We start from the raw sequence: 57173 nt of genomic DNA, 5'->3' as shown, positions 1-57173 counted from the left end.
AAGTAAATCAAGGGGCCCTGTGTCAGTGGGCAGCGGTGAGTCAGCTTTCGAGGATCTTCCGCTGCGGAACGGCTGAAAGCGGGCTCGACGGAGGAGGCGAGTGCATTGCGGACGAAGGCGTTCGCGGTGCCTCTGCCGCCGAAGACCGGGGTCGCTGGAACAGTGGCGCGGATTTCGCCCTCAGCCAAACGCTTTCGGCTCATGGCGAAACGTGCAATAGAACCGCGCTCATGGTCGTTAGGCTCAGAAGAATAAGAAACCGAGGAGGATGAATATGTTCGAGCGGTTCACCGACCGAGCACGACGCGTTGTGGTGCTCGCACAGGAAGAAGCAAAACTTCTCAAACACAACTACATCGGCACCGAGCACATTCTGCTCGGCCTCATCCACGAGGGTGAAGGCCTGGCAGCGAAGGCTCTCGAGGGCATGGACATCTCCCTCGAGCAGGTGCGCGACCAGGTCCAGGAGATCATCGGACAGGGACAGCAGGCGCCGAGCGGACACATTCCCTTCACACCGCGTGCGAAGAAGGTTCTTGAGCTCAGCCTCCGCGAGGCTCTCCAGCTCGGCCACAGCTACATCGGCACCGAGCACATTCTGCTCGGCCTCATCCGTGAGGGCGAGGGCGTCGCCGCGCAGGTGCTCGTCAAACTCGGAGCCGATCTCGGTCGGGTCCGTCAGGAAGTCATCAAGCTGCTCTCGGGCTACCAGGGCAAGGAGCCCGTGTCCGCCGGCGGCCGCGAAGAGGGAACCCCCTCGGGATCGCTCGTGCTCGACCAGTTCGGCACGAACCTCACCGCTGCGGCTCGGGAGGCCAAGCTCGACCCGGTCATCGGCCGCCACGAGCAGATGCAGCGCGTGATGCAGATCCTCTCTCGCCGGACCAAGAACAACCCGGTCCTCATCGGCGAACCCGGCGTCGGCAAGACCGCCGTCGTCGAAGGACTCGCACAGGCCATCGTCAACGGCGATGTCCCCGAGATCCTCACCGACAAGCAGCTCTACACGCTGGACCTCGGCTCACTGGTCGCTGGTTCCCGTTACCGCGGTGACTTCGAAGAGCGCCTGAAGAAGGTGCTCAAGGAGATCCGGACTCGCGGCGACATCATCCTCTTCATCGACGAGATCCACACCCTCGTGGGTGCCGGTGCCGCCGAAGGCGCAATCGATGCCGCTTCGATCCTCAAGCCCATGCTGGCGCGCGGAGAGCTGCAGACCATCGGTGCGACCACTCTGGACGAGTACCGCAAGCACATCGAGAAGGATGCCGCGCTCGAACGTCGGTTCCAGCCGATCCAGGTTCCCGAACCCTCGCTGGCCCATTCGATCGAGATCCTCAAGGGACTGCGCGACAAGTACGAGGCACACCACAAGGTCACCGTCACGGATGGTGCCTTGGCCGCGGCCGTGAACATGTCCGATCGCTACGTCAACGACCGGTACCTGCCGGACAAGGCGATCGATCTCATCGACGAAGCCGGTGCGAAGCTGCGCATCTCGCGGCTGTCGGTTCCGCAGGAGGTCCGTGACCTGGAGGAGAAGATCCTCGAGGCCCGCCACCGCAAGGAAGCTGCGATCGACGCTCAGGACTTCGAACTGGCGGCCTCGGAGCGCGACTCCGAGATGAAGCTGGTCAAGGAGAAGGAAGAGCAGACCGAGGCGTGGCGCAAATCCGGTGCCGACACCTCGAAGGTCGTCGACGCCGATCTCATCGCCGAAGTCCTGGCCTCTGCCACGGGCATTCCGATCTTCAAGCTCACCGAGGAGGAGTCCTCGCGTCTGCTGCGGATGGAAGACGAGCTGCACAAGCGCGTCATCGGTCAGAACGATGCGGTCAAGTCGATCTCGCGAGCGATTCGCCGCACCCGTGCCGGTCTCAAGGATCCGAAGCGTCCGTCCGGTTCGTTCATCTTCGCCGGTCCCACCGGCGTCGGTAAGACGGAGCTGGCCAAGGCGCTGTCGGAGTTCCTCTTCGGCGACGAGGATTCGCTCATCAGCCTCGACATGTCGGAGTACTCGGAGAAGCACACCGTTTCGCGTCTGTTCGGTTCGCCTCCGGGATACGTCGGCTACGAAGAGGGCGGTCAGCTCACTGAGAAGGTCCGTCGGAAGCCGTTCTCCGTCGTCCTCTTCGACGAGGTGGAGAAGGCCCACTCGGACATCTTCAACTCGCTGCTGCAGATCCTCGAGGACGGTCGACTCACCGACTCGCAGGGTCGTGAGGTCGACTTCAAGAACACCATCATCATCATGACGACCAACCTCGGTACGCGTGATATCTCGAGCGGACTCCAGCTTGGATTCCAGGTCGAGGGTGACACGAAGACGAACTACGACCGGATGAAGCAGCGGGTCAACGAAGAGCTCAAGCAGCACTTCCGTCCCGAGTTCCTCAACCGTGTCGACGACACGATCGTGTTCCCGCAGCTGAGCAAGGAAGAGATCATCAAGATCGTCGACCTCTTCCTCGAGCGCCTCGATACCCGTCTTGCCGATCAGGGCATGAAGGTTGAGGTCACGGATGCGGCGAAGAACCTGCTCGCCGACCGCGGCTACGATCCGGTCCTGGGAGCCCGACCCCTGCGTCGGACCATCCAGCTCGAGATCGAGGACACTCTGTCGGAGAAGATCCTGTTCAAGGAGATCGGACGGGGCCAGACCATCAAGGTCGATGTCGAAGGGGAAGGAAAGGACGCCGAATTCACCTTCGACGGTGTCGAGACCGAGGGTGCCGTTGCGGGTGAGTCCGATGATTCTGACCCCGAGAACGAGCTTGCCGGCGCCGGATCATCCGGTTCCAACGGTTCGGGAGGATCCAACTCCTGACCGGCGACGGAGCCCCGCTCACCGAGGTGACTGACCATGGTCGCCGTCCTACGGTGAGTCCCGGGCCGAGAAGCTGAAGAGACACAGAGAAGTCCGAAGGGGCGGTTGCAGACCGCTTTCTTCGGACTTCTCTGTGTCTCCGGTGCCGTTCAGCCTCAGGTGAGTCTGTAGGCCGTGTATCTGACTCGAGAACTCTCTCGGATGTAGGACGCCACGAACACCGAATTCTCGAATTCCGAGTGTTGCGCCGACTCGATGGTCAGCGCCGCACGGAAATAGTAGTCGTCGGGGGCAATGTCCTCGCCGTCGAGAAGAGCAGCCAGAACGGCGGGCTCACCGCTGCGGACTCCGCGGGCATGGATGTCGAGCAGGTTCCCGTCATCGAGGCGTGCACTGTAGCGACCGTCGATCTCGATCGATCCGTCCGAGCGCACGACCTGCCAGTCGGCACCGCCGGGAATGATCTCACCCGCGACCGCTCCGCTGATGCTTCCTCCGATCACTGGGATGACCCGGCGATGCCCCGAGCGGGTCATCCCGTGGTCTTCGAGGGGGCCGAGCTCTGCGACCACGTCGAAGGACCTCTCCAATGTGGGAACTGGGGGTCGGAGAATCATCCGATCCGCTCTTCCTGTGGCGCGGCGGTCTTGAGCACCTCACTGAGGAAGGCGGCCCCGCGCCTGATCTGCGGCATCGGATCCGCCCCGAGGAAGACATGATCCGCTCCGGGAACCGTCACGAGTTCGACCTGCGCACCGACGGCCCGCAACGCATCACGAAGCTGTTCGCTCTGTGAAAAGGGGACCAGTGCGTCAGAGTCCCCGTGGACGAGGAGACAGGGCGGAGCGTCCGCACGCACATGGTGAACGGGTGAGACGAGGCGTCGAGCCTCTTGGCGGGGGAAGGGGCTGCCCGCGAGGAGGACATCGATCGGCTCGGCCGCCTCGGCATCACCCTTCTCCCGCAGATCGTCGGCCCATTCAGGCGGCATGGACTCGAGGAACGAGGACATCGGCGACCCCATAGAACACGACCGCGGCGTCGACCGCAGAACTGTGGTCAGTGATGCCCTCACTGCCTTCGAGTTCAGGAGCGTTGGCGAGCGCGAGAAATGCGGCGAGATGACCGCCCGCGGATTCTCCCCACACGCCGAAGGAATTCGCATCGATGCCCAATTCCTCGGCGTAGGCCCGCAGATAGCGCACCGCAGACTTGGCATCGTGGAGTTGCGCGGGGAACGGAGCCTCCCGAGAGTGGCGGTAGTCGATGGTCGCGACGGCGATCCCCGAATCGATGAGGGATTGGAACAGGCTTCCCGCCGGCCAGTACTCCGGGGGAGTGAGACGAGTGCCCAGCAGCCAGGCTCCGCCGTGGATCCAGATGACGCAGGGCACCGGACCGCTGCGCTCGGTCGGTACGAACAGGTCCAGCTGCAGCGGTCGATATCCGTCGGGCATGGAATAGGTGAGTCCCGGCCAGGCGGTCGCTCCGCTCGGATGCTGCGCCTCCGCGGTGCCCGGTGCCAGATAGGTCGGGGGCTGGAACACCTCCGGGTCGAACCCGTGGATGTCGGGCTCGTCGGCGGGGTGTGCTGAAGTCTGTGACAAAGTGTCCTCCTGGTGTGTCTGAGTTCGTGCCTGTTCGACGATACGCGCGTACACCTCAGCGCTCGGTCGGGGGATTCGTTCGAACGTCTCCCGGTCGACGGCGTGAAGGCCGAGGTGCCGCGAATAGCCGAAGATCCATTCGAAGTTGTCCATCAGCGTCCAGTGGCAGTATCCGATGAGCGGAACTCCGGATTCGGCGGCGGCCGAGAGTCCCGCGATCGCCCGGGTGAGGAAGTCACTGCGAAGCTCATCATCGTCGGTGCTGATTCCGTGTTCGGTGACCAATACGGGAACCCCGCTGGCCTCATGGGCGTAGACGACCGCTCCGGCCAGAGAATCCGGTTCCACCGCGCTGCCCATCTCATTGACTCTGCCTTCCGAAGCAGGCGGTTGGAGTCCTTCGGGGCCATAGGTCAGCCGCTCATAGTTCTGGACTCCGATGAAGTCATCGTCGGCCGCCAGTCGCAGCCAATAGTCATAGACCTCGGTGCGTTTGCGGTCGCGGATCTCTTCTCCTCCGGCCAGGGCGACGTCATCGACCACGGCGATCGACAGTCCGACAGGAAGCCCGGGTCGTGCTGCCGCGATGATCTCTTTGGCCACGAGATGCGCCTCGGTCATGCCCTGACGCATCCGAGAGAAGTCTTCGGGGAGCATGACGTTTCCTGTCCGGTAGCGTTCGACCCCGGCCGCTCGGGCGGCTGCTTCGAGCGTGGCTCTTTCGAGTTCGGCGACAACAGGCGGCAGGCTGCTCCAGGTGAGCATCTCGGGCAGATTGGGTTCGTTGAAGGTCACGACCGCCCTCACCCGGTCACCGAGCCGGCCGATGACCGCACGGACGAATCGCGAGAAGAGGGCCGGTGCCTCCGGATCGAGCCACGCCCCGCGCATTGCGAACCAATGCGGGGTGGTGAAGTGGCTGAGAGTGATCAGCGGTGAGAGCCCCCGCGCGAGGCATCCGCTGACGATCGCATCGTAGTGGTCAAGCGCCTCCTCGTCGATCTCGCCCGGGTTCGGTTCGATCCGCGCCCATTCGACGGAGAACCGGAAGGCGTTGAGCCCGAGCCCCTGTGCGAGGTCGAGGTCTGACTCCCACCTGTTCCATGAGTCGCATGCGGGGCCGGAACGCTCCTGGAACACAGTGGGGGTGACCTGCTCGAGGAACGAGGTGTCACTCGTCTCGTCGTGACCTTCGGTCTGGTGGCCGGCGGTGGAGACTCCCCAGAGGAAGTCGGGGGGAAAGGGACTGTTCATGGGCGGATCCTTCTGTGAGGTGGTGTCATCTGTCGGCGGAGGGCGAACGGCAGCCGGAGACGAGCATCCTGGAAGTCGTGCATCGGCCTATCGCACCTGTTTGATGGGAATAATGAACGCGGCTCCGAGCAGACCGGCGATGGCTCCGGTGAGGAAGAGGGCTGAGAAGTTCTGCTCTCCGTCGGCCGCGCCGATGGCCAACAGCAGCGGTGCGATGGCCGGGACGACTGAGGAGGGAAGGGTGCTGGCCAGCCCCATGATGCCCATATCCTTGGCGATGTTCGACTTGTCGGGCAGAATCTCGCTGATGAGGGCGAGATCGACGGCGAAGTAGACGCCCTGCCCGAGGCCGACGACGGCCATGGCGACGAGAAACATCGAATAGTCGGTCGCAATGGTGACGATCGTGAGACCGACGGCGAAGATCAGTGCCGCAGCGATCACGAAGGGTTTGCGTCGTCCGACCCGGTCAGAGATCTTGCCGGCGATCGGCGCGAAGATCAGTGCTGTTCCTGTGAGCATGAGAGTCGAGAGGAAGACCGCTCCTGACACCTCTGCCGGCGAGTATCCGAGTCGAATGATGAGGTAGAACGCCTGGTAGGCCTGCACAGCCGCGACTCCGAAGAAGATCAGCAGGCGGCTCCACCAGGCCCAACCGAACGACGGGTGGGCGAGGGGGTTGACCCAGAAGGTGCCGAGGAGGTCCCGGACCTTCATCGACGGCACTTCGGCCCGGGTGATCGCGCGGTCGGGCAGACGCGCTGCGAGCAGCAGCGCACTGAGCGAACCGATTCCCGCCGGAAGGAGGAACTGAGCGAGCAGCGATCCGGACACCAGCTGGGCGATGAACAGGCCCACCACGGCACCGACGGGCATGGCGAGACCGATGACCGCCGATGCGGGGCCGCGGCGATCGGGCGAATACTGGTCGGCGAGGATCGCTGTGCAGGCGACCGTCACGGCAGTGAATCCGAGCGTGGTGAAAATTCCTGCCAGTGTGAGCGTGACTGTGTTCGCCGCTGCGTAGCTGAGTGGAGCGCCGATGAGGAACAGGATCGCTCCGAGCAGCAGCAGGGGTCGACGACGACCGCCGCGCCAGGTGATCCGGTCGCTCACCCGGCCGAATGCCGGTGCGGCCACGAGTCCGAAGGCGGCGCTGATGGCGACGACCGTCGACAGAATCGTGGTCGCGTTCTCCGGGTCGAGTGCATTGGCCTTGAGCGAGAGGGTGAGGACTGCGGGCACGAGCTGGGCCATGCCTCCCGCAATGGCAGCCATGCCGAGGAAGAAGAGGAACCCGCGTCGTGGATTCTGCCATTCGCCGTCGATCGTGGAGGCGGGCGGCCCCTGAAGGGCGGTCTCGTCGGCTGTTCCGGTTGCTCCGTGCGTTCCGGGTGTCTCGTCGGAGGTGGGTGGTTCAGATGAACTGGATGAATCGATCGTTGTCATTTCCGCTTCCTTGCGTTGTCCCGACCGCTGTGGTCGGTGAGTGTGGATGATTCTGAGCCTGCTGTGGTGCAGATCGTGTGACACGGGGATGCGAGGTTCGGTCGAGTAGTGAATAGCTTACATGTAAGGTTTTCAGATTCAAGAGGGAAATCCTCCATGGCGGCGGGGGTCTATGGTGCGGTCGCTGTGTTTGCAATAGCCTGGGGGCTTCAGTAGCCTCACATTCGTGGAGCTGAGCGCGCGGGGATCATATGCAGTCGGGCGCAGACGGCGTGATCGAATCGTCGACGTCGCCACGGCCAAGTTCACCGAGGGCGGCTATTCGCGCACATCCTTGGCCGAGATCGCCCGAGAAGTGGGACTGACGACGCCGGGACTGACTCATCATTTCCCGACCAAGCAGCACCTGCTGCTGGCGGTCGCTGATCGACGACTCAACATCGCGACAGCGCTCGTCGAGTCCTCTCCGCCGGATGTCGACGGCCTGGGCCCGCTGCGGCTGATGCTGCGCATCTCGAAGCGCCTCGCCGAGGAGCCGGCCTTGGCTGAACTCTTCGTCCTCGTATCCGCTGAGGCCGCCGATCCGAACGGTCCCGCACATCCGCTGTTCGTCGAGCACTACACCAAGGTGGTCGAGGAGCTTGCAGGACTGCTGCGCGCCGGGGCCGACAACGGTTTCCTCCGCACCGACATCGACTATGTCGACGTCGCCAGAGAGTGCATCGCGGTCGCCGACGGGGTCCAACTCCAGTGGGTCATCACCCGCGGCGAAGTCGACCTCGTCGGCATCATCCGCAGGCATCTGGAGCGCGTCGGTGAGAGCATTACGGTCTCCGCCGAACCCGTCTGTCTGGAAGAGCAGTGATCGGCCACCGCCTCTCATGGTGTTGAATGGGCCTATGAGCTCAGCCGCAGAGGATTTCGACCACCGCCAGGTCTCTCGGAACCATCATCACACACACGAACTGCCCGGTGGTCTCTTCCTGCGCAGGGCCAGGACGAGCGACGTCAAGGGCATCGAAGCTCTGGTGGCGCCCCTGGCCGGCGAACGGATCCTGCTCGGCAAGGACACGGTGACCTATTTCGAGTCGCTGCAGGAGTTCTGGCTCGTCGTCGACCCGCAGCCCGACGGCTCGGAAGTGCTCGCCGGGTGCGGTGCGCTGCACATCATCTGGTCCGACCTCGCCGAAGCGCGCACCGTCGCGACCTCACCGGACTACCGGGGCAGGGGAGTGGGCAAGGCGATCATCCGTCAGCTGCTCGCCGACGCCCGTGAGATCGGTGTCGACCGCGTGTTCTGCCTGACCTTCGAAACCGGATTCTTCGGTTCTCTCGGCTTCGAACCGATCAAGGGCATCCCGGTCTCTCCCGAGGTCTACATCGAACTTCTGCACTCCACCGACGAAGGTGTGGCGGAGTTCCTCGACCTGGCCCGAGTCAAACCCAACACCTTGGGCAATTCGCGTATGATCAAATACCTCTGACGATCTCTCGGCTCAGCCCCGCTCCGGGTTCTTCAGCCCATTCGCACTGAGCGACGCCCGTTGAACGTCGTCAGTGTCCCGGCAGGGCCAGCCTGCCCTCGTCCTCCTGCGCCAGACCATCGGAGACGAGGTCGCAGACGAGACGGGTGATCCTCTGCGCATCGGTGCTGAGCTCGCGGACCCGGGCCACTGCCGCCGCGGTCGGCTCGTCAAGCGAGGAGACGAGATCGGGGTCGAGCACCGCCACTGAGGTGGTGAGGAGGTCGAGGCTGACACCGGCGGGTTCGCCTCCCGCGGAGTGCGCGGTCTTGAGCACATCCATGATCGCCCCGCGCAGCTGTCGATCCGTGCCCGCCCACTTCTGGACCTTCGGCTTCGTCGCCGAGGCGGGTCTGCCGAGTCGGTACCACGTGCACACGTCCTGCAGCGGGCAGGTGGGGCATCCGGGGCTGCGGGCCGTGCAGACAAGGGCACCGAATTCCATCACTCCGGCGTTCCATGCCACGTGGTCTCTCTCGGGTACGAAACCGGCGGCCCATTCGGTTTCGCGGCGGCCCGGTGACGTCGTGGGGCGCTCCCGTCCGGCGAAGACGCGGATGAGGACCCGGCGCACATTCGTGTCCAGCACCGTCGTCCGCTGGCCGTGGGCGAACGAGGCGACGGCGGCGGCGGTATAGGAGCCGATGCCGGGCAGGCTCAGCAGCTCTTCGGCGGTTCCTGGCACCTCGTTGTCCAACTCTTCGGCGATGACGCGGGCCGCCTCCTGCAGGCGCAGGGCACGGCGCGGGTAGCCGAGACGATCCCAGCGGTGGAGCACTTCGGCGGTGGGTGCGACTGCGAGGTCAGCCGGAGTCGGCCAGGTCTCCATCCATGCCTGCCACCGCGGTTCGACTCGGGACACCGGAGTCTGCTGAGACATGATCTCGCTGACGAGGACGGCCCAGGCGCTGGTGTTCGGGTCTCGCCACGGCAGCTGGCGCGCCTCTGCGGCGAACCAGGAGATGATCGTGTCCTGCACACGGGAGACCAGCGGCTCGGCGACCTCGGGGAAGGCTGTTGCCGACCCGGAGGGATTCGTTTCGGGGCTGACTCGGTGTGTCATTTGGATGCTCATTCGCTTCGGCCTAGGCTCAAAGCGATGACTCCTTCCAATCGTGGTTCGCAGCCGAACAGAGCTGCCGGACAGCCCCGCCAGTCTAGCGGGAAGCTGCCTGCTCACGTGTACCGCAGACGCCGTATCACCTTGAGCGTCCTGACCATCATCGTCCTCGTGCTGCTGGTGGTGGGCATCGTCGGCATCGTCAAAGCCCTCGGCAGCGGCAGCTCGGACGAAGACGAGACCACGGCCGAACCGGAGCAGACGAGCGAGCAGAGCACCGCAGCACCCGTGCCGGATGAGAAGGCCGCGAGCGGCAAATGCCCCGACGACAAAGTCTCGCTGACAGCGAAGGTCGACCCGAAGTCGGTCAAAGACGGTCAGGAACCCGAGTTCGGCATGGTCATCGGCAACAGCCACACCGCGACCTGCCTCATCGAGGTCGGCACCAAGCAGCAGGAGTTCGTCGTCGAGAAGGACGGCGATGTGGTCTGGTCATCGAAGTACTGCGCGGCATCGAAGGATGAGAATGCCGAGGTTTCGACCGAGTTCGCTCCGCAGTCGGAGAAGACGGCGAAGCTGAAGTGGAATCGGGTCAAGGTCGATAAGAACTGCAACCGGGCGAAAGATGACTTCGCATCCGGCGAGTACGACCTCATCGTCAAACTCGACGACAAAGAGAGCAAGCCGACGAGCTTCGAGCTCGAGAAGAGCGACGCGGAGAAGGCCGAAGAGAAGAAGGCTGAGGACGAGAAGAAGAAATCCGAGGAAGAGAAGTCCGAGGAACCGCAGGACTGAACCACGCGGCGCAGGATTGAGCCCGCCCGACCGAGCCCACTCGGCAGAGCGTCAGGGGTGACTCCTCGGGGTGTGTCGCTCAGGCTCCGCGGTAGGAGCCCACACCCCAGGAATTGCCGTCATGGTCGCGGAAGTCGAATTCCCGCCCGCCGTAGGACTGTGTCGCCACCGGTCTGACGATCGCATGCCCCATATCGACGATCTCCTGGTAGAGACGATCGACTTCGCGTTCCGTGTCGACGACGACGTAGATCGAGCTGCCGCCGACGGCGTCGAGTGCCGAACCGTCATTGCGGACGGAGCCGATCATGATCCCGCCGGTCTCGCCGAGTGCGTATTCGGCGTGGTCGACGAGTTCGGGGTCCTGCTCATTGCGGACCATCAGACGCTCAGTGAACCCGAGCGTGACCAGCAGTGCGATCGTGGCCGCCGCATCCGTGGTTCTCAGTGCCGGAAAAACTGTAGTGGTCATGACTCAAGGATGCTCTAAAACCGTCCGAAAGTCCCGAACTTTCTCTTCCCCGGGTTCTCATCCGCCGTTGAGCAGCAGGACCTGTACCGCCTCGGCGATGTGTTCGCATTCCCTGACTGTCATAGTGTCCGGTGTCGACACATTGCGCATGGCCTCCTTGGCCACGATGGCATGAGTGATGCCCAGACGTCGGGCCTCGTTGAGCCGCTGTCCGAGGTTGGGGACATTGCGGATCTCCCCGGACAGACTGATTTCGCCGATGCCGACGAACTTCTTCGCCAGCGGTCTGCCCGTGACCGCCGATGCCAGGGACAGGCAGATGGCCAAGTCGCTGGCCGGTTCGGACAGCTTCGCCCCGCCGACCGTGGCGGCGAAGACATCGTTCTTGGCCAATTGGACGCCGGGGATGTTCTGGCTGAGCACGGCCAGCATCATCGCCACTCGGGAGGAGTCGACTCCCGAGACCGACCGGCGTGACTGGCCGCCGGCGGATTCGGTGATCAGCGACTGCACTTCGACGAGCAGGGGGCGCTTGCCCTCCTGGGTCACCGTCAGGCAGGTGCCCGGCGGGTTGTTTCCGCTGCGGGAGAGGAAGAGTCCCGAGGGGTCTTCGAGGCTGTGGATGCCGTTCTCAGCCATATCGAAGCAGCCCACGTCGTCGGTGGGTCCGAAACGGTTCTTCACCGCCCGCAGCATACGCAGGCGAGAGTGCTTCTCTCCCTCGAAGGTGCATACGACATCGACGAGGTGTTCGAGGAGCCGGGGTCCGGCGATTGTGCCGTCCTTCGTGATGTGGCCGACGAGGACCGTGGGCAGGGACCGGGCCTTCGCTTCCCGGATGAGTGCGGCCGCGACCTCCCGGACCTGGGTGACACCACCGGGGACGCCTTCGACCTCGGAGGAGGCCAGAGTCTGGATGGAATCGACGATGAGCAGTTCGGGTTCCTCGGCCTCGATCATGCCCAGCACCGACCCGAGGTCGGTCTCCGCGGCAAGCAGGAGCGAGTCTGCCAGGGCGTTGATCCTCTCGGCCCGGAGCCGAACCTGGCCGGCCGATTCCTCACCCGTGACGTAGAGGACTTTGGCACCGAACATCGCGGCTTTCGCCGCGACATCGAGCAGCAGCGTCGATTTGCCGACGCCCGGCTCGCCGGAGAGCAGGACGACGGCACCGGGGACGATTCCGCCGCCGAGCACTCGGTCGAGCTCGGAGACATACGTCTCCTTCGCCTGCGCCAGCGTCGAGTCGACCTGATTGATCGGTTTCGCCCCACTGGACTTCTTGACCTTGGTCTTCACCTTCGAAGTCTTCGCGCCCCTCTCCTCGAGGGTGCCCCAGGCCTGGCACTCGGGGCAGCGTCCGAGCCATTTGACCGTCGAATAGCCGCATTCGGCACACGTGAAAGACATACCGCAATTCTGGCACGAGACCATGACACGAGAATCTGCGGACGATGAAGGAGCGCCCGACGATCTCATCGTCGGACGCCCCGTTGACAGAAGTGCGGCGGCCGGGTCAGTCGAGCGCGGTGAGGACCCGTGGACCATCCTCGGTGATGGCGATCGTGTTCTCCGAATGCGCGCCGTGGGAACCGTCGGCAAGGCGCAGGGTCCAGCCGTCCTTGTCCACGGTGAGCTTCTTCGAAGTGAAGGACCACCACGGTTCGATCGCCAGCGTCAGTCCGGGTTTGAGGACGAGACCGCGACCGCCTTTGCCGCGATTGGGCACGTGCGGATCCTCGTGCATCGTGCGGCCGAGTCCGTGGCCGCCGAAGTCGAGGTTGACGGGGATGCGCTGGGCATCGGCGACATCGCCGATCGCCTTCGAGATGTCACCGAGGCGGTTGCCGGCCTGGGCGGCACCGATGCCGGCTTCGAGGCCGGCCCACGTCGAATCGATGAGCTTCTGGTCTTCTTCGCTGCCGTTTCCGACGACGACGGACCGGGCGGCATCGGCGACCCAGCCGTCGATGGACACCGCGAAGTCGAGGGTGAGGAGATCGCCGTCCTTCATCACATAATCGTGGGGCTTGCCGTGGAGGACGCCGTCGTTGACCGACAGGCAGATGACGTTCCTGAAGGGGCCCTCACCGAATGAGGGTGCGTAGTCCCAGTAGCAGGAGACCGCCCCGGCGTCCTCGATGAGCTTCCGCGCGCGCTTCTCCAAGTGCATGATGTTCATGCCGGGCTCCGCGGTCGAAGACAATTCGGCCAATGTCTGCGCGACGAATCGGCCGGTGACCGCCATTTTGTCGATCTCGGCGGGTGTCTTCAGCTCAATCACGGGTGTTCTCCTTCAACGATGCGCAGGGGGTTCGTGTCGATTTTAGTCCTCGGCGGTCCCGAAGTCGCGGCCGCACGCGCATCTGTGGGCAAGGAGACAGCCGCAGGAAGAGAACCCGGCCCGCCGTGGGCGTGCTGGCGCTGCGGACTCTTCACCCCGCCGCGACCGGCGTCAGGTAACGCGAATCTCGAAAGAGTCGTCGCCGGCGACGCGTTTTTCGAGATTCGCGTTACCTGAGAGAAGTGACGCGCTAACTCTTCGGCTCGTGCGGCTGATCGCGATGCGCACTCACGGCCCTTCAGCTGAGGCCGCCGTTCTCCTTCTGCGGTCGCGCGACGAACCAGCAGATCGGCCCGACGACGGGCAGCAGCAGGACGATGATCGCCCAGACGAGTCTCACTCGGGCGTCGAGCCCCGATCGGGCGATGCTCACCATTGCCCAGATGAGCAGAACGACGAGCAGCAGGACGACGCCGGACCAGATCACATCATAGGCAGCTGGTAGCAGCGGATTCTCACTCACGTCATCAGGAAACCTTGTCCTGTTGTGGGCGTCCGGTTCGCTCAGTCAATGCGAAGCTCGAAAAGGTCATCACTGGCGACGACTTTTTCGAGTTTCGCGTGACCTGAAGGCGATTGCGCGTCACAGGGCCGCTGCCCGTTCGAGGTCAGCCGGACCGAGTGCCCGCTCGTCAGAGGAACTCCACTCCTTGGGCCAGGGGCAGCTCGCCCGAGTAGTTGATCGTATTCGTCGCCTGTCGCATATAGGCCTTCCATGAATCGCTGCCGGATTCGCGGCCGCCGCCGGTCTCCTTCTCTCCGCCGAAGGCTCCGCCGATCTCCGCACCCGAAGTGCCGATATTGACATTGGCGATGCCGCAGTCCGACCGAGAGAAGAATCTCTCCGATTCGGCCAGTTCGGAGGTGAAGATCGCCGAGGACAGGCCCTGCGGGACCCCGTTGTGGATCTCGATCGCCTCGTCGAGATCCGAATAGGTCACGACATAGAGGATCGGTGCGAAGGTCTCTGACTCCATCACCGCTGTCTGTGCGGGCATCCGCACCACCGCCGGTTCGACATAGTGGGCATCGGGCCGTTCCTCGGCGAGCACCCGTGCTCCGCCGCAGAGCACCTCGCCGCCTTCGGCCGTGGCCTGTTCGAGGGCGGCCTGCATGGCATCGAAGGAGCCTGCGTTGATGAGGGGGCCGACGAGCACACCGTCATCGGTCGGTGAGCCGATGCTCAGCGTCCGATACGCCGAGACGATCTTGTCGACGAACTCATCGGCGATGGATTCGTGGACGATGAGCCGGCGCAGGGTCGTGCAGCGCTGCCCGGCGGTTCCGGCGGCGGCGAAGACGACACCGCGCAGAGCCAGTTCGATATCGGCGCTCGGCGCGACGATGGCGGCATTGTTGCCGCCGAGTTCGAGCAGGATCCGCCCGAAGCGCTCGGCCACGACGGGCCCGACCTCACGACCCATGCGCACCGATCCCGTGGCCGAGACCAGAGCCACCCGTTCGTCGCGCACCATCGCATCACCGATGTCCCTGCCTCCGACGAGGACCGGGACGAGCCCTTCTGGTGCTCCCACCTCGGCGGCGGCCCGCGCCAGCAGAGACTGTGCGCCCAAGGCCGCGAGCACGGCATTCTCCGAGGGCTTCCACACCACGGAGTCCCCGGCCACCAGGGCCAGGGCAGTGTTCCAGGAGTACACGGCCACAGGGAAGTTGAACGCGGAGATGACGCCGACGACGCCGAGCGGGTGCCAGGTCTCCATGAGCCGGTGTCCGGGTCGTTCGCTGGGCATGGTCTTGCCCCACAGCTGTCGGGACTGGCCGAGCGCGAACTCGCAGATGTCGATCATCTCCTGCACCTCGCCGGCTGCCTCCGAGGGGGTTTTTCCGGCCTCGACGGTGATGATCTTCGCGAGATCCTCCTTGTGCTGACTCAGCAGCTGGCCCCACCTCTGGACGAGCTGTCCGCGCACGGGCCCTGGCACGTCACGCCAGGAGGCGAAGGCCTCGGCGGCTGCACCGATCTTCCCTGCAGCCGTCTCCGGGGTGTCGGCGGCGAGGGTGCCGAGCCTCTGGCCGGTGATGGGGGAGCGGGCGGGCAGATGCGCCGAGGCGACCGACCCTTCGAGTACGGATCGGTCGACGCCGCAGGCGCTGAGTCCGGCAGTGAGAAGGTCGGAGATGGTCTGGTCGGTGGGCAGTGCAGTCATTGCTGTCCTTTCGGTGACGGTGGTGCAGGAAGGTATGTGGGGTGGGGCGTTCAGACCACGTTGAGCTCCTTGCGCAGTCCGGTGGTGATGAAACGGCGTTTGTCCATCGGGGTCACGTCGACGAAGGGGGTGCGGCCGGTCATGAGGTCGGCGACGACCTCCCCGACGGCCGGCCCCATGAGGAAACCGTGGCCGGAGAACCCGCAGGCGTAGAAGAATCCCGTCAGCTCTTCGGCCTCACCGATGAGCGCATTGTGGTCCGGAGTCATCTCGTACAGTCCCGCCCATCCGCGTTTGGCCTCCACATCGATGAGCGCGGGCGTGCGGGCTTCGATGCGTTCGGCCAGGGTGGTCAGCCAATTCGGGTCCCGTTTGTCATTGAACGACCAGTCATCGACCTCATCGGGGCAGCCGAAGAGCAGACCGGGACCTTCCGGGTGGACGTAGTAGCTGGTCGTGAAGTCGATGGTGAAGGGCATCCCGGTCGTGTCGAAGTCGACCGGTTCCGAGACCATGATCTCCCGTCGCAGCGGCTTCACCGGAAGATCGACCCCGGCCAGGTCTCCGATGAGTCCGGACCAGGCACCGGCCGCGCACACGGCCTGGGTGCAGGCGATGGTGCCGTGGTCCGTCACCACCGCGGTGACCTCACGGTCGGGTCCGGCTGAGGTCTCGAATCCGGTCACCTCGCAGTCCTTGAGCACCTGCACGCCGCGTTCGCGAGCGGCCGTGATGTACCCGGACACGACCGCCTCGGGGGTGCAATGGCCATCACCGGGGTTGAACGCCCCGGCCACGAGCCCTTCGGTGTTCACGTACGGGGCGAGTTCGGCCACCTCAGCGACGGTGAGCATGCGCGAGTCGAGTCCCATCCGCTGCTGCAGGTCCACATTCTCGGAGAAGGCCTGCGCGGACTCCTCGGAGTCGAGGAGGAACAGATAGCCATTGCTCACGAGGTCGATGTCGACTCCGAAATCGGTTTCGAAGTTCCGCAGCACCTCGAGGCCGTGCGCGGCCAAGGCGATGTTCACTTCGTCGGAGAACTGGCAGCGCACACCTCCTGCCGCTTTCGACGTCGAACCGGAGCCGGGAGTGTCGCGTTCGACGATGACGACGTCTTCGACGCCTCGTTCGGCCAGGTGGAAGGCGATGGCCGCGCCCATCACTCCCGCGCCGATGATGACCACCGATGCGCTCGCCGGTACCCCTTCGGGCGTGGTCGGATCCGTGTTCGGTGCGGTCGGGATCTCCACTGTGACCTCCCTGTCTGCCCCCGCGGCGACCGCCTTTGGCCGCCGCAGAGGCGAAAGACGCCGACGTCGATGTCGGCGGACTGCGACTTTCCCCCATTGTGCTCGCCCTCACAGTTAAGGACAAGAGAGAGTTTGTGAACACTCTGTTGAGGAAACCTAAAGACAGCTAGGATGCCTCCATGACGTGGACACTCGGGCAGCTGCGCACCTTCGTCGCGGTGGCCGAACTGGGATCGATGACGCGCGCAGCCGACCACCTCGGCTACAGCGTGGGCGCGGTGTCCCAGCACATCGCCGCACTGCGCAAGGTCGTCGACTCCGAACTGTTCGTCCGCCGCGGCCGCGGGCTCATCCTCGCCGAGGCCGGGCGCACCCTGCTGCCGCGTGCACGGAACATCCTCGCCGCCCAGAAGCAGGCCGAGATGGCGATGCTCGGCCGCGACTTCCGCAGCGAAGCGATCGTCACCCTCGGCGTGTTCGGATCCGCATCGATGACAGCGCTGCCGCAAGTCGTGCACCGGTTGGCGCAGCGCCACCCGCACATCGAGGTCCGGGCACGGGAGATCAATGTGGAGTCGATGTCAGCGGCCGTCATCGACGGAGTCATCGATCTGGGGATCGGGATCAACTATCCGGCGGTGCCGCTGCCGCCGATGCGCGGGCTGAGCTGGGAGGCGGTGGCGAAGGAGGACTTCGGCATCGTCGTGCCCACCGGCCGGCCTCGACCGGGGGAGACGGAACTGGCCGAGGCGGATTGGATCCTCCCACCGGCCGAGGAGCTCTTCGGCCGAGCGATGCGTCTGGCCACCTCGGCGCTGGGAATCAATGCGAAGGAGACGCACATCGTCACCGACACCGCGGTCGCCCTTGCACTCGCCGGGACCGGGCTGGGCCTGACCCTGGCGACGCCGATCATGATGTCCCTGAGCGGGCCCGATGTCGATCTGCATCCCGTCGCCGAGGCGGGAGGGCGTGAGATCATCGTGCTCACCTCCCCGGACCCGAGCGATCCGGTCAGTGCCGTGGCCGCGGTCATCGCCGAAGTGTTCGTGTGAGCACCGACCTCGACGTCGGGAGCTGTGAAATCGTCCTAGGATGAGGCCATGAGCTTCGATCACAAGTGGAACCAGGTCCGCAGGGTCAACCCTGAGCATTCGGCGAACTATGCCGAGATGTGGCGCAAACACGTCGCCGCCGGGCACGACATCGGGGGAGAGGCCCGACTCGTCAACGCGATGGCTCCGCGCGAAGCTCGGATCCTCGACGCCGGCTGCGGCACGGGGCGGGCCGGCGGTCTGCTCATCGAAGAAGGGCACACTGTATACGGCGTCGATCTCGACGAATTCCTCATCTCCGTCGCCGAGGAGGACTACCCAAGCGGGGAATGGCACACCGGCGATCTCGCCGACTTCGATTTCGCAGGGACCGGGATCGATGAGATCGACGTGGCCTTCTGCGCCGGCAATGTGCTCGCCTTCCTCGACCCGGCCTCCCGCCGGCAGACCCTGAGCAACATCAAGTCCACGCTCAAGCACGGCGGCCGCTTCGTGTCCGGGTTCGGCGCCGGACGCGGCTACGATTTCGATGATTTCGCCGACGATCTCAGGGCCACCGGGATGTTCGTCGATCAGAGGTTCTCCACCTGGGAACTGCACCCCTTCGACGCCGGCAGCGACTTCCTCGTCCTCATCGCCACACGACTGTGAGGCGTTCTCGCTGCGTCCAGTCGATTCGTGCGGTCGACCGAACTAGGCTGAAGACGAACCATCCACCAAAGAGCTGAAGGAGAATCCCATGATCTTCATCGTTGTGAAGTACGACGTGAAACCCGAAAGCGTCGAGAAGTTCCCCGAGGCAGTGCGCACCTTCACCGAGGCGACCCGGGCCGAACCGGGCAATCTCTTCTTCGAATGGTCGAAGAGCCTGGAGAACCCGAACGAGTTCGTCCTCGTCGAAGCATTCACCGACGAGGGTGCCGAACCGCATGTCACGAGCGATCACTTCGCTGCCGGGCTCGAAGCGATGCGCCCGCACCTGGCCTCGACCCCGAAGATCATCTCCCGCAAGATCGACGGCGAAGGCTGGGACGAGATGGGCGAACTCAAGATCGACTGATCGCCGGACCGGCCTGAACCGTCGCTATTGGGCGCCGCAGAGATTAGACTTCTGCCATGGCGACCAGAGGGATGAACATTCCGGCGATCGAGACCGCCCTCGGCGAGAAGTGGGAGGACACCCGCGCTCGCCTCGAGGCGGCCGGGGGAGCGTCGGCGAGTCACAGAGAACTTGCCGACGCTCTCTATCCGCAGTTCGAAGGCCAAGTCGACAACCACGGCTGGTGGGTCCAAGGTGCAGTCGTCGCCTACGAGCAGGAGATCGGTCGGCGGGTGCCGGGGCAGCGTGCCGACGGCACCTTCGACGTGGCTGTCTCCCGCACGATTTCCGGTCAGCGCAGCGACCTCATCGCGAAGTTCGCCTCCTTCGTCGACGGCACTCTCAACGGAGCGGCCCTCGAGGGAGAACCCCGCACCTCCGAGACCGCGAAGCGCTCCTTCTGGCGAGCGGACCTCGACGGCGGGATCAAGGTCGAAGTCGCCGCCGAGGCGAAGAGCGACGACAAGACTCTCGTCGTCCTCACCACCTCGAAGCTGCCGAGCCCGGACGCTCTCGAAGAATGGCGGGCCTTCGGCAAGGACTTTCTCAGCCGGCTCGCAGGCCCGTCGGCCCGGGACTGAAGCGCTTCGGCTCAGCTTCAGCCGATGATCGGATTCCAGGTCCCCAGCAGGTGCGCGGCGACGATCGCCAGTGCACAGACGGCCAGGCTGATGAGCACGACCACGAGATCCCGGATCCCGAAGTGTGAGCGCCTGCGCCATGTCCGGCCGGGACGACCGAACGCACGGCCCTCCATCGCCATCGCCAGTGTGGTGGCGCGACGAATCGAGACTACGAGCAGGACGAACACCCCGCTGAAGAGGCTGTGAGTCCTCCGCAGCAGCGAACCTCCGGCCACACCCCTGGCTCGCCGCGCCATCGACAGCACCTGCCATTCGCTGACCAGGAGTCCGAGGAGCCGCGAGGCGGCAAGTACAGAGACCACGACCACCTCGGGCAGGCGCAGATGTTGGATGAGCGCATCGGACAGGTCGCGCGGATCGATCGTCGAGGCGAGCACGATGAGCGGAATCGCCAGGGCCAGAGCCCGGAGGAAGATCGCGGCGGCCGCGGACAGCGATCCGGTGGTGAATAGGATCGGTCCGAAGTCGACGACGACGGGTCCGGTCTTCTCCGCCAGCAAGGCGGTACCCCAGGCCGCGAGCAGGGCGCCGGCAGGCAGGAACCACAGTCTCTTCGCCGCGGCCGACAGGTCGAGACCCGTGGCCGGAAGGGCAAGAAGGCAGAAGACGAAGACGACTCCGGCCGAGACCAGATCGATGCTCAGCAGAGCCCCGACCATGAGGATGAGCGCCACCCCGATCTTCGTCAGCGGGTTGCACCGAACCACGAGGGTGCTGCGCATGACGGGAATGAGCTGGCCCGGATCCGGAACGGCCGCCTCGGTGGGGGAGGAGCGCACCCGCGCGAGTCGTTCACTCACCGCGATCACCGGCCCTGACCTGGACGTCGGCGGACACTGTCGCGGCCCCACCACCGTGGTCGCCGAGATCGAGGAGATCGGCCCCGATCGCCTCGAGGAACGCCTGATCGTGACTGACCGCCACGACCGCAGATCCGTGCGCGAGAGCATCGAGGAACATCTCGACAAGTCCCGCCCACGTCAGCGCATCCTGACCGAAGGTCGGCTCGTCGACGATGAGGACTCGCGGTCGCGGTGCCATCATGGCCGCCACCGACAGGCGCCGTTTCTCTCCTCCGGACAGGCTCTGCGGGTGCGCCTGCGAGAGTTCGGCCAGACCGAGTGACACGAGCAGGTCATCCACTCGTGACGTGATCTCGGCACTCGACCAGCCGGCCAGTCGCGGACCGAGTTCGAGTTCGCCGGCGACGCTGGAGGCGAGGAACTGATGCGCGGGTTCCTGGAAGACCATCCCGATGCGCGGGGCCAACTGAGCAGAAGGCCAGGCGAAGGGGCGGGTGCGTCTGAGCCCGTCACGCAGCTCTGCCTCGGCGTGGACCGCACCGGCGAATTCGGGAATGAGCCCGGCCATGGTCAGTGCTGTCGTCGACTTCCCGGCCCCGTTCGGGCCGACGAGGCCGAGCGCCTGCCCGGCGCGCAGACTCAGATCGAGGCCGGCGACTGCGGGCGCGCGCATCCGCGGTCGCGCAACGCTGAGTTCCTCCGTGCGCAGCAGCACCTCGCCGAGGCGGTCGTCCGCCCGGTCGGACAGAACCCGTGACCGTTCGGGCTCACCACCGGTCCGGACGGATCCGCTCAGCGACCGGGTACGGTCATCGCGGGATAGTGAGGGGGCCTCGGGCACCCAGATGCCGCACTCGATGAGAACGCTTGAGAGATTCGGATGACCGAAGACCCGACTCGGAGCGCCCTGGGCGAGGATTCCCTGCCGGCCGAGCACGATCACCCGATCGACGTGATCGAGCCACAGCCCCACGCGGTGTTCGACGACGAGCATGGTCGCCTGAGTCTCGGCCTGCACGGCAAGGACGGCATCACGGACGCCGGGCGCGGAAGACGGATCGATATTGGCCGTCGGCTCGTCGAGGACGATGATCTCCGGCGACATCGCATGGATGCCGGCCAGAGCCAGACGCTGCTTCTGCCCGCCGGACAGCGCCGCACTCGGATGCTCGGCGGGCAGGTCGAGTCCCATGGCACGCAGAGACGAGGGAATCCGAGCCTCGATGGTCTCGGCGGGCAGACCGAGGTTCTCCATCCCGAAGGCGACATCGTCGCCGATGCGGGAGAAGATCACCTGCGAATCGGGATCCTGCAGGACCAGTCCGGTGCCGCCTCGGCGAGGATTCGGAGCCTCGCCGCCGACGAGGAGCTCACCGCTGGACTCGCCGGACTCCTCGGGCAGGACGCCGGCGATGGCATGGAGCAGAGTCGACTTGCCGGCCCCCGAGGGGCCGAGGAGGAGGACCTTCTCACCCGCGGCGATGTCGATGTCGAGGGGCCCGACAGCCGGTGTATCGCGATCGGCATGCGTCCACGAGTATCCGCGTGCCGTGATCGGCAGTGCCATCAGCGCAGGCGACCGGAGGCGAACGAGCTCAGCGCCCCGGTGGCTGCGATCGCCCGATACGCGTACCAGGCGCCGATGCCGGAGAGGACGAGGCCGGAGACGATGGCGCACACCGCGTAGATCGCCTGATAGCCGAACTGCCATTCGGCGTTGTACATGATGTTCTCGCTCACAGCCATGAACGCCGCGGCCACGACCCCTGACAGCGCGGTGATCCAGAGCGTGAACCGCCTGTAGCCGAAGGCGGCGAAGACGAGTTCGGCACCGAGGCCCTGAATGAACCCGGACAGCAGCACGGTGGTTCCGAAGTGTGAGCCGAGGACCGCCTCGACGATGGCGGCGATGAGTTCGCACAGGAGCGCGGCTCCGGGCTTGCGGATGATCGCAGCGGCCAAGGGGCCGGCGAGGACCCACAGGCCGGCGATGAGCCCGATAGAGGGCGGGAAGGCCTGGAAGGCGAGTTCGAGGACCTTCCAGCTCAGCGCCAACACCCAGAACACGAGCCCGACGGCGATGCCGAGCACGGCGGTGGTGACATAGTCCACGACCCGCCACTGCTTCGATTTCGGAGCCCTGGTGTGTGCGGTCGCCGCGGCGGAGGTGGTTTTCGGTGTGGTGGTTTTCGGCATTGTGCCTCCTCATACAAGGAGGGGTGAAGAGTCTCGACTTCCTTCGGCGGTCCTAGCCGCATCAGGTTCGAGGGTTTGCAGCTTCTTCTGCACTCTCAGCGCCCCTGACGGCGCTCCCCTGTCGTAGCCACCACTGTACAACAGGGGAGAGCGGGCCCCGGCACGGAGCTGTCCGGTCCGCGGACCCTCAGGTGCCGCCGCGCTGTCAGGTGCCGTTGCTGTCAGCTCGGGACGACCATCACCGTGCCCTCGGCATGATTGAGGACTCCGCGTGAGACGGAGCCGAGCAGGACGCTGCGGAACCGTCCTCGTCCGCGCGTGCCCATCACCGTCAGCTGCGCCCTGGCGCTGATCTCGACGAGCGTCTGCGTGGGGTCACCGACCGGCACCGAGGAGGACACCTCGAGATCCGGGAACTGCTCGGACAGCTGCGCGATCTCTTCCTCCAGTCCGGCAGCGATCTGCTTCTGCCGCCGTCCCGTGACTTCGGAGCTGAGCTCGAGCTCGGGGTACCAGTAGAGCCATTCCTCTCCCGCCGGAAGCACCGCGACGACTTCGAGTGCTGTTCGGCGCAGGGCGGCTTCGGCGGCCGCGGTGACCATGGCGACCCGGCCGGTGTCCGAACCGTCGACGGCCACGACCACCGGTCCGTCCGCCTCGGCGTTCGCGGCATGGTGGGGGACGACGATCGTCGGACAGTGAGCGTGAGCCGGCACGGCGGTGGACACCGAGCCGAGGACGCGGCCCATGAAGCCGCCTCGGCCCCGCGCGCCGAGGATGATGACCTCGGCATCGGTGCTCAGCGCGATGAGCGAGCCGGCCGCATCGCCGGGCACGGTGCGGAAGCTCTTCTCTCCGGGATGATCGCGGAGGAGTTCGACCGCCTCGGCGAGGATCTTCTCCGCTTCCTGCTTCGCTATCGCGTCCTCGGGCTCGCTGGGAATCGACGCCATGTTCGGGTAGATCATCGTCGGCAGCGGATATGCGGTCACGACGGTCAACGTGGTCTTGCGTCGTTCGGCTTCCAGCGCGCCGCAGCGGACCGCGAGACCGGCGAGTTCGGAGCCGTCGAAGCCGACGAGGACGCCGAACTCCCGGTTGAGACCGGACTCGGACGGCCGGGCATCAGCCGGACGTGTTTCGGGGGTGTGGGACTCGGGCATTGGGGACTGGGCAGACATCTCGAACCTCTCCCTCGGGGCCTGGCCAACCCAGACGCCGACGACGGCCCCGACCAGCGGTATCGTCTGCGTCGCCACCAGTCTACCAAGGTTATTCTACGGAATGTAGAAAATGGTGTCTGTGAGAACCGCAGTCTCAGACCGGGAAGCCCAGATGGGTGAGCGCGGCCTTGAGGATGAAATCCTGACCGTGGCAGAGCTCGCTGGTGATGTCGGGGCGCAGGGTCTCCTCGGGGGTCAGCCAGTCGAGACTGAGGGCATCGGCTCGTGGAGTGCACTCGCCGCGGACCTCGAGGACGAAGCACATCGAGATCGCGTGCTGCCGGGGGTCGTGGAGGAGGCCGGAGCCTTCGGTCGGGAAGTATTCGGCGATGTGGAACGGGGAGATCGACGGCGGGATGACCGGCAGCGCCATCGGGCCGAGGTCGTTCTCGGCGTGCCGCATGAGCGCGGAGCGGATCGATTCGTGGAAGCGGATGCGCCCGCCCACGACCTCGCGGCCCAGGGTTCCGTCCTCGAGGCTGCGCAGCAGCAGTCCGATGCGTTCGACGTTGCCGGCCTCGCCGACTCGCACGGGGATCGCGTTGACGTAGGGGATGGGGATCCGTCTGCGCAGGCGGGCGAACTCCGCATCGTCGAACCAGTTCTCATCGAAGTCCAATGCAGTGCGGGTCATGAGGCAATCGTCCCATATCGGGGGTCGGTGCAGAAGAGGCATCGGACCCTGTTGGTGAACCAGCGCACACATCGGGTAAAATATCTTGATGTCGAGATAAATCTCCGACCGGCAGAGATCTGCCGAGTGCCGTGACCTACAGTGGGGTCAGCACCTGACGACCAGTTCCGGTCAAGGACTATGAAGGGGTATCCATGATCAATCATGAAGTCCGCACTCATAAGAGCTCAGAGAACCTGGCTCGCGAAGATCAGCTCGCTTGGAAGATCGCCGAAGTCGCATCCGACTCGACGCCGGTCGACGCAGACGTCACCGAGATGGTCATCAACCGCATCATCGACAACGCCGCCGTGGCAGCCGCCTCGGTGCGCCGCTCCGCTCCGACGCACGCTCGTGAGCAGGCGCAGGCTCATCCGTTCAACCCGGGTGCCAACATCTTCGGTCTGCCCGTGACCGATCGCTTCTCTCCGGAATGGGCCGCTTGGGCCAATGGTGTGGCCGTGCGTGAACTCGACTTCCACGACACGTTCCTCGCTGCCGAATACTCGCACCCCGGCGACAACATCCCGGCCGTCCTCGCGGTCGCCCAGCACAAGGGCATCGGCGGCAAGGACCTCATCAACGGCATCGCCACCGGCTACGAGATCCAGGTCGACCTGGTCAAGGGCATGTGCCTGCACGAGCACAAGATCGACCACGTCGCCCACCTCGGTCCCTCCGCGGCGGCCGGCATCGGCGCGCTGCTCGGCCTGCCCACCGAGGTCACCTTCCAGGCCGTCCAGCAGGCGCTGCACGTGACCACCGCGACCCGTCAGTCGCGCAAGGGCGAGATCTCGTCCTGGAAGGCTCATGCTCCCGCCTTCGCCGGGAAGATGGCCGTCGAGGCCGTCGACCGTGCGATGCGCGGTGAAGGGGCACCGAACCCGATCTACGAAGGCGAAGACGGCTTCATCGCCTGGATCCTCTCCGGCCCCGAGGCCCGCTACACCGTCCCGCTGCCGGGCCAGGGCGAAGCGAAGCGTGCGATCCTCGACACCTACACCAAGGAGCACTCGGCCGAGTACCAGGCGCAGGCGCTCATCGACCTTGCGCGCAAGCTCGGCGGACAGATCGAGGATCTGACGAAGATCAAGCGCGTCGTCATCCACACCTCGCACCACACCCATTACGTCATCGGCACCGGCGCGAACGATCCGCAGAAGATGGATCCCAAGGCCAGCCGCGAGACCCTCGACCACTCGATCATGTACATCTTCGCCGTGGCCATGCAGGACCAGGGCTGGCACCACGAGCACTCCTACGCTCCCGAGCGCGCCGGTCGTCCCGACACCGTCGAGCTGTGGCACAAGATCGAAACCACCGAGGACCCGGAGTGGACCCGTCGCTACCACTCGACCGACCCGAACGAGAAGGCCTTCGGCGGCCGCGTGGAGATCGAGTTCGACGACGGATCGACACTGACCGACGAGATCGCCGTGGCCGATGCCCACCCATTCGGTGCGCGTCCCTTCGCCCGGGCGAACTACATCGAGAAGTTCAAGACCCTCGCCGAGGGCGTCATCTCCGATGCGGAGCAGGCCCGGTTCCTCGACCTCGCTGAGAACCTCGAGAACCTCGATGCCTCGGGTGTGGGCGAACTCAGCTTCGTCGTCGACGGACTCGAGCACAGCGGATCGAAGGGCATCTTCTGATGCTCGGCGCACAGGCAACCCCGGCCGAGCGTCGCGCTGAGTTCCGCGAACTCCTCGCCGGCGACAAGATCGTCCAGTTCCCCGGCGCCATCAACCCGATCAACGCTCAGATCATCGAGCAGACCGGTTTCGAAGGCGTCTACATCTCCGGCGGTGCATTCTCCGCGGCCATGGGTCTGCCCGATATCGGGCTGACCACGCTCACCGAGGTGGCCGACCACGGACGCAACATCGCGCGAGTGACGAACCTGCCGACGTTCATCGATGCCGACACCGGATGGGGCGAAGCCATGAACGTGGCCCGCACCGTCCAGGAGTTCGAGGACGCAGGGATCTCGGGCATGCACCTCGAAGACCAGGTCAATCCGAAACGCTGCGGCCACCTCGACGGCAAGGAGGTCGTGACCGCGGCCGAGATGTCCAAGCGGATCAAAGCGGCGGTCAAGGGCCGTCGCGATGAGAACTTCGTCATCTGCGCCCGCACGGACTCTCGCGCCGGAGAAGGTCTCGACGCCGCCATCGACCGGGCCAAGGCCTACGTCGATGCGGGAGCGGACATGATCTTCCCCGAAGCGATGCGCGACCTCGGCGAGTTCGAGACCTTCGCGTCGGCCGTCGATGTGCCGATCCTGGCGAACATGACGGAATTCGGAAAGAGCGAACTGTTCACAACAGAGCAGCTGGCGAATGCGGGAGTCAAGCTCGTGATCTACCCGGTCACGACTCTGCGCATCGCCATGGGTGCGATCAAGACGGGCCTGGAGACCATTCGGGACAAGGGCACTCAGGTGGACCTGCTCGAGGGCATGCAGACCCGTGCGGACCTGTACGACACGATCGACTACGCTGCGTACAACGATTTTGACGCCGCAGTATTCAACTTCTCACAGGAGGGTCACCAGTGACCGAAGAAATCAAGAAGGGCCTTGCCGGCGTCGTCGTCGACACCACGGCCGTTTCGAAAGTAGTCCAGGAAACGAACTCGCTGACCTACCGCGGCTACCCCGTCCAGGAGCTCGCCGCCAAGCGCAGCTTCGAGGACGTCGCCTACCTCATCTGGAACGGCGAACTGCCCACCGAGGCTCAGCTGGAGGAATTCCAAGAGCGTGAGCGCGCCCAGCGTGCCATCGACGACAAGCTCATCCAGCTCATTCTCGACCTGCCGAAGGACTGCCACCCGATGCACGTCGTGCAGACGGCCGTGGCCTACCTCGGCGCCGTCGACCCCGAAGCCGATGTCGAGGGCGAAGAGGCGAACCTGGCCAAGGCCGAGCGCCTCTACGCGCAGCTGCCGACGATCGTGGCCATCGACCACCGTCGCCGTCACGGCCTCGATCCCGTCGCTCCGAGCAGGGATCTCGGCTATGCCGCGAACTTCTTCAAGATGGTCTTCGACGAGGTTCCCACCGAAGAGGTCGTGCGCTGCTTCGACGTGTCGATGATCCTCTACGCCGAGCACTCGTTCAACGCTTCGACGTTCACCAGCCGCGTGATCACCTCGACGACGTCCGACCTGTATTCGGCCGTCGCTGGTGCCGTCGGTGCGCTCAAGGGCCCCCTGCACGGCGGCGCGAACGAAGCGGTCATGGCGATGCTCGAAGAGGTCGGCACCGCCGACAGGGCTTCGGCCTGGATCGACGAGGCGCTGGCCAAGAAGGCGAAGATCATGGGCTTCGGCCACCGCGTGTACAAGAACGGCGATTCGCGCGTTCCCACCATGCGCAAGGCCTTCGAGGACATGGTCGAGGCCAAGGGCGCCAAGGATCTGCTCGATCTGTACAACGCCTTCGAAGAGGACTTCGTCGAGCGCAAGGGAATCTACCCCAACCTCGACTACCCTTCGGGCCCGGCCTACCACCTGATGGGCTTCGACACCGAGCAGTTCACTCCGATCTTCGTGATGGCCCGCATCACCGGATGGACCGCTCACATCTTCGAGCAGCAGGCGAACAACGCCCTCATCCGTCCCCTGAGTGCTTACGACGGTGAGGACCAGCGTGAGGTCCCGGACAACCGGGGCTGAGAGGTCCGAAAGGCAGAACAGCATTATGGGACCTGACGGTCTGTACCGTCCGGTCGATCTCGAGGGTTTCGACTTCACCGTCACCGGTGGGGTCGGAACCCTCGTCATCGATCGGAGGAAGAAACGCAACGCGATCTCGCGTGCGATGTGGCGGGCGCTGCCGGAGATCATCGCCTCCGTCGACGCCGATGACTCGATCGGTGCGCTGATCATCACCGGTGCCGGCGGGCATTTCTCCGCCGGTTCGGACATCGCCGACCTCGATGTTCCGCTGGCCGACTTCTGGGAGCTCAACTCCTCCGCAGAGGTGGCCGTAGCGAATTCGCGGACTCCGACGATCGCGGCAATCGAAGGAAACTGCGTGGGCGGAGGCACCGAGATCGCTGCCGCCTGCGACATCCGCATCGCCGCCCCCGGGTCGATCTTCGGTGTGACCGCCGCGAAGCTCGGCCTTGTCTACCCGGCCGGGCCCACCCAGCGTCTGGCGCAGATCCTCGGAGACTCCTGGGCCAGGTACCTCTTGATCACAGCGTCGATCGTGAAGTTCGAGAAGATGGCCGAACTCGGCTTCTTCCATGACACGACGCCGACTCCCCTGGCTGCGGCGCAGGCACTGGGGGAGCGGATCGTCGGCCTGTCCCGGCTCAGCCAGGTCGGGGCCAAAGCGATCCTCGACGGGAATCTGCTTGCAGGTGAGGAGCCGCCTCGGTGGTTGGATTCGGCGTACCGGGAGGAGATCACGCGCGGGCAGGAGGCCTTCTTCGCCAAACGACCGCCGGATTTCGCGTTCGCGAAGTCCGCGTGGGCAACAGACGGCGAAGCCTGAAGACGGGATAAACTGAGCGAATGCGTCTTGCAGTCCTCGATATCGGCTCCAACAGCGTCCACCTCCTCGTCGTCGACGCTCACGTCGGAGCACCGCCCCTGCCTGCCACCTCGCACAAGGAGGTGCTGCGTCTCGCGGAGTACCTCAGCGACGACGGAACGATCGATGCGGAGGGCCAGGAACGTCTGCACTCGTTCATCGCCGAAGCCGTCGAGATCGCGGAGGACCAGGGGGCGGAGCAGATACTCGCCTTCGCCACCTCGGCGGTCCGCGATGCCCCGAACGGGGTGGCGCTCATCGAAACGATCAACGCTCAGCTCGGGGTCACCCTCAATGTGATGTCGGGCCGGGACGAAGCCCGCGTGACCTTCCTCGCCACTCGCCGCTGGTTCGGTTGGTCGGCCGGAAAGATCCTGCTGCTCGACATCGGCGGCGGCTCTCTGGAGATCGCGGTCGGTCAGGACGAATACCCGCAAGCGGCCGTGTCGGTTCCGCTCGGCGCCGGACGCACCTATTCGGATTTCCTGCCGGACCCCATCCCTTCGGCCGAGGACATCCACAAACTGCGCAAACACGCACGGGCGCAGATCGGACGCATCGCCGGTGACATCAACAGGGTCGGCGTGCCCGACCAGGTCGTCGGCTCTTCGAAGACGTTCCGCTCCCTGGCCCGCATCGCCGGTGCCGCCCCGAGCGGGGACGGCATCTACGCCCCGAGGAAACTCTTCCGTCGCGATCTCGAAGGCATCATCGATACCCTGGCCACACGCACCCCGGCGGCGCGGGCGACGCTGCCCGGCGTCTCCGAAGCCCGTGCCGGTCAGGTGCTCGCCGGTGCGATCGTCGCCGAAGCGGCATTCACGATCTTCGACATCGGCGTCATGAACATCTCGCCGTGGGCACTGCGCGAAGGCATCATCATGCGCAAACTCGACCTGCTGGATTCGGCCGAGCAGTCCTCGACGATGCGCGTCGAAGCGGTCGCCGCACTCGACTGATTCGGCCGCCTCGTCGTCGCTTGTTGTCTACCGGTCAGTATCGCACCTCAGAATTGCCTGCTAGTTTTTGACTATCCGCTTCCGGCTCGACTCATCGTCCCGAACCGGGATGACAATGGTGGATGTCCGAACGTCTGATAGAAAGCACGCTTCTGCCGATGCGAAATGGTGAGCTGTCCCCGCACTACCGCGAACAGGCCCTCGAGACCCTCAAGAACACAACGGCGGCCGATCCACTCGACGTCTTCGTCGTCGGCGGTGGTGTGACCGGCGCAGGCTCTGCCTTCGACGCGGCCACACGCGGTCTCAAGGTCGGAGTCGTCGATTCGAAGGACTGGGCCTCCGGCACCTCATCTCGGTCCTCGAAGCTCATGCACGGTGGTCTGCGCTATCTCGAGATGCTCGACTTCAAACTCGTCGCCGAGGCGCTGAGGGAACGTGACCTGCTGCTGCAGCACACCGCTCCTCACCTCGTCGAGCCCGTCGCCTTCGTCTTCCCCTTCGAGCACCGTCTCATCGACCGTGCCTTCATCGGCTCCGGCGTCCTCCTCTACGACACGATGGCCACCCGACCGGGCCGCAAACGAGCCGTGCCGATGCATCGGCATCTGTCCAAGAAGGCGCTGAGCGCACACTTCCCGGGGCTGGCCGACGATGCCGCCGTCGGTGCGCTCGAATACTACGATGCGAAGGTCGACGATGCGCGGTTCGTGATGACGCTCGTGCGTTCGGCTGTCGGCTACGGTGCGGCCGCTGCCAACCACGTCTCGGTCATCGGCTACCTCCATGACGGCGACCAAGTCACTGGTGTGCATGCCAGGGATGAGGTCACCGGAGAGGAATTCGATATCCACGCCCGTCGCACTATCCTCGCCGGGGGCGTATGGACCGAGGAGCAGCAGGACCTGGCGAAGGCCGATGCCGGACTCAAGGTGCTCGCCTCCAAGGGTGTGCACATCACCGTGGCCCAGGACAAGATCAAAGCCGACCCGGGAACGGGGATCATCTCGAAGACGGAGAAATCCGTCCTCTTCGTCATCCCCTGGGAAGGCTATTGGGTCATCGGCACCACCGACACTCCGTGGACCGAAGACGTCGACAGTCCCGTGGCGACCTCGAAGGACATCGAGTACCTGCTCGAGCATGCGAATGCGATCCTCGCCGACAAACTCACCCGGGAGGACGTCATCGGAGTGTACTCGGGTCTGCGTCCGCTGCTGCAGCCCGTGGTCAAGGAAGGGCAGGCCTCGACGAAGGTCTCCCGGGAACACACTGTGATGGAAGTCGAACCCGGACTTGCCGCGATCGCCGGCGGCAAATTCACCACCTACCGGGTGATGGCCGAAGACGCCGTCGACTTCGTCCTCGGCGACGATGCGAAGGACCGCAGGTCACTGACCGAATCCGTGCCGCTGCTCGGTGCCCAGGGCGTGGGCGCGCTGCGTCGCGGTCAGACCGGGATCGCTGAGAAGTACGGCTGGGACGAAGACCGGGTCAGTCGGCTCATCCGTCGCTACGGCACCCTCATTGAGAATCTGCTCGACCTCGTCGACGAGGACCCCGAACTCGGTCGGCCTCTGGACGGTGCCGACCGCTATCTGCGCGTCGAGGCCTACTATGCGGCCGCCGCAGAGGGGGCCGTCCACCTCGGCGATATCATCGAACGCCGCATGCGGCTGAACTACGAAACCCGCGATCGGGGCAAGAGCGCCGCCGAGGCGGTCGCCGCCATCGTCGGCGCGGTGCTCGGCTGGGACGACAACCGGGTGTCGGCCGAGGTCGAGAAATTCAACGCCCACGTCGACGCCCAGGTCGCGGCCGAGTCCACCGATGACGACGCCTCGGCGGCGGCTCTGGTCGGTGAAACCCTCCACTGAGTCGTTCACAACGACGTGCGGGACGACAACCGACTATCGACCGCCCCCGGAGCATCGCCCGGGTCGACCATCGACCGGAACACCCACCGGAAAGACAAACAATAGGAGTTTGTGAGATATGGGCACTATCTTCCTTCACGAGATCGCTGGCACGGCGATGCTCATGCTGCTCGGCGTCGGCGTCGTCGCCAACGTCGTCCTCGGCAAGACCAAGGGCAACGGGGGCGGCTGGCTGCTGATCTCCTTCGGTTGGGGACTTGCCGTCTTCGCCGGCGTCTATGTCGCCTACAAGACCGGAGCGCACCTCAACCCGGCCGTGACATTCGGCATCCTGTTCAGCGGGGCCGCAGAGTACGCGGACGGGATCCCCGTCACCGTGAGCAACACCATCGCCTACCTCGCCGCCGAGCTGATCGGAGCGATGATCGGTGCGTTCCTCGCCTGGGCGGTGTACAAGAAGCACTACGACGAGGAGAAGGACCCCGGCAACATCCTCGGCACCTTCTCGACCGGCCCGGAGATCCGCTCCTACGCCTGGAACTTCGTCACCGAGGTCATCGCGACCTTCGTGCTCGTCATCGTCGTCCTCCTCTTCGGCGGCACCCCGGACAGGCTCGGTCCTCTGGCCGTGGCGCTCATCGTCGTCGCGATCGGCGCGTCGCTGGGCGGACCCACCGGCTACGCGATCAACCCTGCTCGCGACCTCGGGCCCCGCATCGTCCACGCTCTCCTGCCGATCCCGAACAAGGGCGGCTCGGACTGGGCATACTCGTGGGTGCCGGTCTTCGGCCCACTGGTCGGCGCCGTCCTTGCAGGTGTGGTCTCCCGAGCCCTCATCTGAGTACGATCACAGACAACCACCTCGACACAGGAGTCAGAATGAGTCAGGAAAAGTTCATCCTCGCCATCGATCAGGGCACCACCTCGTCACGGGCGATCGTCTTCGACCACGACGGCCAGATCGTCTCGTCCGGTCAGCTCGAACACGAGCAGATCTTCCCTCGCGCGGGATGGGTCGAACACGACCCGGTCGAGATCATCAAGAACACGAACGAAGCCATCGGCCAGGCGCTGACCCGGGCGAACATCAACCGCCATCAGCTCGAGGGCGTCGGCATCACAAACCAGCGTGAGACCACCGTGATCTGGAACAAGCACACCGGTGAGCCCGTCTACAACGCGATCGTGTGGCAGGACACCCGGACGCAGAAGATCTGCGATGAGCTCGCCGGCGATGACGGGGCCGATAAGTACAAGGACCGTGTCGGTCTGCCGCTGGCCACGTACTTCGCCGGGCCGAAGGCGAAATGGATCTTCGACAACGTCGACGGGGTCAAGGAATCCGCCGAGGCCGGTGATCTCCTCTTCGGCACGATGGACACGTGGGTGATCTGGAATCTCACCGGCGGGGTCAACGGCGGCCTCCACGTCACCGACGTCACGAACGCTTCGCGGACGATGCTGATGAACATCGACACCCTCGACTGGAACGCCGAGATCGCTGGGGAGATGGGCATCCCCGTCGAGATGCTGCCGGAGATCAAGTCGTGCTCGGAGATCTACGGCTACGGGGCGAAGAACGGACTGATCATCGACACCCCGATCTGCGGCATCCTCGGCGATCAGCAGGCGGCGACCTTCGGTCAGGCCTGCTTCGAGAAGGGGCAGGCGAAGAACACCTACGGCACCGGCAACTTCATGCTCATCAACACCGGCAACGAGCCGGTGGCGAGCAAGAACGGTCTGCTCACGACCGTGGCCTACAAGATCGGTGACGCCGATGCCGTCTACGCCCTCGAAGGGTCGGTGGCGGTGACCGGTTCGCTGGTGCAGTGGATCCGCGACAACCTCGGTCTGATCAAGGACGCTCCGGAGGTCGAGACCCTGGCCAAGAAGGTCGAGGACAACGGCGGCTGCTATATCGTGCCGGCGTTCTCGGGTCTCTTCGCGCCGCATTGGGAGTCCGATGCCCGCGGCACCATCGTGGGTCTGACCCGGTATGTGAACAAGAACCACATTGCGCGTGCCTCGCTCGAGTCCGTGGCGTTCCAGTCCCGCGAGGTCCTCGACGCGATGAACCTCGATTCCGGCGTCGAGCTCACCGAGCTCAAGGTCGACGGCGGCATGGTCGCCAACGAGACGCTCATGCAGTTCCAGGCCGACCTCCTCGGCGTGCCCGTCATCCGTCCCGAGGTCGTCGAGACCACGGCCCTGGGGGCGGCCTATGCGGCCGGAATCGCGGTGAAGTTCTGGAACGGCGAGGAGGATGTCAAGGCCAACTGGCGTGAGGACGAACGCTGGGACCCGTCGATGGACGAGGAGAAGGTCGATCGCGTCTACCGCCTGTGGAACAAGGCCGTGGAACGGTCGAAGGGCTGGGTCGACGAGGACACCGACGCCCTCTCCTCCTAATTGCTACCCGACGGCGGCCCAGCAACCTCGCGCGAGGTTGCTGGGCCGCCGTCACGTAGCAATGGGGGAGGGCGAGGGAGAAAAGTCCGCGCTAAACTGTTGGCGATGAGCAAAATGTCGAAGTCCAAACGGAAGGTGCTGACCACCAAGAACTCTGCGCGCTCGAATTCGCGGCGCCACAGAGAGTACTTCGACAGCCATGCGGTCTACGAACACGACGCTCATCACGTCTCCGAACATCCCATCCGGCTCGGCCTGTCGAGTTCCTCCGTGTCCCCGATGACCGTCGAGGAGACTTTCACACAAGCGGCGAAGCACGGCTACGACGGTGTCGAGATCATGGTCACCCACAATGCCGAGACACGAGATGTCGACCTCATCAACGGACTTTCCGCCGAGACGGGACTCGAGGTCATGTCCCTGCACGCACCGACGCTGCTCTTCCTGCCGCGCGTGCTTCACAAAGACCATTGGGAGAAGCTGCGGATCACCGCGAACCTTGCCAAGGCAGTCAACGCCGAGACCGTCGTCCTCCACCCGCCGTTCAGGTGGCAGGGGGACTACGCGCTGGGATTCGTCGACGGCGTTCGGGAGGTCTCCCGCGAGACCGGTGTGAGCTTGGCTGTGGAGAACATGTATCCCTGGCGGGCGGGCCTGCGCGAAGTCCAGGTCTACTATCCCGACTGGAACCCGCTGGACGAAGACTATGACGACCTCACCTTCGACTTCTCCCACGCTTCGACGGCCGGTGTGAATGCGCTGGAGACCGTGGCCGAGATCTTCGACCGACTCCGCCACGTCCACCTCACCGACGGGTCCGGATCCCTCAAAGACGAGCACCTCGTCCCCGGCGCCGGCAATATGCCCGTGGCCGAGACTCTGCAGTACCTGGCCAAACACAACTGGGCCGGTGACGTCGTGGTCGAGGTCAACACTCGTTTCGTGCGCAAGCAGTCGACCCGTGAGAAGATGCTCGCCGAGTCCATCGCCTTTGCCCGCCAACACCTCGGACTCAACGAGGATGCCCCGCGGCGAAACGGACACAGCCACAGCCGCACCTCGGAACGCCCTCGCTCCTCCGGGAACTGACCCGCATCATCACCGACGGCGCCTGCCGTGACCGCGCACCCGCCCCACCGACGCATGACAATCACTACGAAAGGTTGGTTCGCTTTGACCACTCTCGCCTCCATCGGAACCGGCAACATGGGCACGGCGCTGATCCAGGGAATCCTCAGCGCCGACGCGACCATCGCTGTTCGCGCGACGACTCACTCGGCCGCCTCAGCACAGCGTCTGAGCCGCGACCTGCCGTCGGCGACGGTGACTTCGGTCGAAGACGATGCGGAGGCGAACCGGAAGGCCGCGGCCGAAGCTGATTTCGTCCTCCTCGGCGTCAAACCCTGGATGATGGCCGAGACCCTGGCCGCTCTGGCCCCCGCGCTGGAGTCGAACACGGTGCTCGTGTCCATGGCCGCCGGAGTCTCGTCCGCCGACCTCGCGAAGCTCGCCCCGAAGAATCCCATCGTGCGGATCATGCCGAACACGCCGAGTTCGATCGGCCACGGCGTCATCGCGTTCGCCCCCGACGCCGAGGTGCCCGCCGACAGCGTCGATACACTCAAGACTCTGCTGTCCGGGGCCGGGCTCGTCGTCGACCTCGACGAATCCCAGATCCCGGCCATGACCGGCATCTCCGGGTCCGGAGTCGCTTACTTCTTCCTCCTCGCCGAGGCGATGATCGCCGCCGGAGTCAAGCAGGGGCTGAGCGAGGACACCGCCCGCCAGATGGTCGTCGCCACCGCCGACGGCGCCGGGCGGCTGCTGAGCGCGAAGCCCGACCCGGCCGCTCAGCGGCAAGCCGTGAGCAGCAAGGGCGGTACGACCTTGGCGGGCCTCCAGCAGTTCATCGACGCGGGGATCTTCGATATCGCCGAGGCGGCCGCGCAGGCGGCAGCGAATCGTTCCCTGGAGATGGAACGGGAGAATTCCGAGACCATCAACGGCTGAACGGAACCGTCCCCCTGAGACGGAATCCGACCCCGGCAGGTACCGTGTGAGCGGCGTCGGCCGGGGTCGACTCGTTCGCGCTCAGGGCAGGACGTTCGACGACCGAGCGATCGACACCGCTTCATGCCGGGTGCGGGCCGAGAGCTTGACCATGGCGGTGTTGAGGTAGGACTTCACCGTGGACTCGCGCAGGCTCAGTGTTTCGGCGATGCGCGCATTCGACCAGCCCAGAGCCACATGGGAGAGGATGTCCGTCTCCCTGGGGGACAGGCGAACCGCCGGGACCGGTGTCTGGAAGTCATCCGGGTTGTGCCCGGAGAGGATATCGGCCAGCCGGGTCTCGACGACGGTGAGCTTCTCCCGCGTCTCCTCATCGAGGATGCCCGACCGGATGGCGCGCAGCTCGGCATAGGTATGGCGCAGCGCCTCCCGTCCCGAGGAATCCAAGTCGGGGTAGAGCCGCTCGGCGACGGGGACCGGCTGCGGTTCCCGTCGATAGCCGAGCCGAGCGAGATCGACCGAGAGCTGTCGGACTCGTCGGACGAGGTCTCCCGTCTGCGGGGCAGCGGCGTCGTAGTCCGTGCGGTGGCCGCAGTAGACCATGCCCGTGACCTCACCGCCGTGCAGGGTGGGGACGGCGACGAGGACCCGGATGCCTTCGCCGAGGACCTCCTCGTCGTAGTGGTGGGTGATGAGCGGGTCGACCTCATAGTCCCGGGTCAGCTGCGGAGTGCCTTCGGTCAGGGCTCGACCGCCGAGGCCCCGTCCGGTGCTGACGATGAGGGAGGAGAGCAGACCCTTGCCGGCACCGGCGACGGCTTCGACGTCGACCGCACCCCCGTCGACCATGCCGCCGAAGACGACATCGCCCGTACCGGCCTGATGCAGAGAATCGACGGCTTCGACGAATAGGCGGCGGGTCTCGGCCTTGAGAGCCCGCGTGTGCTTCGCATGCGCGTTCATGTGAACAAGCTACCAACTTTCGGTGGTATTCCCTAGTGCATGCTGAACGTTACCTTTGGACATGTGATTCAGGACACTGAAGTTCTGTCCATTCAAAGGAGAAAGAATGACTGACAATGTCAGCCTCGGGGTTGATTTCCTTGAGGAAGAGGAAAATCCCCAATTCAAAGCGCTCAAGCGCAAGAGGTTCTCGGTGGTGATCCCGCTGTCGATCGCGTTCCTCGTCTGGTACTTCCTCTACGTCATCCTCAGCACCTACGCCCACGATTTCATGTCCACCAAGGTGGTCGGTGAGATCAATGTGGGACTGGTGTTCGGACTGCTGCAGTTCGTGACGACGTTCGCGATCACGATGTTCTATGTCTCATTCGCCAACAAGAAGCTCGATCCTCCAGCGCAGGAGATCCGTGAGCGTCTCGAAGCCCAGTCGGGAGGACTGCATTCATGAGCACTCTGGCAATCGGCGACATGCTCGCCTCCGGCAAAGACCTGCTGACCGCGGCGACGACCGAGGTCGAGAACAACCCCGTCCTCAACATCGCGATCTTCGCTGCCTTCGTCGGGGTGACGATGTTCATCGTGCTGCGCGCCAGCCGGAACAACAAGACCGCCTCCGACTACTACGCAGGAGGCCGGTCCTTCACCGGTCCGCAGAACGGTTTCGCCATCTCCGGTGACTACCTCTCGGCCGCTTCTTTCCTCGGCATCTGCGGTGCGATCGCCGTCAACGGCTACGACGGATTCCTCTATTCGATCGGCTTCCTCGTCGCGTGGCTCGTGGCTCTGCTCATCGTCGCCGAACTCATGCGCAACACCGGCAAGTTCACCATGGCCGATGTGCTCTCCTTCCGGCTCAAGCAGCGTCCCGTGCGCATGGCCGCGGCCCTGTCGACCCTGGCCGTGTGCTTCTTCTACCTGCTCGCTCAGATGGCCGGCGCCGGCGGACTCGTCTCCCTGCTCATGGGAATCGACGGCAAGGTCGGTCAGTCCCTGGTCATCGCCGTCGTCGGTGCGCTGATGATCATCTACGTCCTCGTCGGCGGAATGAAGGGCACCACCTGGGTGCAGATCGTCAAGGCGATCCTGCTCATCGCCGGAGCCTTCGCCATGACCATCTGGGTGCTCGCACTCAACGGCTTCAACCTCTCGACTCTGCTCGCCTCGGCGGTGGAGAACGCGGCCGAAGGCGTCGGGGAAGGAGTCCTCAACCCGGGCCTGCAGTACGGTGAGAATCCGCTCGACTTCATCTCCCTGGCTCTGGCCCTGGTGCTGGGCACCGCGGGCCTGCCGCACGTGCTCATGCGCTTCTACACCGTTCCCACGGCGAAAGAGGCCCGCCGTTCGGTGGTGTGGGCGATCTGGCTCATCGGCGCCTTCTACATCTTCACCCTCATCCTCGGCTACGGCGCGGCCGCACTCGTCGGCGCCGATGAGATCAAGAACGCTCCCGGCGGCGTGAACTCGGCGGCACCGCTGCTCGCGCTCCACCTCGGCGGACCCATCCTCATGGGCTTCATCTCCGCGGTCGCGTTCGCGACGATCCTTGCCGTGGTGGCAGGCCTGGCGATCACCGCCGCGGCCTCGTTCGCCCACGACATTTACGCCAACGTCATCAAGAAGGGCAAGGTCGAGGACTCCGAGGCGGAGGTCAAGATCGCCCGTCGCACGGTCATCGTCATCGGTGCGATCGCGATCATCGGCGGAATCGGTGTGCAGGGGCAGAACATCGCGTTCCTCGTGGCCCTGGCCTTCGCCGTGGCCGCCAGCGCGAACCTGCCCACGATCCTGTACTCGCTGTTCTGGAAGGGCTTCACCACCCGCGGAGCCGTGTGGTCGATCTACGGCGGCCTGATCTCGGCGATGGTGCTCATCACGTTCTCGCCGGTCGTCTCCGGGTCCGAGACCGCGATGATCCCCGGTGCCGACTTCGCGATCTTCCCGCTGGCCAACCCGGGAATCATCTCGATTCCGCTGGGCTTCCTCCTCGGCTGGATCGCTTCGATCACCGACCGGACGGTGGAGAGTCCCGAGCTCGCAGCCGAGATGGATGTCCGAGCCCATACCGGGTTCGGCGCCGAGGAGGCCGTCGAGCACTGATCCGAACGTGACCCGATCACGTGGCGGGGATTGGAGATCGGACGTCGCTGGGTGTCCGTCGAACCCGACACGCAGGAGGAGGGGCGGCTGCGGCCGCCCCTCCTCGACTGCGTCGTGGGGGCCGGGCAGGGGAGGTGCCTGCGGTGAGAGACGGGGCAGGGGGTGCGTGTGCGGTGAGACGAGGTACACTGGTTCGAGTCGCCGATCACGGCACGTCCTGACCGGGGTTCACCTGGGCAGACAGCTGCTGATCTGAGGTGACATGCGGGCGTAGCTTAATGGTAAAGCTTCGGCTTCCCAAGCCGATGACGCGGGTTCGATTCCCGTCGCCCGCTCTCTTTGTGCCCACTGCTCGGACGGTTTCCCGCCTCGTCCGTGACCGCAGTCCGTGACCGCAGAAGCGGCGGAATCTGCAGCCTACGGCCGACCGGCGAACCGTCCCAGCAGCTCCACGTGGCCGGCGACGATGAGCAGATCCTGTTTGCCCACCCGGGTCGTCGGGTCCGCATAGGTGAAGTCGCGGCCGGGACTCTTGATGCCCACGATCGTGACGCCGTATTTGTCGCGGACTCCGGATTCACTGAGCGTGAAGCCCTGGATCTCCCGCGGCGGACGCATCTTGACCACCGCGAAGTGGCCTTCGTCGAACTCGATGTACTCCATCATCCGCGAACTGACGAGGTGAGCCACACGGCGTCCGGCATCCGACTCCGGGTAGAGGACGTGGTGGGCTCCGATGCGGTGGAGGATCTTGCCGTGGGAGGGGGAGATCGCCTTCGCCCACACCTGCCCGACACCGAGGTCGACGAGGTTCGCAGTCGTCAGCACGCTGTCTTCGATCGAGGTGCCGATGCCGACGACGGCAGTCGAGAAGTCACCGGCACCGACCTGGCGCAGCGCGTCGATATTCGTCGAATCGGCTTCGACGACGTGGGTGAGCTTGCCGGACCAGTCCCTGACGAGCTCGGGGTTGTGCTCGATCGCCATGACCTCACGTCCCAGCCGGGCCAGGGTGGCCGCCGTCGAGGACCCGAATCGTCCCAGTCCGATGACGAGGATGGAGCTGTGTTCGTTAGCCAACGACGGGCCTTTCCTCGGGGTAGCGGTACAGGCGCACCGAATCCTGCATGGACAGTGCAGCCGCAAGTGTAATCGTACCGAGTCGGCCGATGAGCATGATCACCGACAGAACATAGAGCCCCGCATGCGGTGACGACGCGGACACCCCGGAGCTCAAACCCACCGTGCCGAAGGCCGAGATCACCTCGAACAGCACGCGGTCGAGCGGTTCGGCACTGATCTGCAGCATCGTCAGGGTGCCGACGAAGACGATCATCGCGCCGGTGAGCAGGATCGAGATCGAGAGTTTGATCGTCGAGGAGGTCAGCCGCCGACCGAACACGTGGACATCCTGCAGGCCCCGGGCCTCCGCAAATGCGGCGAGGACGAGCACGGCCACGGTCGTGACCTTGATGCCGCCGGCTGTCGAGGACGAACCGCCGCCGATGAACATCATGAGATCCATGAGCAGGTGCGAGGCCTGACTCATGTCCGCGACGTCCATCGTCGCGAAACCCCCAGACCGGGGCATCACGGCCATGAACAGCACCTCGACGAAGGTGTGCCCGGCGTTCTTGTCGCCGAGCGTCGCCGGGTTCGCCGACTCGAACAGCGCCAACAGCAGCAGGCCGACCGCCAGCACCGTCGTCGTGGTCGTCAGCGTCAGCTTCGTGTGCAGGTCCCAGCGGCTCGGCCGATTCCAGAACATCGCGACCATGAGCACGACGGGAAACCCGAGAGACCCGACGAACACGCCGGCCATGAGCAGAGACAGGATCCACGGATCCACGGCGAAATACGCGGCCCCGCCGGGGTGAATGGTGAAACCGGCGTTGTTGAATGCCGAAATCGAGTAGAACACCGAATACCAGGTCGCATCGCCCAAGGACTCCCCGCGCATGAGGAAGCGCGGGAACAGCAGCACGGCGAGGATCGATTCGGCCGTGAAGATCGTGATGACCACGGTCTTGAGCAGGGAGCCGACCTGACCCAGATTGAGCGCCGAGGTGGCCTGCTGGGCGATGAGCCGCTGCCGGACCCCCAGCCGACGTGAGACCGCCATGCCCAGCACCGAGGCGAGGGTGAGGATGCCGAGACCACCGACCTGGATGCCGGCGGTGATCACCGAGATCCCGAAATCCGACCAGTACTCCTCCGTCACGACCGGGCTGAGCCCGGTCACACACACTGCCGAGACGGCGACGAAGACGGAGTTCGCGATGTGCGTGACCCGATCCACCGAGCCCGGGTCGCGCATGCTCGCCGGCAGGATCAGCAGGATCGCGAAGAGAGCGACGACGGCGATGAACGAGCCGATCGCCAACCGGGCGGGCGAGGCGACGGCGAGGTCGTCGACGAAGTCACGGACCCACCGTCCCGGCCGCAGCAGCCGATCGAAGCGCGGTGCGGAATTCTTGGACACAAGCACCATGGTAGATCCGCAGGCCCCGGAACCGGTGCAGGTGAGCTGTGCCATATAGCATGGTGGGCATGGCCGAAAATGATGTCTATGTCGTGTGGGACGAAACGGTGACCGGTTACAACTTCGGTCCCAGCCACCCCATGCACCCCTTCAGGCTCGACCTGACGGCGAAGCTTGCCCTCGATTTCGGGCTCTTCGACGCCGAGAACGTCCACGTCCACCCGATCAATGACATCGACGAGGCCAAGCTCGCCCGACTCCACGACGCCGACTTCATCGCCGCCGTCAAACAGGCAGGAACCCCCGAGGGCCTCAGCGAAGAGGACGCGGACCGCTACGGCATCGGCACCGAGGATGTTCCCGGCTTCGAGAACATGCACACCGCCTCGGCACTGCTGTTCCAAGGCAGCATCGATGCCGCCGACGCCATCATCTCCGGCGGCTACCGGCGCGCCGTGAACTTCTGCGGCGGAATGCACCACTCGATGCCGGGCAAGGCCAGCGGGTTCTGCGTGTACAACGATGCCGCCGCCGGAATCACCGAATTCCTCGACGCCGGCTTCGAGCGCATCGTCTACCTCGACCTCGACGCCCACCACGGTGACGGTGTGGAGACGTTCTTCTGGGACGATCCGCGGGTGCTGACCATTTCGATCCACGAATCGGGGAAGTTCCTCTTTCCCGGCACGGGCTATCCCGCGGACATCGGGGGACTGAAGGCGGCCGCCTCGGCGATGAATGTCGCTCTGCCCCCGCGCACCGGGGACGCGGACTGGCTGCGGGCCTTCGACGCCACGGTCCCGCAGGTCGTCGCTGCCTTCGAACCGCAGGTCATCGTCTCCCAGCACGGCTGTGACGGTCACCGCAGCGACCCGCTGACTCATATGCGGCTGAGTGTGGATGCGATGCGGATCGCCGCCGAACGGGTCCGGGACCTCGCGGTCGAACACGCGGAGGGGAGATGGCTGTCCGTCGGCGGCGGCGGGTACGCGATCATCGACGTCGTGCCCCGCGTATGGACGAATCTGTTGGCCATCGCCGCCGGCCGCGACATCGAACCCGGCGCCCGCATCCCGGGTCGCTGGGCGAACTACGCGCAGACGAAGACCGGGCGCGAAGCGCCGCTGTCGATGACCGACGGATTCGACGGAGCCTTCGAGCCGTGGTCGAAGGGATTCGACCCCGAAGCCGAGCTCGACAGGACCGTGATGGGAACACGGAAGAACATCTTCCCCTTCTTCGGACTCGACCCGTACTTCGACTGAGCCGCGAGCCCGCAGCTCACGCCCCGACCGGGCCGGCACCCCGCGGTGACGCGGCTGAGTCTTCCGGCCGCTGTGGATCTCGACACAGTTTTGGGAAAGCAGGCCGGCAGGCGATAGAATTGCACGGTTAGTTCAATGGGTGGGCACCTGGTGTTCACCCTCCACCGACAAGCACAAGGGGTACCCGAGTGGGCTCAGTCATCAAGAAGCGCCGCAAGCGTATGTCGAAGAAGAAGCACCGCAAGCAGCTTCGCAAGACACGTCACCAGCGTCGCAACAAGAAGTAAGACCCGACGGTCCTACGCCCCCGCTCGAGTGATTTCTCGGCGGGGTTTGTTGCACCCGATGAGGAGTGAGCCATGGTCGAGCTGACCTTCCTCACGCGCGTCGACTGCCATCTGTGCGCTCAGGCGCTGCAGACCGTCACCGAGGTGGCCGCCGGCAGAGACGTGAACGTGACCGAGATCGATATCGACACCGATGACGACCTGGCCGCGCAGTACGGCTGGGACGTTCCGGTCGTGCTCCTCAACGGGCGCCAGCACAGTTTTCATCGAGTCGAGAAGGATCGGCTGTCCAAGGCCCTCACGGCACTGGGCGCATGAGATCGATTGAAGGAGTGAGACGGATTCGTGGGCGAGATTCTGTCCGCCAACAGGATTGAGGGTGTTGTTCGCAAGGACGTACCCGAGCGCGTGATCTCCCGACTTCCGATCTACCTGCAGACCGTCGAGACCATCGCCGCAACAGGCCAGGAGACAGTGTCTTCGGATGACCTCGCTGCTCGCAGCGGGGTGTCCCCGTCGATCCTGCGCAAGGACCTGTCCCAGCTGGGACGCTCCGGCACCCGCGGCGTCGGCTACTCCTGCCCGGAACTGGCTGCGACCCTGCGGACCTTCCTCGGTCTCGACCGGGACCGCAGCGTCGCCATCATCGGCGCCGGTCGTCTCGGCTCCGCACTGGCCGACTACGCCGGATTCCGCCGACGCGGTCTGCGTCTGACCGCCATCTTCGATATCGACGAGGAGAAGATCGGCACCGCCATCGGCACACTGACCGTCTCCTCTCTGGACGAGCTGACCACCTGGCCCGAACACATCGACCTGGTGGTCATGGCCGTCCCCGCAGCCGCGGCACCCGCGGCGGCCCACACGGCCGTCGAAGCGGGTGTGCGCGGCATTCTCAATTTCTCACCCACCGTGCTCGACGCCCCGGACACCGTCCGTGTCCACCAAGTCGATCTGGCCAGTGAGCTGCAAGTACTCGCATACTATTCGGCGCTGGATACGGCACCGCTCAACCCTGGTTTTGAGGAGCACAGGAATTGACTCTCTTGGTTCTCGGCATTTCCCATCAGTCGGCCCCGATCGACATGCTCGACAAGCTGGCCTTCAGCGCCGGCGAGGTCGGCACCCTGCGAACTGATGCTCTGGCGGGAGACAACGTCGACGGACTTGCGGTGCTCTCCACCTGCAACCGGCTCGAACTCATCGCCGACGTCTCCGCCTTCCACGGGGGACTGGCCGACCTCGGCAACGCTCTGGTGTCCTCGATCGACAAAGAGTGGTCGGACATCGCCGGCCACTTCTATGCCCACTATGACAACCAGGCCATGGAGCATCTGCTCAAGGTCGCCTGCGGGCTCGACTCGATGGCCATCGGCGAGGCTCAGATCCTCGGCCAGCTGCGCTCGGCCTTCACCGATTCGCAGACTGACAAGGCACTGACCTCGGAACTGTCCCAGGCCCTCCAGCAGGCGCTGCGCGTGGGCAAACGCGCTCACTCGGAGACCGACCTCGGCGAGGTCGCCCGTTCGCTCTTCGGCGCGGCACTCGAAGCCTCGGCCGGACACATCGGTTCGCTGCGCGCGGCCAACGCCCTGGTCATCGGCGCCGGAGCGATGTCCGGTCTCGTCGTGTCCGGGCTGCACAGGGAAGGCGTCGGACGCATCACCGTGCTCAACCGCACCCTGGAGAAGGCCGAACGCCTCGTGGCCGAAGTGGGCGGGCGTGCCCGCGAACTGACCCCGCGTGTGATGGCCGAAGAGATCGCCGACGCCGACCTCATCGTCTCCTGCACCGGTGCCCGCGGCGTCGTCGTCTCCCGCGACGACATCGTCGCCGGCCTGTCCCAGAACCCCAAGGGTGCGGCGAACAAGGCCTTCATCGACCTCGCCCTGCCACACGACATCGACCCCAGCGTGCGCGAATTCGAGCACGTCGCCCTGTTCGGTCTCGGCGAGATCCGGGAGCTGCTGAAGAACTCTGACAAGGAACGCGATGCGAAGGTCGCCGGCACCGTCGACGCGGTTCGCACCATCATCGCCGCCGAAATCGAGAACATCGCCACCGGCAACAAGGAACGCTCGGTCGCCCCGACGGTGACCGCTCTGCGCACCCACGCCAAGGACGTGCTCGCCGCGGAGACGCAGCGTCTGGAGAAGAAGCTCGGTGCGGCCGTGGACGAGAAATCCTTCGCCGAGATCCGCAAGTCCCTGCACCGGGTGGCCGAGAAGCTCATCCACACCCCGACCGTGAAGGTCAAGGAACTGGCTGTGACCGAGTCCGAGGTCGACTACGCTCAGGCGCTCATGCAGCTGTTCGATCTGCCCGTGAACAAGGTCGCCCACGCCATGACCCCACCGGAGACGAAGGTCGCGAAGGCCGCCAGCGTCCACCATGTCGAGGCCGACGGTATCCGCCCGGTCGCCGATCACACGCTCGACATCGTCGAACCCGAACACTTCAGCGGCCGCACCGTGCGACTGGGCACCCGCCGGTCTCAGCTGGCCCGCTCCCAGTCCACGGCGATCGCCCACCAGATCGCCGCGCTCACCGGCTGGCGGGTCGAGATCGTCGAAGTCGTCACCGAGGGTGATGTCAACATGTCCCCGCTGGCCGGCTTCGGCGGCACCGGGGTCTTCGTCTCCGCCGTCCGTCAGGCCCTGCACCAGGGCAAGATCGACCTCGCCGTGCACTCGCTCAAGGACCTGCCCACCACCCCCGAGGCGGGCATCCAGATGGCGGCCATCCCGCCGCGCGTCGATCCTGCCGATGTGCTCATCGGCCGTGACGGTCTGAGCCTGGCTCAGCTGCCGGCAGGTTCCGTCATCGGCACCGGGTCGCCGCGCCGAGCCGTGCAGCTGCGTGCCGCCCGCCCCGATATCGAGGTCCGCGGGGTGCGCGGCAACGTCGACACCCGCATCGCCCACGTCCGCGACGGACGCCTCGACGCTGTCGTACTCGCCGCTGCCGGTGTGCGCCGCATCGGTCGTCTGGCCGAAGCCACCGATTCGATCGACTTCGATGTCATGCTGCCCGCCCCCGGCCAAGGCGCCCTGGCCGTGGAGACTCGCAGCGCCGACAGCAACTTCGCGAACACCGAAGGCATCCTCAACGCCGATGCCGAAGTGCGTGCCGCGCTGCGGCGCATCCACGACCAGACCACGGACCTGTCCGTCACGTGCGAACGGGCGATCCTCTCCCGCGCCGAGGCAGGATGTTCGGCACCGATCGGTGCCCTCGCGAAGATCGAAGGCACCACGTTCATCGTCGACGCCGTCATGGCCGACGACGACGGCAAGCTCGCCCGCACCCGACAGAGCACCGAACTGCCTGCCGTCCCGGATGTCGACTGGTCCGCCGGAACACAGCAGCAGCTGACCGTGGCCGCGAAGGAACTCGCCCGCGTCGCCGACGAACTCGGCACCGCAGCCGCCGAAGACCTGCTCGATCGGCTCGGCATCGACCCGGCGGCCAGCGCCGATCACCTCACCCCCGTCAAGGCACAGGAGCAGGGATGACCAACGCACCGACCACGGGCCGGGTCCAGCCCCGCCGACTCCTGCCGGCCGCACCGCGTGTCGTCTTCATCGGCAGCGGCCCCGGCGAATCCGGGCTGATGACGATGCGCGGGGCAGAGATCCTCGCCACCGCGGAGACCGTCGTCTACGACGCCGATGTGCACTCGGAGATCGTCACCGCGTATGTGCCGCAGGCGGCGAAGCTCATCGACGCCGCCGATCTCGGTGTCGCCGCGTCGACCCGCGGCCGCCGCCTGGCCGGACTCGCCCGCCCCGACAACACGGTGGTGCGGCTGAGCTCGGATGACGGGATCATCTTCACCACGACGACCGCCGAGGCCGCTGTGTGCCGCAAGGAACAGGTCGAGGTGGAGATCGTGCCCGGCGTCGGACTGTCCGCCTCGACGGCGGCCTTCACCGGCACCGCGCTGACGACGAACCGGGTGCGTTCGGTGCGCTTCATCGAAGCCGGACCGCAGACGCATGTCGACGTCTCCCGTCACCGCAACACCACTCATGTGCTCACCGGCTCCGCTGCCGCTCATGAACAGGCCATCGAAGCACTGCTGGCCGACGGCTGGGACGAGGACACGAAGGTCCTCCTCGGCTGGGGGATCTCCACGATCGAGCAGACGAGTGTGGAGACCACCCTGAAGCAGGCGCTGTCCATGGCTCAGACAGGTTCGGATCGTATGGTGGTGATCATGGGACAGGGAGTGGAATCCAGAGGAGAACTCAGCTGGTTCGAATCCAAACCCCTCTTCGGCTGGCAGGTGCTCATCCCGCGGACGAAGGAACAGGGAACCTCCACTGCCGAGGCGCTGGCCGAGCTCGGTGCCGTCGGCACCGTCGTCCCCACCATCGCCGTGCAGCCCCCGCGCACACCGACCCAAATGGAGAAGGCGATCCGCGGCCTCGTCGACGGGTCCTACGAATGGGTCGGCTTCACCTCGGTCAACGCCGTGCGTGCGGTGCGCATGTGGTTCGAGGACTTCGGACTCGACTCCCGGTCGATGGCCGGAGTCAAGGTCGCGGCCGTGGGCGGCCGCACCGCCGCCGCGCTCGTCGACTGGGGCATCACCCCCGATCTCGTCCCCGACGGTGAGCACTCGGCGCGTGGCCTGGCCGCGGCCTGGCCCGACTTCGTCGATGACATCGACCCGATGAACACCGTGCTGCTGCCCCGTGCCGACATCGCCACCGAGGTGCTCGTGGCCGGACTGCTGGAGAAGGGGTGGGACCCCGACGACGTCACCGCCTACCGCACAGTGCGGGCCTCCCCGCCGCCGGCGCCGATCCGCGAATCGATCAAGGCCGGCGACTTCGATGCCTTCCTCTTCACCTCCTCCTCCACGGTGCGCAACCTCGTCGGCATCGCCGGCAAACCCGCCCCCACCTCGGTGATCTGCTGCATCGGCCCGGCGACCGCGAACACCGCGGAAGAACACGGACTGCGCGTCGACGTCCTCGCCGAGGAAGCCAACCTCACTTCGCTCATCGACGGACTCGTCGAATTCGCTCTCACCAAGCGGGCTGAAGACGTGGACGCCGGGGTCTCCCCGAAGCGTCCGAGCCAGAAGCGCCGCAGAAGGAAGGCCTGACATGTCATTGGTTCCCGGATCCGTTCGTCCCCGCCGGCTGCGCACGACCCCGGCGCTGCGCCGCCTCGTCTCCGAGGTCCGCCTCCACCCCGCCGACCTCGTCCTGCCGATGTTCGTCAAAGAGGAGCTGAGCGAACCGGCTCCCTTGGGCGGGATGCCCGGAGTCGTCCAGCACACAGTGGACTCGCTGCTCGACGCCGCCCGCGAAGCCGTCGCAGCCGGAGTCGGCGGACTCATGCTCTTCGGGATCCCCGAACACAAGGATCCGATCGGCTCCCAGGCCGACGCGCCCGAGGGGATCCTCAACCGTGCGCTCGCGCTTCTGCACGAGCACCTCGGCGAGGACACGGTCATCATGTCCGATCTGTGCCTCGACGAGTTCACCTCGCACGGTCACTGCGGAGTCCTCGACGACTCCGGAGCCGTCGACAACGACGCGACCCTCGACCGCTACGCGTCGATGGCGCTGGCACAGGCTCGCGCCGGAGCCGAGGTGCTCGGACTCTCCGGCATGATGGACGGTCAGGTCGCCTACTGTCGGGAGGCACTCGACGCGGCCGGGTTCACTGACACCGTCATCATGGGCTACACCGCGAAGTACGCCTCCGCCTTCTACGGGCCGTTCCGCGAAGCCGTGGATTCCGAACTCCAGGGCGATCGCAAGACTTACCAGCAGGATCCCGCCAACGGCCGCGAGGCGATGCGCGAACTCGGCCTCGACCTCGCCGAGGGTGCCGACGTCGTCATGGTCAAGCCCGGACTGCCCTACCTCGACGTTCTCGCCGAAGTCGCCCGCGAATCCATCGTGCCCGTGTGGACCTACCAGGTCTCGGGGGAGTACGCGATGATCGAATTCGCGGCCGCGGCCGGAGCCATCGACCGTGAGAAGGCGATCGAGGAATCCCTCATCTCCTTCAAACGGGCCGGCACCGATGCGATCCTCACCTACTGGGCCACCGAGGTCGCCCAGCGCCTCCAGACCGAAGCCGCCGGCACCACCGCGTCAGGCGCAGCCGTCGGGGCGGCGACCGGAGCCCGGCGATGACCGAACCCCGCTGGCTCAATCCTGCGGACCAGAAGGCGTGGCGCAGCTACCTGAGCGGCTCCCAGCTGCTGAGTGCGCAGCTGGACAAGGAGCTGCGGGAGAAGCACGGCATCGGTCTGCCCGAGTACGAGATCCTGGTGCGCCTGTCCGAACACGAGGACAGAACGATGCGCATGGCCCTGCTCGCCACGGACACGACGATGTCGAGGTCCCGGCTGACCCACAGTGTGGCCCGGATGGAGAAGCGCGGACTGCTCGAACGCTCGGCCATCCCCGAGGACGGACGCGGAGTCAACTGCGTGATGACGGCAGCCGGATGGCAGCTGCTGAGCACCGCGGCCCCCGACCATGTCGCGGGAGTCCGCAACCACCTCGTCGACCTTCTCGAACTCGAGGAGATGGCGGCGCTGGGCCGCGTCTTCACCAAAGTCTTCGAGCATTTGAGCCACACCGGCGAGACCGACCACACTGGTGAGAACGTCCACACCGGCGAGACCGGCGGCGCCTGAGGCGCACCGACCGCGTATCCGACCACGATCCGTGACGACACCGACCCGGCCAGACGCACCGACCCGGGCAGAAGCAGAGGAGACCCCATGACGACAGCACCGACGAACTCTCACCCCACCGATGAGTCAGCCGCCCTGTTCACCCGCGCCGAGGCGGTCATCCCCGGCGGAGTCAACTCCCCGGTCCGCGCGTTCAAAGCCGTCGGCGGCACCCCCCGATTCATCACCGAGGCGACCGGAGCGTGGCTGCGCGACGTCGACGGCAACGACTACATCGACCTCATCGGATCCTGGGGTCCGATGATCATGGGCCACTCACGCCCCGAGGTCGTCGCGGCCGTCCAGCAAGCCGCGGTCAAGGGCTTCTCCTTCGGCACCCCCTCGACCGGTGAGGTCGAACTCGCCGAGGAGATCGTCTCCCGCATCGACCCCGTCGACCAGGTGCGACTCGTGTCCTCGGGCACCGAGGCGACCATGTCCGCGATCCGACTGGCCCGCGGGTACACGGGCCGGTCCAAGGTCGTGAAGTTCGCCGGCTGCTACCACGGCCACGTCGATTCGCTGTTGGCCCAGGCCGGATCCGGTCTGGCCACGTTCTCCCTGCCCGACACCCCCGGAGTCACCGGAGCTCAGGCGCAGGACACCATCGTCGTCGACTACAACGATGCCGCGGGGCTCGAATCCGTCTTCGCCGAGCATGGTGAGGACATCGCCTGTGTCATCACGGAAGCCAGCCCCGGAAACATGGGCGTCGTCCCTCCCCGCGACGGGTTCACCACCACCATCCGCCGACTGACGAAGGCTCACGGTGCGCTCATGATCAGCGACGAAGTGATGACCGGATTCCGCGTTTCCGCGGCGGGCTGGTACGGTTTCGAATCCGAGTCTCTGGGCTACCCGGAGGGACCGGCCGACCTGTTCACCTTCGGCAAGGTCATGGGCGGCGGATTCCCCGCCGCGGCCTTCGGCGGTCGCGCCGAGATCATGGCCCACCTGGCACCTGCCGGACCCGTCTACCAGGCGGGAACGCTCTCGGGAAACCCGGTGGCCACCGCCGCCGGTCTCGCCACGCTCAAACTCACCACCGAGCTCGACGTGTACTCCCACATCGAACGGGCCGCGGACATCCTGCGCCCGGCCGTCGCGTCCGCGCTCGAGGCCGAAGGCGTCGCCCACGTCATCCAGTCCGCGAACTCGATGTTCTCCGTGTTCTTCACCGACAAGGACGTGACGAACTACGACGATGCTCGCAGCCAGAACGTCGACCGCTACTCCGCGTTCTTCAACGCCATGCTCGACCAGGGCATCCACATGCCGCCGTCCGCGTTCGAAGCCTGGTTCCTGTCCTACGCTCACACCGATGAGATCCTCGACCGGATCATCTCCGCCCTGCCCGCAGCGGCGAAGGCGGCGGCCGGAGTGCCGGAGACCGTGAAGGCGCAGTCATGAGCACCATCCACCTGGTCCGACACGGAGAGGTCGACAATCCCGAGGGGATCCTCTACGGGCGGCTGCCGCACTTCGGGCTGACCGACCGCGGGCACGAGATGGCCGCCCGTGTGGCGAGGCATTTCGCCGAGACGGCCACGACCCCCGTCGAACTCGTCGCCTCCCCGCTGCTGCGGACTCAGCAGACCATCGCGCCCTTGGCCACGAGCCTCGACCTGCCGGTGTTCACCGATGACCGGGTCATCGAAGCCGCGAACTCCTTCGAAGGACAGAAGGTGGGGGTGCGTCACCTCGCCGAGCCGAAGAACCTCGTGCGGCTGTACAACCCGCTCACGCCCTCCTGGGGTGAGCCGTACAAGCAGATCGTGCTGCGGATGCGCGCGGCGATCGCCAGCCTGCGCGCGAAGCTCTCCCACCACGGTCCCGACGCCGAAGGCGTCATCGTCTCCCACCAGCTGCCGATCTGGATGACCCGTCTGTCGGGGGAGGGTCGGTCTCTCGTCCACGACCCGCGTCGCCGCGAATGTGACCTGGCTTCTATCACGAGTTTCACATTCGATTCGTCCACACTGGTGTCCGTGAGTTACGAAAGCATCTGCGCCGATCTGCAGCCCGGCACCCCGGTGGCAGGAGCATGAGTTCCGATCGCCCACTGAACCGCCGCGCGCTCTTCACCTCGGCCCTCGCCGTCGGCTCGGCCCTGGTGCTCAGCGCCTGCAGCGAGAACGATGACCTAGCCGATCAGGCCGGCTCCGACCAGGGCTATGTGTCCGGTTCGGGAGTCGTCTCGCAGGTGGCCGCGAAGGATCGCGGACAGCCCCTGGACCTCGAGTTCGAAACCTTGGACGGCAAGAAGATGTCCCTGGCCGATCTGCGGCCGACTCCGGTGGTCATCAACCTCTGGTACGCGGCCTGCCCGCCGTGCCGGAAGGAAGCCCCGGACCTGAAGTCCGTGTCGGAGGGCTTCGGAGACAAGGCCCAGTTCATCGGCGTCAACGTCCGTGACCAGGCGGCCGCGGCGAATGCGTTCGTCCAGAACTACCAGGTCCCGTACCCGAACATGCTCGACAGCGACGGGGACATGGTTGCCCTGCTCTCGGGAATCCTGCCGCCGCAGGCCACCCCGTCGACCGTCGTCCTCGACGGCAAGGGCCGTGCCGCGGCCCGGGTCGTCGGTGAGATCGATGCCTCGACGCTCAAGGGACTCATCGAGGACGTGCGATCCGAGTGAGTGGGCTCGGGGCGGAGTTCGCCCAGACCATCCTCTCGGGCCCGCTGCTGCTGGCCGCCGGTGCGGCGGCTCTGGCGGGTCTCGTCTCGTTCGTCTCCCCGTGTGTGCTCCCGCTCGTGCCCGGTTACGTCGGGTACGTCACCGGTCTGTCCGGATCCTCGCTGAGAGACAAAGAGACATGGCGCGTGGTCGTGGGCATCGGCTTGTTCGTGCTCGGATTCACCGTCGTGTTCGTACTGCTGGGGACCGGCTTCTCCGCGCTCGGGGCGCTGTTCTCCCAATGGCAGTCGGTCATCATTCGCATCCTCGGCATCATCGTCATCCTCGCCGGCTTCGTGTTCATGGGCGGGTTCGGTCTGCTCCAGAACGAACACCGGATCCGGGCCAAGCCGAAAGCGGGGCTGTGGGGCGCACCTGTCCTCGGCGCGACCTTCGCCCTCGGCTGGGCCCCCTGTGTCGGCCCGACTCTGTCGGCCGTGCTGAGCATGTCGGTGAGCTTCGGCGGTGACGGGATGATCTGGCGCGGTGCCTTCCTCGCCTTCGTCTACTGTCTGGGACTCGGCGTGCCATTCATCCTCTTGGCGGTGGCGATCCACAAGGGTGCGGGGCGACTCGAATGGGTCCGGAAGCACCAGACCTCGATCGTGCGCGCCGGGGGCATCATGCTCATCGTCCTCGGTGTGCTCATGGCCAGCGGCGTATGGAATATGTGGATGACCTCTCTGCAAGGTCTGATCAATGGATTTGAAGTGGTGATCTAGTGACGGGCAGGACCGAAGGCTCGGAGAACACGCAGGCGGACGCGCACACGACCGCGAACGCCGGTGCCGAGCCGACCGCGAAGCAGGGGGCGAAGTCGTCCGCGAAGTCGACCGTGACACAGCCGCAGCTGGGCTTCTTCGGCATGTGCCGGTGGGCCTGGACGCAGCTGACGACGATGCGCGTGGCACTCATCCTGCTGCTCGTCCTCGCTCTCGCCGCGATCCCCGGTTCTCTGCTGCCGCAGCGCATCCAGGACCCGGGACGGGTGAATACGTTCCTTGAGGCCAACGGTGCGTGGGGCAGGTTCCTCGACACCATCCAGATGTTCGACGTCTACTCCTCCGTCTGGTTCTCCGCGATCTACCTTCTGCTGATGATCTCGCTCGTCGGCTGCGTTGTTCCGCGCACCAAGCAGCACTGGAAGGCGATGCGCTCGGCCCCGCCCAAGGCGCCGAAGAGGCTGACCCGGATGCCCGGATACGCCTCCTTCACCTCTGCGCAGGCAGACGCGGATTCGCGGGAGGACGCGGACGAGACGTTCCTCGACGCCGCCGAAGCTCGACTGAAGAAGTCCGGATACCGCATCAATCGGCAGGCCGACCATGTCGCCGCCGAACGCGGCTACCTGCGGGAGACCGGCAACCTCGTCTTCCACATCGCCCTGCTCATGGCCACCCTGACGATGGCGATCGGCTCTCTGTTCGGCTACGAAGGGCAGCGCATCCTCGTCGAGGGGGAGACGTTCACGAACTCGCTCGTGTCCTACGATTCGTTCGAACCGGGCTCCTACTACGATGCGGACAATCTGCCGGATTTCCGGCTCAGACTCGACACCTTCACCTCGACGTTCGACGATCGGGCGGCGGGAAATCAGTTCGGTCAGCCGCGCAGCTTCGACGCGAAGGTCACGACCACCGTCGACGGGCAGCAGGACTCGCATGTGCTCAAGGTCAACGAACCGGTGCGGGTCAACGGCGTCGGCGTGTATCTCACCGGCAACGGCTACGCCCCCGAGGTGACCGTCCGCGATGCGCAGGGCAAGGTCGTCCATTCCGGGCCGCAGGTGTTCATTCCCGACGGCGGCGACCCGGGATACTCCTCCGAGGGTGTCATCAAGGTCCCGGATGCGGCCGGAAGCCAGATGGGATTCGTCGGCGTGTTCCTGCCGACTGCCGCCCAGAACGAGGACGGCGAGCTGGTGTCGAGCTTCGCCGAACTGCGCAATCCGTACCTCGTGATGAGCGGCTACACCGGCGACCTCGGCCTCGACTCCGGAGCTCCGCAGTCGGTGTACTCCCTCGACGCGGACAACATGACCGAGATGACCGATGAGTCCGGCAACCCGCTCGTCATCCAGCTGGCCGAGGGTGAGACGCAGCAGCTGCCGAATGGTGGTTCGGTGACCTTCGACGGGGTGAAGAAGTACATCGCCGTCGACATCTCCCAGGATCCGACACAGGCCCTCATGCTCATCAGCGCCATCCTCATCCTGCTCGGACTCGGCCTGTCCCTGTTCATCCCGCGCCGTCGCGTGTGGGTGCGGATCAAGGACGGAAACGCCGAGGTGGCCGCCCTGGCTCGGGGAGAAGATCCCATGGTCGGACGCGCCGTCGAAGACCTGGTCAAAGACCTGCGCGATCGGCCGAACGAAGACGGGAGTCGATGACTGCGATCACGAAAGGTGAGTCGGACCTACTACGCGGAGTAGAATAGCCGCGGAGTGTGAGCAGCTCGCACGAGATCGACGGCGGCGGGCGCCTGCACCGGCACGAACAGCACACGATTTGAAGGCACCGAAGAGTGCGGAGGATGAATGGACGTCAACACTGACCTCGCAATGTGGTCGAACCAGTTGATCATCTCGGCGATGATCGTCTACGCCTTCGCCATGATCTTCTACGCTTTCGACCTCTTCGGCGCTCGTGAGCTCAAGACCGCTGAGACCAGCGTCGAGAGCACCGCCAAGGCGAGCACCGTCCGACGGACGAACCGGAAGACCGCGTCGACCGCGGTCCTCGACCGCCCAAACGATGATGACGCTTCCGTGCCGTCGGAGAAGTCGCGGACCAAACGGCATCGCGGAGCGCGCATCGGCACCTCGCTGCTCGTGCTTGCCGGTCTTCTGCACGTCGCAGCCGTGCTCACCCGGGCCCTGTCGGTGTCCCGCGTGCCGTGGGGCAACATGATGGAGTACGTCCTCACGGCCACGGCGATCACCCTCATCGTCTACCTCGTCGTGCTCACGAAGAAGGACGTGCGCTACCTGGGCACCTTCGTGTCCGGGGGAGTGCTGTTGTGTCTGGGACTGGCGATCACCGTCTTCTACACCCCTGCGGCGAAGCTCATTCCGGCGCTCGACTCCTACTGGATCGCCATCCACGTGCCGATCGCGATCCTTTCGACCTCGCTGCTCTACATCTCCGCGATCCTCGCGGTCTTCCAGATCCTCAAGAGCGTGCATGAGACCAAGGACCCGAAGTGGCTGCGGTTCCTGCACCGTCTGCCTTCGAGCACCGATCTCGAACGGCTCTCCTACACGATCGCGGCCGTCGGGTTCATCACCTGGACGTTCACGCTCATCGCCGGTGCGATCTGGGCTGAGGTGGCGTGGAGCCGCTACTGGGGTTGGGACTCAAAGGAGATCTGGACCTTCGTCGTGTGGGTCATCTACGCCGCGTACCTCCACGCTCGTGCGACCCGCGGCTGGGGCCCGACGAAGGTGGCCGTGCTCAACCTCATCGGCATCGCCTCGGTGATCTTCAACTTCACCGTCGTCAACATGTACTTCAACGGCCTGCACTCGTATTCCGGACTCGACTGAGCCCGACTGCAGCAACCTCGGATGCTCGTGGGCTCCAGCGAGCCAACCGCAGCAACCCCGAATGCTCGGGGGGTTGAGTGACGATGCTCGCGAGGCAGCACCTGCGATGGCGTCAGGACGCGGCGTTGGGATCTGGTGTCGCAGCGCCCACGTTCTTCAGCGGTTCTGCTGGGTGAGTGTCTCGGCGACCGGTGAGGAGGCTCCGTGTGCCCTGTGGGCGGGCAGTTTCAGTCCGAGCGGCCGCGGCCATCGCCCTTGTTGGTGCCGCGGTCATCGCTGTCGGCTGAAGTGTCGGCCGGACTTTCGGCGGAGGAACCCGCGGAATCGTCTCCGTCAGCGGGCGGTGCGGAATCCTTGTCCGGAGTGGTCGGCTCATCGTGACGCTCGGCTTCCGGTGCATGCTTGCCGAGCTTGACGTCGCGATCGACCTGGCGCAGGTATTCGACGTCGTCATCGGGTGCCGTCGGTCCGCGCCGGCGTCCGGCTTTGGGAGGCTTGTCTTCGGAGCCGCGTCCGAAGAGGTACCAGAGGATGAAGCCGAGGACGGGGATGAAGAGGATGATGAGCGCCCACGCGGGTTTGGGCAGGACTCGAATCAGACCCCGATCGCGCAACAGGCAATCGAAGAGTCCGTACAGTGTCACCGCAGCCGCCAGGACGATCGCGGCTATGAGAAATCGAGCCATGCATCAAGGATAGTCCACGAACCTGAGCGCAGACCCAGGCGGGCGGTGACGAGACGGTCACGATCGGCGGCTAAAATAGGCTCAATGCGCACCTTCTGGCTTTACACTCTCGCACGCCTCGGCATCATCATCGCCGTCGGCCTCGTCCTGTTCCCGTTCCTCGGCTTCAACATGGTCATGGCACTTGCCGCGATCATCATCGGAGCCCTGCTCAGCT

Annotated in this window: 55 protein-coding genes, 1 tRNA gene and 1 riboswitch (1 of these 57 cut by a window edge); of the genes, 36 read left to right on the top strand and 20 right to left on the bottom strand. The window is 65.4% G+C overall.

From position 1 onward, the window contains the following. Nucleotides 1-274 precede the first annotated feature (274 nt). Nucleotides 275-2827 (top strand): ATP-dependent Clp protease ATP-binding subunit, encoded by a 2553-nt coding sequence (locus tag EB836_RS00875; RefSeq protein WP_135537234.1) that lies wholly within the window; start codon nucleotides 275-277, stop codon nucleotides 2825-2827. A 155-nt stretch (nucleotides 2828-2982) separates the two neighbouring features. Here EB836_RS00875 and EB836_RS00870 read toward each other — a convergent pair whose 3' ends face one another. The 4 genes from EB836_RS00870 to EB836_RS00855 all read right to left on the bottom strand — a co-directional run bounded on the left by EB836_RS00870 (nucleotide 2983) and on the right by EB836_RS00855 (nucleotide 7137). After that, entirely contained in the window at nucleotides 2983-3444 is a 462-nt protein-coding gene (locus EB836_RS00870; protein WP_135537233.1) for a DUF3237 domain-containing protein, read from the bottom strand. Next, nucleotides 3441-3839, bottom strand: coding sequence for a prolyl oligopeptidase family serine peptidase (locus tag EB836_RS00865; protein WP_205683262.1), 399 nt, complete (start codon nucleotides 3837-3839; stop codon nucleotides 3441-3443). The genes EB836_RS00870 and EB836_RS00865 overlap by 4 nt, the downstream gene beginning before the upstream one ends. Continuing rightward, a complete protein-coding gene (locus EB836_RS00860) occupies nucleotides 3808-5688 on the bottom strand; it encodes a family 1 glycosylhydrolase (protein WP_135537231.1) in 1881 nt (626 codons plus the stop codon). The genes EB836_RS00865 and EB836_RS00860 overlap by 32 nt, the downstream gene beginning before the upstream one ends. Before the next feature lie 87 nt (nucleotides 5689-5775). Then, the gene (locus EB836_RS00855; protein WP_135537230.1) at nucleotides 5776-7137 is read right to left on the bottom strand and encodes an MFS transporter; all 1362 of its coding nucleotides are present in this window, start codon (nucleotides 7135-7137) and stop codon (nucleotides 5776-5778) included. A gap of 226 nt (nucleotides 7138-7363) precedes the next feature. Between EB836_RS00855 and EB836_RS00850 the strand changes: the two genes are divergently transcribed. Continuing rightward, nucleotides 7364-8002: a TetR/AcrR family transcriptional regulator gene (locus tag EB836_RS00850; RefSeq protein ID WP_135537229.1), complete on the top strand. Its 639-nt coding sequence runs from the start codon at nucleotides 7364-7366 to the stop codon at nucleotides 8000-8002. Between the two features lie 34 nt (nucleotides 8003-8036). After that, nucleotides 8037-8621 carry an amino-acid N-acetyltransferase gene (locus EB836_RS00845; RefSeq protein ID WP_135537228.1) on the top strand — a complete coding sequence of 195 codons (585 nt, stop codon included), beginning with the start codon at nucleotides 8037-8039 and terminating at the stop codon, nucleotides 8619-8621. A 70-nt stretch (nucleotides 8622-8691) separates the two neighbouring features. Here EB836_RS00845 and EB836_RS00840 read toward each other — a convergent pair whose 3' ends face one another. After that, nucleotides 8692-9723 (bottom strand): A/G-specific adenine glycosylase, encoded by a 1032-nt coding sequence (locus EB836_RS00840; RefSeq protein ID WP_135537227.1) that lies wholly within the window; start codon nucleotides 9721-9723, stop codon nucleotides 8692-8694. Between the two features lie 141 nt (nucleotides 9724-9864). Between EB836_RS00840 and EB836_RS00835 the strand changes: the two genes are divergently transcribed. Then, entirely contained in the window at nucleotides 9865-10515 is a 651-nt protein-coding gene (locus EB836_RS00835) for a hypothetical protein (RefSeq protein WP_240689519.1), read from the top strand. Nucleotides 10516-10594: 79 nt separating this feature from the next. Here the strand turns inward: EB836_RS00835 and EB836_RS00830 are convergent, their stop codons facing one another. The 6 genes from EB836_RS00830 to EB836_RS00805 form a co-directional block, all read right to left on the bottom strand. Further along, nucleotides 10595-10987, bottom strand: a complete 393-nt coding sequence (locus EB836_RS00830; RefSeq protein WP_240689518.1) for a VOC family protein — start codon at nucleotides 10985-10987, stop codon at nucleotides 10595-10597. Nucleotides 10988-11044: 57 nt separating this feature from the next. Beyond that, on the bottom strand, nucleotides 11045-12397 hold the full coding sequence (radA, locus tag EB836_RS00825; RefSeq protein ID WP_135537225.1) for a DNA repair protein RadA: 1353 nt from the start codon (nucleotides 12395-12397) through the stop codon (nucleotides 11045-11047). A gap of 106 nt (nucleotides 12398-12503) precedes the next feature. Beyond that, the gene (gene map, locus EB836_RS00820; RefSeq protein WP_135537224.1) at nucleotides 12504-13271 is read right to left on the bottom strand and encodes a type I methionyl aminopeptidase; all 768 of its coding nucleotides are present in this window, start codon (nucleotides 13269-13271) and stop codon (nucleotides 12504-12506) included. A 298-nt stretch (nucleotides 13272-13569) separates the two neighbouring features. Further along, nucleotides 13570-13794, bottom strand: coding sequence for a PLD nuclease N-terminal domain-containing protein (locus tag EB836_RS00815; protein ID WP_135537223.1), 225 nt, complete (start codon nucleotides 13792-13794; stop codon nucleotides 13570-13572). 169 nt (nucleotides 13795-13963) lie between these two features. Next, the gene (locus tag EB836_RS00810; protein ID WP_135537222.1) at nucleotides 13964-15499 is read right to left on the bottom strand and encodes an aldehyde dehydrogenase family protein; all 1536 of its coding nucleotides are present in this window, start codon (nucleotides 15497-15499) and stop codon (nucleotides 13964-13966) included. Nucleotides 15500-15549: 50 nt separating this feature from the next. Further along, nucleotides 15550-16752, bottom strand: a complete 1203-nt coding sequence (locus EB836_RS00805) for an FAD-binding oxidoreductase (protein ID WP_240689517.1) — start codon at nucleotides 16750-16752, stop codon at nucleotides 15550-15552. Nucleotides 16753-16931: 179 nt separating this feature from the next. Here EB836_RS00805 and EB836_RS00800 point away from each other — a divergent pair, with 179 nt between their 5' ends. The 4 genes from EB836_RS00800 to EB836_RS00785 all read left to right on the top strand — a co-directional run bounded on the left by EB836_RS00800 (nucleotide 16932) and on the right by EB836_RS00785 (nucleotide 19487). Beyond that, nucleotides 16932-17807 carry a LysR family transcriptional regulator gene (locus tag EB836_RS00800; RefSeq protein ID WP_135537221.1) on the top strand — a complete coding sequence of 292 codons (876 nt, stop codon included), beginning with the start codon at nucleotides 16932-16934 and terminating at the stop codon, nucleotides 17805-17807. 48 nt (nucleotides 17808-17855) lie between these two features. Next, entirely contained in the window at nucleotides 17856-18458 is a 603-nt protein-coding gene (locus EB836_RS00795; protein WP_135537220.1) for a class I SAM-dependent methyltransferase, read from the top strand. A gap of 88 nt (nucleotides 18459-18546) precedes the next feature. Then, nucleotides 18547-18867 carry a putative quinol monooxygenase gene (locus EB836_RS00790; RefSeq protein WP_135537219.1) on the top strand — a complete coding sequence of 107 codons (321 nt, stop codon included), beginning with the start codon at nucleotides 18547-18549 and terminating at the stop codon, nucleotides 18865-18867. Between the two features lie 56 nt (nucleotides 18868-18923). Beyond that, nucleotides 18924-19487: a hypothetical protein gene (locus EB836_RS00785; protein WP_135537218.1), complete on the top strand. Its 564-nt coding sequence runs from the start codon at nucleotides 18924-18926 to the stop codon at nucleotides 19485-19487. Nucleotides 19488-19504: 17 nt separating this feature from the next. Here EB836_RS00785 and EB836_RS00780 read toward each other — a convergent pair whose 3' ends face one another. From EB836_RS00780 to EB836_RS00760, 5 genes are all read right to left on the bottom strand, one after another. Then, nucleotides 19505-20350: an energy-coupling factor transporter transmembrane protein EcfT gene (locus EB836_RS00780; protein ID WP_240689516.1), complete on the bottom strand. Its 846-nt coding sequence runs from the start codon at nucleotides 20348-20350 to the stop codon at nucleotides 19505-19507. After that, nucleotides 20343-21920 carry an ABC transporter ATP-binding protein gene (locus EB836_RS00775; protein WP_135537217.1) on the bottom strand — a complete coding sequence of 526 codons (1578 nt, stop codon included), beginning with the start codon at nucleotides 21918-21920 and terminating at the stop codon, nucleotides 20343-20345. The genes EB836_RS00780 and EB836_RS00775 overlap by 8 nt, the downstream gene beginning before the upstream one ends. After that, entirely contained in the window at nucleotides 21920-22549 is a 630-nt protein-coding gene (locus EB836_RS00770; protein ID WP_135537216.1) for an ECF transporter S component, read from the bottom strand. Before EB836_RS00770 ends, EB836_RS00775 begins: the two co-directional genes overlap by 1 nt. 21 nt (nucleotides 22550-22570) lie before the next feature. Further along, nucleotides 22571-22679, bottom strand: a riboswitch (TPP riboswitch). 91 nt (nucleotides 22680-22770) lie between these two features. Beyond that, nucleotides 22771-23730 (bottom strand): universal stress protein, encoded by a 960-nt coding sequence (locus EB836_RS00765; RefSeq protein WP_240689515.1) that lies wholly within the window; start codon nucleotides 23728-23730, stop codon nucleotides 22771-22773. 136 nt (nucleotides 23731-23866) lie between these two features. Next, on the bottom strand, nucleotides 23867-24406 hold the full coding sequence (locus EB836_RS00760) for a DUF4916 domain-containing protein (RefSeq protein WP_135537215.1): 540 nt from the start codon (nucleotides 24404-24406) through the stop codon (nucleotides 23867-23869). 194 nt (nucleotides 24407-24600) lie between these two features. Here EB836_RS00760 and EB836_RS00755 point away from each other — a divergent pair, with 194 nt between their 5' ends. The 10 genes from EB836_RS00755 (at nucleotide 24601) to proC (ending at nucleotide 36243) form a co-directional block, all read left to right on the top strand. After that, nucleotides 24601-26097 (top strand): MmgE/PrpD family protein, encoded by a 1497-nt coding sequence (locus tag EB836_RS00755; protein ID WP_135537214.1) that lies wholly within the window; start codon nucleotides 24601-24603, stop codon nucleotides 26095-26097. Then, nucleotides 26097-27002, top strand: coding sequence for a methylisocitrate lyase (gene prpB, locus EB836_RS00750; RefSeq protein WP_135537213.1), 906 nt, complete (start codon nucleotides 26097-26099; stop codon nucleotides 27000-27002). The genes EB836_RS00755 and prpB overlap by 1 nt, the downstream gene beginning before the upstream one ends. After that, complete coding sequence (locus EB836_RS00745; RefSeq protein ID WP_135537212.1) at nucleotides 26999-28120, top strand: bifunctional 2-methylcitrate synthase/citrate synthase; 1122 nt, start codon at nucleotides 26999-27001, stop codon at nucleotides 28118-28120. Before prpB ends, EB836_RS00745 begins: the two co-directional genes overlap by 4 nt. A 25-nt stretch (nucleotides 28121-28145) precedes the next feature. Then, the gene (locus EB836_RS00740) at nucleotides 28146-28946 is read left to right on the top strand and encodes an enoyl-CoA hydratase/isomerase family protein (RefSeq protein WP_135537211.1); all 801 of its coding nucleotides are present in this window, start codon (nucleotides 28146-28148) and stop codon (nucleotides 28944-28946) included. A 20-nt stretch (nucleotides 28947-28966) separates the two neighbouring features. Further along, nucleotides 28967-29944 carry a Ppx/GppA phosphatase family protein gene (locus EB836_RS00735; protein ID WP_135537210.1) on the top strand — a complete coding sequence of 326 codons (978 nt, stop codon included), beginning with the start codon at nucleotides 28967-28969 and terminating at the stop codon, nucleotides 29942-29944. Between the two features lie 158 nt (nucleotides 29945-30102). After that, on the top strand, nucleotides 30103-31821 hold the full coding sequence (locus tag EB836_RS00730; RefSeq protein ID WP_135537209.1) for a glycerol-3-phosphate dehydrogenase/oxidase: 1719 nt from the start codon (nucleotides 30103-30105) through the stop codon (nucleotides 31819-31821). Nucleotides 31822-31939: 118 nt separating this feature from the next. Then, nucleotides 31940-32662, top strand: a complete 723-nt coding sequence (locus EB836_RS00725) for an MIP/aquaporin family protein (RefSeq protein ID WP_135537208.1) — start codon at nucleotides 31940-31942, stop codon at nucleotides 32660-32662. Nucleotides 32663-32700: 38 nt separating this feature from the next. Further along, entirely contained in the window at nucleotides 32701-34233 is a 1533-nt protein-coding gene (gene glpK, locus EB836_RS00720; protein ID WP_135537207.1) for a glycerol kinase GlpK, read from the top strand. Nucleotides 34234-34338: 105 nt separating this feature from the next. Continuing rightward, nucleotides 34339-35322, top strand: a complete 984-nt coding sequence (locus tag EB836_RS00715; protein ID WP_240689514.1) for a sugar phosphate isomerase/epimerase — start codon at nucleotides 34339-34341, stop codon at nucleotides 35320-35322. A gap of 84 nt (nucleotides 35323-35406) precedes the next feature. After that, a complete protein-coding gene (gene proC / locus EB836_RS00710) occupies nucleotides 35407-36243 on the top strand; it encodes a pyrroline-5-carboxylate reductase (RefSeq protein WP_135537206.1) in 837 nt (278 codons plus the stop codon). An 81-nt stretch (nucleotides 36244-36324) separates the two neighbouring features. Here proC and EB836_RS00705 read toward each other — a convergent pair whose 3' ends face one another. Further along, entirely contained in the window at nucleotides 36325-37206 is an 882-nt protein-coding gene (locus tag EB836_RS00705; RefSeq protein WP_135537205.1) for a LuxR C-terminal-related transcriptional regulator, read from the bottom strand. A gap of 106 nt (nucleotides 37207-37312) precedes the next feature. Between EB836_RS00705 and EB836_RS00700 the strand changes: the two genes are divergently transcribed. The 3 genes from EB836_RS00700 (at nucleotide 37313) to EB836_RS00690 (ending at nucleotide 39638) form a co-directional block, all read left to right on the top strand. Then, nucleotides 37313-37654 (top strand): DUF485 domain-containing protein, encoded by a 342-nt coding sequence (locus EB836_RS00700; protein ID WP_135537204.1) that lies wholly within the window; start codon nucleotides 37313-37315, stop codon nucleotides 37652-37654. A 20-nt stretch (nucleotides 37655-37674) separates the two neighbouring features. Continuing rightward, nucleotides 37675-39303, top strand: coding sequence for a cation acetate symporter (locus EB836_RS00695; RefSeq protein ID WP_135537483.1), 1629 nt, complete (start codon nucleotides 37675-37677; stop codon nucleotides 39301-39303). A 264-nt stretch (nucleotides 39304-39567) separates the two neighbouring features. After that, nucleotides 39568-39638 (top strand) — tRNA-Gly (locus EB836_RS00690). An 82-nt stretch (nucleotides 39639-39720) separates the two neighbouring features. Here EB836_RS00690 and EB836_RS00685 read toward each other — a convergent pair. Then, nucleotides 39721-40383 carry a TrkA family potassium uptake protein gene (locus tag EB836_RS00685; protein WP_135537203.1) on the bottom strand — a complete coding sequence of 221 codons (663 nt, stop codon included), beginning with the start codon at nucleotides 40381-40383 and terminating at the stop codon, nucleotides 39721-39723. Continuing rightward, a complete protein-coding gene (locus EB836_RS00680; protein ID WP_240689513.1) occupies nucleotides 40376-41794 on the bottom strand; it encodes a potassium transporter TrkG in 1419 nt (472 codons plus the stop codon). Before EB836_RS00680 ends, EB836_RS00685 begins: the two co-directional genes overlap by 8 nt. A 59-nt stretch (nucleotides 41795-41853) precedes the next feature. On the opposite strand from EB836_RS00680, the gene EB836_RS00675 reads away from it, so the two are divergent. From EB836_RS00675 to ccsB, 14 genes are all read left to right on the top strand, one after another. After that, complete coding sequence (locus tag EB836_RS00675; protein WP_135537201.1) at nucleotides 41854-43050, top strand: acetoin utilization protein AcuC; 1197 nt, start codon at nucleotides 41854-41856, stop codon at nucleotides 43048-43050. A 188-nt stretch (nucleotides 43051-43238) separates the two neighbouring features. Continuing rightward, the gene (locus tag EB836_RS00670; protein WP_009882927.1) at nucleotides 43239-43337 is read left to right on the top strand and encodes an AURKAIP1/COX24 domain-containing protein; all 99 of its coding nucleotides are present in this window, start codon (nucleotides 43239-43241) and stop codon (nucleotides 43335-43337) included. 72 nt (nucleotides 43338-43409) lie between these two features. Next, nucleotides 43410-43655 carry a glutaredoxin family protein gene (locus EB836_RS00665; RefSeq protein WP_135537200.1) on the top strand — a complete coding sequence of 82 codons (246 nt, stop codon included), beginning with the start codon at nucleotides 43410-43412 and terminating at the stop codon, nucleotides 43653-43655. A 27-nt stretch (nucleotides 43656-43682) separates the two neighbouring features. Beyond that, entirely contained in the window at nucleotides 43683-44378 is a 696-nt protein-coding gene (locus EB836_RS00660; RefSeq protein ID WP_135537199.1) for a redox-sensing transcriptional repressor Rex, read from the top strand. Beyond that, complete coding sequence (gene hemA, locus EB836_RS00655) at nucleotides 44375-46852, top strand: glutamyl-tRNA reductase (protein WP_135537198.1); 2478 nt, start codon at nucleotides 44375-44377, stop codon at nucleotides 46850-46852. Before EB836_RS00660 ends, hemA begins: the two co-directional genes overlap by 4 nt. Further along, a complete protein-coding gene (locus EB836_RS00650; protein ID WP_135537197.1) occupies nucleotides 46849-48453 on the top strand; it encodes a uroporphyrinogen-III synthase in 1605 nt (534 codons plus the stop codon). Before hemA ends, EB836_RS00650 begins: the two co-directional genes overlap by 4 nt. A gap of 1 nt (nucleotide 48454) precedes the next feature. Continuing rightward, nucleotides 48455-49498, top strand: a complete 1044-nt coding sequence (gene hemB, locus EB836_RS00645; protein ID WP_135537196.1) for a porphobilinogen synthase — start codon at nucleotides 48455-48457, stop codon at nucleotides 49496-49498. Next, on the top strand, nucleotides 49495-50007 hold the full coding sequence (locus tag EB836_RS00640; protein WP_135537195.1) for a MarR family winged helix-turn-helix transcriptional regulator: 513 nt from the start codon (nucleotides 49495-49497) through the stop codon (nucleotides 50005-50007). Before hemB ends, EB836_RS00640 begins: the two co-directional genes overlap by 4 nt. Before the next feature lie 87 nt (nucleotides 50008-50094). Beyond that, complete coding sequence (gene hemL / locus EB836_RS00635; protein ID WP_135537194.1) at nucleotides 50095-51456, top strand: glutamate-1-semialdehyde 2,1-aminomutase; 1362 nt, start codon at nucleotides 50095-50097, stop codon at nucleotides 51454-51456. Further along, nucleotides 51453-52094 (top strand): histidine phosphatase family protein, encoded by a 642-nt coding sequence (locus EB836_RS00630; protein WP_135537193.1) that lies wholly within the window; start codon nucleotides 51453-51455, stop codon nucleotides 52092-52094. The genes hemL and EB836_RS00630 overlap by 4 nt, the downstream gene beginning before the upstream one ends. Then, nucleotides 52091-52687, top strand: a complete 597-nt coding sequence (locus EB836_RS00625; RefSeq protein ID WP_135537192.1) for a TlpA disulfide reductase family protein — start codon at nucleotides 52091-52093, stop codon at nucleotides 52685-52687. The genes EB836_RS00630 and EB836_RS00625 overlap by 4 nt, the downstream gene beginning before the upstream one ends. Next, nucleotides 52684-53448 carry a cytochrome c biogenesis protein CcdA gene (locus EB836_RS00620; RefSeq protein ID WP_135537191.1) on the top strand — a complete coding sequence of 255 codons (765 nt, stop codon included), beginning with the start codon at nucleotides 52684-52686 and terminating at the stop codon, nucleotides 53446-53448. The genes EB836_RS00625 and EB836_RS00620 overlap by 4 nt, the downstream gene beginning before the upstream one ends. Beyond that, the gene (locus tag EB836_RS00615) at nucleotides 53448-55115 is read left to right on the top strand and encodes a cytochrome c biogenesis protein ResB (RefSeq protein WP_240689511.1); all 1668 of its coding nucleotides are present in this window, start codon (nucleotides 53448-53450) and stop codon (nucleotides 55113-55115) included. Before EB836_RS00620 ends, EB836_RS00615 begins: the two co-directional genes overlap by 1 nt. Nucleotides 55116-55262: 147 nt before the next feature. After that, entirely contained in the window at nucleotides 55263-56270 is a 1008-nt protein-coding gene (gene ccsB / locus EB836_RS00610) for a c-type cytochrome biogenesis protein CcsB (RefSeq protein WP_135537190.1), read from the top strand. 227 nt (nucleotides 56271-56497) lie between these two features. On the opposite strand, the gene EB836_RS00605 is transcribed toward ccsB, so the two are convergent. Continuing rightward, a complete protein-coding gene (locus EB836_RS00605) occupies nucleotides 56498-56956 on the bottom strand; it encodes a PLD nuclease N-terminal domain-containing protein (protein WP_135537189.1) in 459 nt (152 codons plus the stop codon). Nucleotides 56957-57040: 84 nt separating this feature from the next. Here EB836_RS00605 and EB836_RS00600 point away from each other — a divergent pair, with 84 nt between their 5' ends. Beyond that, a protein-coding gene (locus EB836_RS00600; protein WP_135537188.1) for a DUF4229 domain-containing protein crosses the window boundary here: on the top strand, nucleotides 57041-57173 show its 5' end (the start). 170 nt of this gene lie beyond the right edge of the window; 133 of the gene's 303 nt are visible here — the first part of the coding sequence; its start codon is at nucleotides 57041-57043; its stop codon lies beyond the right edge, outside the window.

The sequence above is a fragment of the Brevibacterium sp. S111 genome, assembly GCF_004745075.1.
GTDB lineage: Bacteria > Actinomycetota > Actinomycetes > Actinomycetales > Brevibacteriaceae > Brevibacterium.
The sequence above is the reverse complement of the archived record's forward strand: the minus strand, read 5'-3'. Positions and strand labels throughout refer to the sequence as shown.

Bases quoted from the DNA above. Each gene is read 5' to 3' on its own strand.
- EB836_RS00630 (WP_135537193.1), top strand. From the start codon at position 51,453: ATGAGCACCATCCACCTGGTCCGACACGGAGAGGTCGACAATCCCGAG.
- EB836_RS00695 (WP_135537483.1), top strand. From the start codon at position 37,675: ATGCTCGCCTCCGGCAAAGACCTGCTGACCGCGGCGACGACCGAGGTC.
- radA (WP_135537225.1), bottom strand. From the start codon at position 12,397: ATGTCTTTCACGTGTGCCGAATGCGGCTATTCGACGGTCAAATGGCTC.
- EB836_RS00800 (WP_135537221.1), top strand. From the start codon at position 16,932: ATGACGTGGACACTCGGGCAGCTGCGCACCTTCGTCGCGGTGGCCGAA.
- EB836_RS00865 (WP_205683262.1), bottom strand. From the start codon at position 3,839: ATGTCCTCGTTCCTCGAGTCCATGCCGCCTGAATGGGCCGACGATCTG.
- EB836_RS00760 (WP_135537215.1), bottom strand. From the start codon at position 24,406: ATGACCCGCACTGCATTGGACTTCGATGAGAACTGGTTCGACGATGCG.
- EB836_RS00650 (WP_135537197.1), top strand. From the start codon at position 46,849: ATGACCAACGCACCGACCACGGGCCGGGTCCAGCCCCGCCGACTCCTG.
- EB836_RS00775 (WP_135537217.1), bottom strand. From the start codon at position 21,920: ATGGCACTGCCGATCACGGCACGCGGATACTCGTGGACGCATGCCGAT.
- EB836_RS00770 (WP_135537216.1), bottom strand. From the start codon at position 22,549: ATGCCGAAAACCACCACACCGAAAACCACCTCCGCCGCGGCGACCGCA.
- EB836_RS00715 (WP_240689514.1), top strand. From the start codon at position 34,339: ATGAGCAAAATGTCGAAGTCCAAACGGAAGGTGCTGACCACCAAGAAC.
- hemL (WP_135537194.1), top strand. From the start codon at position 50,095: ATGACGACAGCACCGACGAACTCTCACCCCACCGATGAGTCAGCCGCC.
- EB836_RS00855 (WP_135537230.1), bottom strand. From the start codon at position 7,137: ATGACAACGATCGATTCATCCAGTTCATCTGAACCACCCACCTCCGAC.
- EB836_RS00665 (WP_135537200.1), top strand. From the start codon at position 43,410: ATGGTCGAGCTGACCTTCCTCACGCGCGTCGACTGCCATCTGTGCGCT.
- EB836_RS00755 (WP_135537214.1), top strand. From the start codon at position 24,601: ATGATCAATCATGAAGTCCGCACTCATAAGAGCTCAGAGAACCTGGCT.
- ccsB (WP_135537190.1), top strand. From the start codon at position 55,263: ATGGACGTCAACACTGACCTCGCAATGTGGTCGAACCAGTTGATCATC.
- EB836_RS00700 (WP_135537204.1), top strand. From the start codon at position 37,313: ATGACTGACAATGTCAGCCTCGGGGTTGATTTCCTTGAGGAAGAGGAA.
- EB836_RS00875 (WP_135537234.1), top strand. From the start codon at position 275: ATGTTCGAGCGGTTCACCGACCGAGCACGACGCGTTGTGGTGCTCGCA.
- EB836_RS00605 (WP_135537189.1), bottom strand. From the start codon at position 56,956: ATGGCTCGATTTCTCATAGCCGCGATCGTCCTGGCGGCTGCGGTGACA.
- hemB (WP_135537196.1), top strand. From the start codon at position 48,455: ATGTCATTGGTTCCCGGATCCGTTCGTCCCCGCCGGCTGCGCACGACC.
- EB836_RS00840 (WP_135537227.1), bottom strand. From the start codon at position 9,723: ATGACACACCGAGTCAGCCCCGAAACGAATCCCTCCGGGTCGGCAACA.
- EB836_RS00830 (WP_240689518.1), bottom strand. From the start codon at position 10,987: ATGACCACTACAGTTTTTCCGGCACTGAGAACCACGGATGCGGCGGCC.
- EB836_RS00845 (WP_135537228.1), top strand. From the start codon at position 8,037: ATGAGCTCAGCCGCAGAGGATTTCGACCACCGCCAGGTCTCTCGGAAC.
- EB836_RS00795 (WP_135537220.1), top strand. From the start codon at position 17,856: ATGAGCTTCGATCACAAGTGGAACCAGGTCCGCAGGGTCAACCCTGAG.
- glpK (WP_135537207.1), top strand. From the start codon at position 32,701: ATGAGTCAGGAAAAGTTCATCCTCGCCATCGATCAGGGCACCACCTCG.
- prpB (WP_135537213.1), top strand. From the start codon at position 26,097: ATGCTCGGCGCACAGGCAACCCCGGCCGAGCGTCGCGCTGAGTTCCGC.
- EB836_RS00625 (WP_135537192.1), top strand. From the start codon at position 52,091: ATGAGTTCCGATCGCCCACTGAACCGCCGCGCGCTCTTCACCTCGGCC.
- EB836_RS00765 (WP_240689515.1), bottom strand. From the start codon at position 23,730: ATGTCTGCCCAGTCCCCAATGCCCGAGTCCCACACCCCCGAAACACGT.
- EB836_RS00705 (WP_135537205.1), bottom strand. From the start codon at position 37,206: ATGAACGCGCATGCGAAGCACACGCGGGCTCTCAAGGCCGAGACCCGC.
- EB836_RS00680 (WP_240689513.1), bottom strand. From the start codon at position 41,794: ATGGTGCTTGTGTCCAAGAATTCCGCACCGCGCTTCGATCGGCTGCTG.
- EB836_RS00735 (WP_135537210.1), top strand. From the start codon at position 28,967: ATGCGTCTTGCAGTCCTCGATATCGGCTCCAACAGCGTCCACCTCCTC.
- EB836_RS00790 (WP_135537219.1), top strand. From the start codon at position 18,547: ATGATCTTCATCGTTGTGAAGTACGACGTGAAACCCGAAAGCGTCGAG.
- EB836_RS00740 (WP_135537211.1), top strand. From the start codon at position 28,146: ATGGGACCTGACGGTCTGTACCGTCCGGTCGATCTCGAGGGTTTCGAC.
- EB836_RS00725 (WP_135537208.1), top strand. From the start codon at position 31,940: ATGGGCACTATCTTCCTTCACGAGATCGCTGGCACGGCGATGCTCATG.
- EB836_RS00860 (WP_135537231.1), bottom strand. From the start codon at position 5,688: ATGAACAGTCCCTTTCCCCCCGACTTCCTCTGGGGAGTCTCCACCGCC.
- EB836_RS00785 (WP_135537218.1), top strand. From the start codon at position 18,924: ATGGCGACCAGAGGGATGAACATTCCGGCGATCGAGACCGCCCTCGGC.
- EB836_RS00640 (WP_135537195.1), top strand. From the start codon at position 49,495: ATGACCGAACCCCGCTGGCTCAATCCTGCGGACCAGAAGGCGTGGCGC.
- EB836_RS00730 (WP_135537209.1), top strand. From the start codon at position 30,103: ATGCGAAATGGTGAGCTGTCCCCGCACTACCGCGAACAGGCCCTCGAG.
- EB836_RS00870 (WP_135537233.1), bottom strand. From the start codon at position 3,444: ATGATTCTCCGACCCCCAGTTCCCACATTGGAGAGGTCCTTCGACGTG.
- EB836_RS00675 (WP_135537201.1), top strand. From the start codon at position 41,854: ATGGCCGAAAATGATGTCTATGTCGTGTGGGACGAAACGGTGACCGGT.
- EB836_RS00810 (WP_135537222.1), bottom strand. From the start codon at position 15,499: ATGACTGCACTGCCCACCGACCAGACCATCTCCGACCTTCTCACTGCC.